The organism is Streptomyces sp. NPDC093591 (assembly GCF_044764885.1).
GTDB lineage: Bacteria > Actinomycetota > Actinomycetes > Streptomycetales > Streptomycetaceae > Streptomyces.
Genome location: NZ_JBIWIY010000006.1, coordinates 1 through 56,024, shown reverse-complemented (window position 1 = coordinate 56,024; position 56,024 = coordinate 1). Strand labels below are relative to the sequence as shown.

The 56,024-nt window shown below is 69.7% G+C and carries 50 protein-coding genes and 1 pseudogene; 18 read left to right on the top strand and 33 right to left on the bottom strand.

Going from position 1 to position 56,024, the window contains the following annotated elements:
* The first annotated feature begins 17 nt into the window (after positions 1-17).
* Positions 18-1,151: an Mrp/NBP35 family ATP-binding protein gene (locus tag ACIREI_RS14480; protein WP_403332148.1), complete on the top strand. Its 1,134-nt coding sequence runs from the start codon at positions 18-20 to the stop codon at positions 1,149-1,151.
* Positions 1,152-1,230: 79 nt separating this feature from the next.
* Here the strand turns inward: ACIREI_RS14480 and ACIREI_RS14475 are convergent, their stop codons facing one another.
* The 5 genes from ACIREI_RS14475 to sigE form a co-directional block, all read right to left on the bottom strand.
* Entirely contained in the window at positions 1,231-1,899 is a 669-nt protein-coding gene (locus ACIREI_RS14475) for a hypothetical protein (protein ID WP_403332145.1), read from the bottom strand.
* Between the two features lie 238 nt (positions 1,900-2,137).
* The gene (locus ACIREI_RS14470; protein WP_403332142.1) at positions 2,138-2,599 is read right to left on the bottom strand and encodes a sec-independent translocase; all 462 of its coding nucleotides are present in this window, start codon (positions 2,597-2,599) and stop codon (positions 2,138-2,140) included.
* A 216-nt stretch (positions 2,600-2,815) separates the two neighbouring features.
* A complete protein-coding gene (locus tag ACIREI_RS14465; protein ID WP_403332139.1) occupies positions 2,816-5,026 on the bottom strand; it encodes a trypsin-like peptidase domain-containing protein in 2,211 nt (736 codons plus the stop codon).
* A gap of 306 nt (positions 5,027-5,332) precedes the next feature.
* Positions 5,333-6,304 (bottom strand): anti-sigma factor family protein, encoded by a 972-nt coding sequence (locus tag ACIREI_RS14460; RefSeq protein ID WP_403332136.1) that lies wholly within the window; start codon positions 6,302-6,304, stop codon positions 5,333-5,335.
* Positions 6,301-6,999, bottom strand: a complete 699-nt coding sequence (sigE, locus tag ACIREI_RS14455) for an RNA polymerase sigma factor SigE (RefSeq protein ID WP_128434766.1) — start codon at positions 6,997-6,999, stop codon at positions 6,301-6,303. Before sigE ends, ACIREI_RS14460 begins: the two co-directional genes overlap by 4 nt.
* 235 nt (positions 7,000-7,234) lie before the next feature.
* On the opposite strand from sigE, the gene ACIREI_RS14450 reads away from it, so the two are divergent.
* On the top strand, positions 7,235-7,933 hold the full coding sequence (locus ACIREI_RS14450) for an O-methyltransferase (RefSeq protein ID WP_367669690.1): 699 nt from the start codon (positions 7,235-7,237) through the stop codon (positions 7,931-7,933).
* 99 nt (positions 7,934-8,032) lie between these two features.
* Here the strand turns inward: ACIREI_RS14450 and ACIREI_RS14445 are convergent, their stop codons facing one another.
* Both ACIREI_RS14445 and ACIREI_RS14440 read right to left on the bottom strand, forming a co-directional pair.
* Positions 8,033-8,200, bottom strand: coding sequence for a DUF3117 domain-containing protein (locus tag ACIREI_RS14445; protein WP_003966491.1), 168 nt, complete (start codon positions 8,198-8,200; stop codon positions 8,033-8,035).
* Positions 8,201-8,346: 146 nt separating this feature from the next.
* Positions 8,347-8,511, bottom strand: coding sequence for a hypothetical protein (locus ACIREI_RS14440; RefSeq protein ID WP_403332133.1), 165 nt, complete (start codon positions 8,509-8,511; stop codon positions 8,347-8,349).
* Positions 8,512-8,575: 64 nt separating this feature from the next.
* Here ACIREI_RS14440 and ACIREI_RS14435 point away from each other — a divergent pair, with 64 nt between their 5' ends.
* On the top strand, positions 8,576-9,379 hold the full coding sequence (locus ACIREI_RS14435) for an enoyl-CoA hydratase/isomerase family protein (protein WP_403332130.1): 804 nt from the start codon (positions 8,576-8,578) through the stop codon (positions 9,377-9,379).
* Between the two features lie 70 nt (positions 9,380-9,449).
* On the opposite strand, the gene ACIREI_RS14430 is transcribed toward ACIREI_RS14435, so the two are convergent.
* A complete protein-coding gene (locus ACIREI_RS14430; protein ID WP_403332127.1) occupies positions 9,450-10,037 on the bottom strand; it encodes a DNA-3-methyladenine glycosylase I in 588 nt (195 codons plus the stop codon).
* Positions 10,037-10,384: a DivIVA domain-containing protein gene (locus ACIREI_RS14425; RefSeq protein WP_403332124.1), complete on the bottom strand. Its 348-nt coding sequence runs from the start codon at positions 10,382-10,384 to the stop codon at positions 10,037-10,039. Before ACIREI_RS14425 ends, ACIREI_RS14430 begins: the two co-directional genes overlap by 1 nt.
* Positions 10,385-10,529: 145 nt before the next feature.
* Between ACIREI_RS14425 and folP the strand changes: the two genes are divergently transcribed.
* A complete protein-coding gene (gene folP, locus ACIREI_RS14420; RefSeq protein ID WP_403332121.1) occupies positions 10,530-11,390 on the top strand; it encodes a dihydropteroate synthase in 861 nt (286 codons plus the stop codon).
* A 215-nt stretch (positions 11,391-11,605) separates the two neighbouring features.
* Here folP and ACIREI_RS14415 read toward each other — a convergent pair whose 3' ends face one another.
* Both ACIREI_RS14415 and dapE read right to left on the bottom strand, forming a co-directional pair.
* Positions 11,606-12,364, bottom strand: a complete 759-nt coding sequence (locus ACIREI_RS14415) for a TIGR00730 family Rossman fold protein (protein WP_369172195.1) — start codon at positions 12,362-12,364, stop codon at positions 11,606-11,608.
* A 148-nt stretch (positions 12,365-12,512) separates the two neighbouring features.
* Positions 12,513-13,592 (bottom strand): succinyl-diaminopimelate desuccinylase, encoded by a 1,080-nt coding sequence (dapE, locus tag ACIREI_RS14410; protein ID WP_403332118.1) that lies wholly within the window; start codon positions 13,590-13,592, stop codon positions 12,513-12,515.
* An 85-nt stretch (positions 13,593-13,677) separates the two neighbouring features.
* Between dapE and ACIREI_RS14405 the strand changes: the two genes are divergently transcribed.
* Both ACIREI_RS14405 and ACIREI_RS14400 read left to right on the top strand, forming a co-directional pair.
* Positions 13,678-14,649 (top strand): heavy metal transporter, encoded by a 972-nt coding sequence (locus ACIREI_RS14405; protein ID WP_403332115.1) that lies wholly within the window; start codon positions 13,678-13,680, stop codon positions 14,647-14,649.
* 400 nt (positions 14,650-15,049) lie between these two features.
* Complete coding sequence (locus ACIREI_RS14400) at positions 15,050-15,526, top strand: ATP-binding protein (RefSeq protein ID WP_403332112.1); 477 nt, start codon at positions 15,050-15,052, stop codon at positions 15,524-15,526.
* A 274-nt stretch (positions 15,527-15,800) separates the two neighbouring features.
* Here the strand turns inward: ACIREI_RS14400 and ACIREI_RS14395 are convergent, their stop codons facing one another.
* Both ACIREI_RS14395 and fdxA read right to left on the bottom strand, forming a co-directional pair.
* A complete protein-coding gene (locus tag ACIREI_RS14395) occupies positions 15,801-16,895 on the bottom strand; it encodes a bifunctional succinyldiaminopimelate transaminase/glutamate-prephenate aminotransferase (RefSeq protein ID WP_403332109.1) in 1,095 nt (364 codons plus the stop codon).
* A gap of 140 nt (positions 16,896-17,035) precedes the next feature.
* Entirely contained in the window at positions 17,036-17,356 is a 321-nt protein-coding gene (gene fdxA / locus ACIREI_RS14390) for a ferredoxin (protein ID WP_030929316.1), read from the bottom strand.
* Between the two features lie 140 nt (positions 17,357-17,496).
* Here fdxA and ACIREI_RS14385 point away from each other — a divergent pair, with 140 nt between their 5' ends.
* Both ACIREI_RS14385 and ACIREI_RS14380 read left to right on the top strand, forming a co-directional pair.
* Entirely contained in the window at positions 17,497-18,534 is a 1,038-nt protein-coding gene (locus ACIREI_RS14385; protein ID WP_403332106.1) for a GNAT family N-acetyltransferase, read from the top strand.
* 38 nt (positions 18,535-18,572) lie between these two features.
* Positions 18,573-19,424 carry a tetratricopeptide repeat protein gene (locus ACIREI_RS14380; protein WP_403332103.1) on the top strand — a complete coding sequence of 284 codons (852 nt, stop codon included), beginning with the start codon at positions 18,573-18,575 and terminating at the stop codon, positions 19,422-19,424.
* A 133-nt stretch (positions 19,425-19,557) separates the two neighbouring features.
* Here ACIREI_RS14380 and ACIREI_RS14375 read toward each other — a convergent pair whose 3' ends face one another.
* The 8 genes from ACIREI_RS14375 to ACIREI_RS14340 form a co-directional block, all read right to left on the bottom strand.
* Positions 19,558-20,172, bottom strand: a complete 615-nt coding sequence (locus tag ACIREI_RS14375) for a response regulator transcription factor (protein ID WP_403332100.1) — start codon at positions 20,170-20,172, stop codon at positions 19,558-19,560.
* On the bottom strand, positions 20,169-21,350 hold the full coding sequence (locus ACIREI_RS14370) for a sensor histidine kinase (RefSeq protein ID WP_403332097.1): 1,182 nt from the start codon (positions 21,348-21,350) through the stop codon (positions 20,169-20,171). The genes ACIREI_RS14375 and ACIREI_RS14370 overlap by 4 nt, the downstream gene beginning before the upstream one ends.
* Positions 21,347-22,087: an ABC transporter permease gene (locus ACIREI_RS14365; RefSeq protein WP_403332094.1), complete on the bottom strand. Its 741-nt coding sequence runs from the start codon at positions 22,085-22,087 to the stop codon at positions 21,347-21,349. The genes ACIREI_RS14370 and ACIREI_RS14365 overlap by 4 nt, the downstream gene beginning before the upstream one ends.
* Positions 22,084-22,992, bottom strand: coding sequence for an ABC transporter ATP-binding protein (locus tag ACIREI_RS14360; RefSeq protein ID WP_403332092.1), 909 nt, complete (start codon positions 22,990-22,992; stop codon positions 22,084-22,086). The genes ACIREI_RS14365 and ACIREI_RS14360 overlap by 4 nt, the downstream gene beginning before the upstream one ends.
* A 131-nt stretch (positions 22,993-23,123) precedes the next feature.
* On the bottom strand, positions 23,124-25,514 hold the full coding sequence (locus ACIREI_RS14355; protein WP_403332089.1) for a hypothetical protein: 2,391 nt from the start codon (positions 25,512-25,514) through the stop codon (positions 23,124-23,126).
* A gap of 249 nt (positions 25,515-25,763) precedes the next feature.
* On the bottom strand, positions 25,764-26,165 hold the full coding sequence (locus ACIREI_RS14350; protein WP_403332086.1) for a DUF6113 family protein: 402 nt from the start codon (positions 26,163-26,165) through the stop codon (positions 25,764-25,766).
* Positions 26,162-27,064: an N-acetyl-1-D-myo-inositol-2-amino-2-deoxy-alpha-D-glucopyranoside deacetylase gene (gene mshB / locus ACIREI_RS14345; RefSeq protein ID WP_403332083.1), complete on the bottom strand. Its 903-nt coding sequence runs from the start codon at positions 27,062-27,064 to the stop codon at positions 26,162-26,164. The genes ACIREI_RS14350 and mshB overlap by 4 nt, the downstream gene beginning before the upstream one ends.
* A 59-nt stretch (positions 27,065-27,123) precedes the next feature.
* The gene (locus ACIREI_RS14340; RefSeq protein ID WP_019755516.1) at positions 27,124-27,318 is read right to left on the bottom strand and encodes a hypothetical protein; all 195 of its coding nucleotides are present in this window, start codon (positions 27,316-27,318) and stop codon (positions 27,124-27,126) included.
* A gap of 176 nt (positions 27,319-27,494) precedes the next feature.
* Here ACIREI_RS14340 and ACIREI_RS14335 point away from each other — a divergent pair, with 176 nt between their 5' ends.
* Positions 27,495-29,615, top strand: a complete 2,121-nt coding sequence (locus tag ACIREI_RS14335) for a prolyl oligopeptidase family serine peptidase (RefSeq protein ID WP_403332080.1) — start codon at positions 27,495-27,497, stop codon at positions 29,613-29,615.
* 13 nt (positions 29,616-29,628) lie between these two features.
* Here the strand turns inward: ACIREI_RS14335 and ACIREI_RS14330 are convergent, their stop codons facing one another.
* The 6 genes from ACIREI_RS14330 to ACIREI_RS14305 all read right to left on the bottom strand — a co-directional run bounded on the left by ACIREI_RS14330 (position 29,629) and on the right by ACIREI_RS14305 (position 36,694).
* A complete protein-coding gene (locus ACIREI_RS14330; RefSeq protein WP_403332078.1) occupies positions 29,629-29,928 on the bottom strand; it encodes a hypothetical protein in 300 nt (99 codons plus the stop codon).
* Between the two features lie 230 nt (positions 29,929-30,158).
* Positions 30,159-31,235 carry an ABC transporter ATP-binding protein gene (locus ACIREI_RS14325; protein WP_403332075.1) on the bottom strand — a complete coding sequence of 359 codons (1,077 nt, stop codon included), beginning with the start codon at positions 31,233-31,235 and terminating at the stop codon, positions 30,159-30,161.
* Positions 31,228-32,211, bottom strand: a complete 984-nt coding sequence (locus ACIREI_RS14320; protein ID WP_403332072.1) for an ABC transporter ATP-binding protein — start codon at positions 32,209-32,211, stop codon at positions 31,228-31,230. The genes ACIREI_RS14325 and ACIREI_RS14320 overlap by 8 nt, the downstream gene beginning before the upstream one ends.
* A 920-nt stretch (positions 32,212-33,131) precedes the next feature.
* Positions 33,132-34,145, bottom strand: coding sequence for an ABC transporter permease (locus ACIREI_RS14315; RefSeq protein WP_403332069.1), 1,014 nt, complete (start codon positions 34,143-34,145; stop codon positions 33,132-33,134).
* Positions 34,138-35,061: an ABC transporter permease gene (locus tag ACIREI_RS14310; protein WP_403332066.1), complete on the bottom strand. Its 924-nt coding sequence runs from the start codon at positions 35,059-35,061 to the stop codon at positions 34,138-34,140. The genes ACIREI_RS14315 and ACIREI_RS14310 overlap by 8 nt, the downstream gene beginning before the upstream one ends.
* A gap of 7 nt (positions 35,062-35,068) precedes the next feature.
* Complete coding sequence (locus tag ACIREI_RS14305; RefSeq protein ID WP_403332063.1) at positions 35,069-36,694, bottom strand: ABC transporter substrate-binding protein; 1,626 nt, start codon at positions 36,692-36,694, stop codon at positions 35,069-35,071.
* A gap of 505 nt (positions 36,695-37,199) precedes the next feature.
* Between ACIREI_RS14305 and ACIREI_RS14300 the strand changes: the two genes are divergently transcribed.
* From ACIREI_RS14300 to ACIREI_RS14260, 9 genes and pseudogenes are all read left to right on the top strand, one after another.
* The gene (locus ACIREI_RS14300) at positions 37,200-38,228 is read left to right on the top strand and encodes an ABC transporter permease (protein WP_403332061.1); all 1,029 of its coding nucleotides are present in this window, start codon (positions 37,200-37,202) and stop codon (positions 38,226-38,228) included.
* An 81-nt stretch (positions 38,229-38,309) separates the two neighbouring features.
* The gene (locus tag ACIREI_RS14295) at positions 38,310-40,070 is read left to right on the top strand and encodes an ABC transporter substrate-binding protein (RefSeq protein ID WP_403332058.1); all 1,761 of its coding nucleotides are present in this window, start codon (positions 38,310-38,312) and stop codon (positions 40,068-40,070) included.
* A gap of 105 nt (positions 40,071-40,175) precedes the next feature.
* Positions 40,176-41,156 carry an ABC transporter permease gene (locus ACIREI_RS14290; RefSeq protein ID WP_403332055.1) on the top strand — a complete coding sequence of 327 codons (981 nt, stop codon included), beginning with the start codon at positions 40,176-40,178 and terminating at the stop codon, positions 41,154-41,156.
* 74 nt (positions 41,157-41,230) lie between these two features.
* The gene (locus ACIREI_RS14285) at positions 41,231-42,265 is read left to right on the top strand and encodes an ABC transporter ATP-binding protein (RefSeq protein ID WP_403332053.1); all 1,035 of its coding nucleotides are present in this window, start codon (positions 41,231-41,233) and stop codon (positions 42,263-42,265) included.
* A 30-nt stretch (positions 42,266-42,295) separates the two neighbouring features.
* Positions 42,296-43,342 (top strand): ABC transporter ATP-binding protein, encoded by a 1,047-nt coding sequence (locus ACIREI_RS14280; RefSeq protein WP_403332050.1) that lies wholly within the window; start codon positions 42,296-42,298, stop codon positions 43,340-43,342.
* Between the two features lie 245 nt (positions 43,343-43,587).
* Positions 43,588-43,971 carry a hypothetical protein gene (locus ACIREI_RS14275; RefSeq protein ID WP_403332047.1) on the top strand — a complete coding sequence of 128 codons (384 nt, stop codon included), beginning with the start codon at positions 43,588-43,590 and terminating at the stop codon, positions 43,969-43,971.
* Between the two features lie 491 nt (positions 43,972-44,462).
* Positions 44,463-45,506: an amidohydrolase family protein gene (locus tag ACIREI_RS14270; protein WP_403332044.1), complete on the top strand. Its 1,044-nt coding sequence runs from the start codon at positions 44,463-44,465 to the stop codon at positions 45,504-45,506.
* A 51-nt stretch (positions 45,507-45,557) separates the two neighbouring features.
* Positions 45,558-46,295 carry a class I SAM-dependent DNA methyltransferase gene (locus tag ACIREI_RS14265; RefSeq protein ID WP_403332042.1) on the top strand — a complete coding sequence of 246 codons (738 nt, stop codon included), beginning with the start codon at positions 45,558-45,560 and terminating at the stop codon, positions 46,293-46,295.
* Between the two features lie 101 nt (positions 46,296-46,396).
* Positions 46,397-47,353, top strand: a pseudogene (locus tag ACIREI_RS14260) (IS481 family transposase).
* Here ACIREI_RS14260 and ACIREI_RS14255 read toward each other — a convergent pair.
* The 6 genes from ACIREI_RS14255 to typA all read right to left on the bottom strand — a co-directional run bounded on the left by ACIREI_RS14255 (position 47,350) and on the right by typA (position 55,711).
* Entirely contained in the window at positions 47,350-48,483 is a 1,134-nt protein-coding gene (locus ACIREI_RS14255) for an ABC transporter ATP-binding protein (RefSeq protein WP_403332039.1), read from the bottom strand. The pseudogene ACIREI_RS14260 and the gene ACIREI_RS14255 sit on opposite strands and share 4 nt — an antisense overlap.
* 38 nt (positions 48,484-48,521) lie before the next feature.
* The gene (locus tag ACIREI_RS14250; RefSeq protein WP_403332036.1) at positions 48,522-49,583 is read right to left on the bottom strand and encodes an ABC transporter ATP-binding protein; all 1,062 of its coding nucleotides are present in this window, start codon (positions 49,581-49,583) and stop codon (positions 48,522-48,524) included.
* A 48-nt stretch (positions 49,584-49,631) separates the two neighbouring features.
* Positions 49,632-50,612 carry an ABC transporter permease gene (locus ACIREI_RS14245; protein WP_403332932.1) on the bottom strand — a complete coding sequence of 327 codons (981 nt, stop codon included), beginning with the start codon at positions 50,610-50,612 and terminating at the stop codon, positions 49,632-49,634.
* A 78-nt stretch (positions 50,613-50,690) separates the two neighbouring features.
* Positions 50,691-52,499, bottom strand: coding sequence for an ABC transporter substrate-binding protein (locus ACIREI_RS14240; RefSeq protein ID WP_403332033.1), 1,809 nt, complete (start codon positions 52,497-52,499; stop codon positions 50,691-50,693).
* 83 nt (positions 52,500-52,582) lie between these two features.
* Positions 52,583-53,617, bottom strand: coding sequence for an ABC transporter permease (locus ACIREI_RS14235; RefSeq protein WP_403332030.1), 1,035 nt, complete (start codon positions 53,615-53,617; stop codon positions 52,583-52,585).
* 186 nt (positions 53,618-53,803) lie between these two features.
* Positions 53,804-55,711, bottom strand: a complete 1,908-nt coding sequence (gene typA / locus ACIREI_RS14230; protein WP_403332027.1) for a translational GTPase TypA — start codon at positions 55,709-55,711, stop codon at positions 53,804-53,806.
* Positions 55,712-56,024: the final 313 nt, after the last annotated feature.

The window sequence follows — 56,024 nt, the reverse complement described above, 5'->3', positions numbered from 1 at the left end:
GCCGTACCATCGTGTCTATGGCTACGGAAGACGCGGTGCGCGAAGCACTGGCGACGGTGAACGACCCGGAGATCAACCGACCCATCACGGAGCTCGGGATGGTCAAGTCGGTCGACATCGGCGCGGACGGAGCGGTCGCGGTCACGGTGTACCTGACGGTCTCCGGTTGCCCGATGCGCGAGACGATCACGCAGCGTGTGACGGACGCGGTCTCCCGGGTCGAGGGCGTCACCCGCGTCGACGTCACGCTCGACGTGATGAGCGACGAGCAGCGCAAGGAGCTGGCGAACGCCCTGCGCGGCGGCACCGCCGAGCGCGAGGTCCCCTTCGCCAAGCCCGGCTCGCTGACCCGCGTGTACGCGGTCGCGTCCGGCAAGGGCGGCGTCGGCAAGTCGTCGGTGACGGTCAACCTGGCGGCGGCGATGGCGGCCGACGGCCTGAAGGTGGGCGTCGTCGACGCCGACATCTACGGCCACAGCGTGCCGCGCATGCTGGGCACCGACGGGCGTCCGACCCAGGTCGAGAACATGATCATGCCACCGTCCGCGAACGGCGTGAAGGTCATCTCCATCGGCATGTTCACACCGGGCAACGCCCCGGTCGTGTGGCGCGGCCCGATGCTGCACAGGGCGCTGCAGCAGTTCCTGGCGGACGTGTACTGGGGCGACCTGGACGTCCTGCTCCTGGACCTCCCGCCCGGCACCGGCGACATCGCGATCTCCGTGGCCCAGCTGGTCCCGAACGCCGAGATCCTGGTCGTGACGACCCCGCAGCAGGCGGCGGCCGAGGTCGCCGAGCGCGCGGGCTCCATCGCCGTCCAGACCCACCAGAAGATCGTCGGCGTGGTCGAGAACATGTCCGGCCTGCCCTGCCCGCACTGCGACGAGATGGTCGACGTGTTCGGCACGGGCGGCGGCCAGGTGGTCGCCGAGGGCCTGACCCGCACGACCGGCACGAACGTCCCGGTCCTCGGCAACATCCCGATCGACGTCCGCCTCCGCGAGGGCGGCGACGAGGGCAAGCCGGTGGTCCTGACGGACCCGGACTCCCCGGCGGGCTCGGCCCTGCGGGCGATCGCGGGGAAGCTGGGCGGGCGGCAGCGGGGCCTGTCGGGCATGTCGCTGGGGATCACGCCGCGCAACAAGTTCTGATTTCGGTACGACGATGGGGGCGCCGTCTCAGCGGACGGCGCCCCCATCGTCGTAACTCTGTCCTGGTGCGGGGCGATGCCTAGGCGTATGCCGCGATGTCCTTGATCATCGCGAACCCGAGGCCATACGCGCTCAGACCTCTCCCGTACGCCCCCACGTGCACCCCCTCCTGAGTCGAGCCGGCCAGTACCCAGCCGAACTCGGACTCCCGGTAGTGGAAGGGCGTGGGCACGCCGTCCACCGGCAGGGAGAGCGTCGACCAGTCCGGACCGTCAAGGTCGTCGGCCAGCGCCCACGCGGTCTCCGTCTGCTGCTCCAGCCAGTCGTCGCGCAGCGAGTGGTCCATCTGCCCGGGCCAGGTGAACGACAGCAGCCCCACCCCCGCGAGCCACGCCGCCGAGGACACCGTCGTGGCCTCCAGCAGGCCCGTGCCGTCGGCGCTCCTGCGGGACGGATTCGCCGCGACGGTCACCACCACCGCGAACTTGTCCTTGTCCTCCGTCGCCTCGTTCCGTACGGAGGGCTCGTCGCCGTGTCCGATGGATCCGTGTTCCACGGCCCCGTCGGCCGACATACCGACCTGCATCAGCCAGCGCGGTCCCGTGAAGGCCTCGTCGAGGCCGTACCACGGGAAGGGCGCCAACAGGTAGCCGTCGACCGTGCGCCGGGCGGAGGGGACCTGTTGTCCGCTCTCCGCGGCCGGCGCCTGCGCGACTGCCCGACTCGTCGTCTGACTCGTCGTCTCCATTGCCCGGACGCCTCCTAGCTCTCGCCGGACCAGCCCGGCCCGCCCCCCTTCGGGCGTACTCGTCCGGTCCGCACAACAACTCGGCAGCATAACCACACCACTCCGAGCAGTATGGAAAGCGCCCGACGTGCGAGGCGCGCGGGGAGCGGGTTCAGGCCGTGCGCACCCCGTGCAGAGTATGAGAAGCGTCACGTATGAGTGGTGTTCCGCCCCTGTGTTCGTACGGCTTTCGTACGGCTCAGGTGGCGTCCGCGTCGTAGGGCGGACGCTCGTCGCGGGGGTTCTCGGGCTTCTTCGTCATGTCGATGCTGCCGCCGGAGGAACCCGAGGCGGAGGACGACGACGAAGCCGACGAGGAGGAAGCGGACGACTCCGGGTCACGGCTGTGCACCGCGTCGGTGACCTCGGCCATCTCCTTCTTCAGGTCGAAGCCGTTGCGGATCTCCTTCAGCCCCAGTTCGTCGTTGTCCAGCTGCTTGCGGATGAACGTCTTGGGGTTGAGGTCCTCGAACTCGAAGTCCTTGAACTCCGGGCCCAGCTCCTGACGGATGTCCTGCTTGGCGCTCTCCGAGAACTCGCGGATCTTACGGATCGTCCGCGTGACGTCCTGGATGAGCTTCGGGAGCTTGTCCGGACCGAAGACGAGCACGGCGAGGACGATGAGCGTCACCAGCTCGAGCGGTCCTATGTCATTGAACACCTGAAGCTCCTTGCGATGTCCTCGGTCCTCGGCCCTCGGCGGTCTTGGCGGGTCTTCCGTGGTCCGGGCCGGATCCACGGTACCCGGCGATCCGCTACGACCGGTACTGTCCCGAGGCCTCCGAATGCGATGAACGTGCGGTTTTCCGGGCTGTTTGCCTTGTCAGGGCCCGTCCGGGGTGGTCATACGGGCCGCGCTGTGAGATTCATGTGAGTCTCAGTCACCGCCCGACGAGCCGAGGGTCAGCGAGATCCTGATCTCCTTGCCGCCGCGCTCCAGGGTCAGTTCGAGCCGGTCGCCGGGGCGGTGGGCGCGGGTCTTGACGATGAGTTCCTCGCCGGAGTGGACGCGCTGGCCGTCGACCTCGGTGATGACGTCGCCCGACTTGATGCCGGCCTTGTCACCGGGGCCGCCCTCGGAGACCGCGGAGCCGCCGTCGCCGCCCTTCGTGCCGACGCGGGCGCCGTCGCCGCTGTAGTCCATGTCGAGGGTGACGCCGATGACCGGGTGGGTCGCCCTGCCGGTGTTGATCAGCTCCTCGGCGACGCGCTTGGCCTGGTTGACCGGTATGGCGAAGCCGAGGCCGATCGAGCCGGACTGGCCGCTGTCCAGGTCGGAGCCGGTGTCGGCGGAGCGGATGGCGGAGTTGATGCCGATGACGCGGGCGTGGGCGTCGAGGAGAGGGCCACCGGAGTTGCCGGGGTTGATGGGCGCGTCGGTCTGCAGGGCGTCGACGTAGGAGACATCGCTCCCGTCGCCGCTCTCGCCGCCGGCCGTGATGGGCCGCTCCTTGGCGCTGATGATGCCGGCGGTGACGGTACCGGCCAGGTCGAACGGGGCGCCGATGGCGATGACGGGGTCGCCGACCTGGACGTTGTCGGAGTTGCCGAGCGGCAGGGGCCTCAGACCGCTGACGCCGGTGACCTTGACGACGGCGAGGTCATAGCCGCTGTCGCGGCCGACGACGGTGGCCTTGGCGGTGTCACCGCTGTGGAAGGTCACCGATATCTCGCCGTCGTCGCCCGCGGGTTCGACGACATGGTTGTTGGTGAGGATGTGACCACGGTCGTCGAGCACGAACCCGGTCCCGGTGCCCTGCTCATCACCGCCGCTCACATGCAGCGTCACGACGCTGGGCAGGGCGCGCGCGGCGATCCCGGCGACACTGTCCGGCGCCCGCCCGGTCGGCTCGTCCCCGGCCTGCGGCAGCTCCACGTCCCCCACGCCACCGTTGCGCTCGAGATACGCCCCCACCGCACCGCCGACGCCACCGGATACGACCGCGATCAACAGGGCCCCGACGAGAAGTACCTTCTTCGCCCGCTTACGACGCTGCCCCTCGGTGGCGACTGCGGCGCCGGTCTGCTGGAGGGGGGCGGAGGGGTGGGTGGGGTGGGTGGACTGGGCAGGGTGCGTGGGGTGGGCCCAGGGGTCGTAGTTCCGCCAGGGGTTGGTGGGGGGTGGGGCGTCGGCGTAGGCGGGGTCGGGGGTTGCCTGGGCGGGGGGCGACGCCGGCTGGGTGGGGACCGACGGTGACGGGGCGGGGGTGGCGGCCGCCGGGGTCACTGGCGCGGGGGTGGCGGGCGCTGCCGACGCGGGGGCCGCCGGGGCGGGGGCGCCAGGGCCGAGGGATGAGGGTGTGGGCCCGCCGGATCCGAGGGGCGTCGGCTGGGCGGGCACGCCGGGGGACGCGGCCGGCGACGGCGCGGGCGTGCCGTGCGCTGAGGTCCGCTCGCCCTGCGCCGGGGTCGGCAGCCCGGGCATGGGCGCCGGAAGGCTGTGCGCCGGGGGTGCCTGCACCGGTACGGCCGTCCCCTGCGCGGGCGTGGCCGCGGGGTGCTGGACCGGCGGGGCGGGCGCCCAGGGACCGGGCTCGCCGTAAGGCGGGGTGCTGTAGGGATCGGGGTCGTGCAGGGGCTTCGGGCGCTCGTCGGCGGGCTCCGCGGCAGCGGCGGCAGCGTCATCGGCACCCCCCGCGATCGCGGCAGCGTCACCCGCGGACGGGACGGACGCGGCCACTGCACCCGGCCGCGCCAGCTCGAAGTCGCCGTCAGCGGAAGCCACGTCACCGCCGCTGCCGCTCACAGCAGGCTGGGGAAGCTCGAAGTCACCCTCCGCCGAAGCCGCACCCCCACCGCCGTTCAAGGCCGGGCGAGGAAGCTCGAAGTCGCCCTCGGTCAAAGCCGCGGCGTCGGAGGTGCGGGTCGCGGGCAGGGCCAGTTCGAAGTCGCCGTCGGCGTTCGCCTCGCCGCCCAGGCCGGGCTCACCGGTGGCGGCAGGTGCCGTGCGCTCGGTGACGTTCGATGCTCCCGGCAGCGTCCCGCTCGCCTCGTCCGGCGTCGGCTCCGTGTCCTGCGCCGGGGCCGAAGGGCCCTGCGGCCGGGGTCGGTTCCACCACTTCGCCTTCGCGGGCTTCCCCTCGTTCATGCTCTGCTTCCTGCTCGCTGCTGACCGTTGCCCGAGTAGGACGCATCGCTCTTCGCCGCGTGCCAAGGCATGCCAAGAGAAACGGTCGGCCGCCACCGGGAAGGTCCCGGCGCCCGAATGCCTACTCACCTCTGCGCTGTCGCGCTCAAGTCGCCTTCAAAACCGGCGACTTCGTGCTACCTCCCCCATCCGGCACGCGGCGTCAACGGCAGCCGCGGTTCATCGAATCCGCGCCCGGCCCACAGGCACGGCGCGCGGCCCACCCTGGATTCAACCAGGTTCGTGGGCCGCTGCGCAGAGGCCGGGTCAGCGGCCTGTGGCGGGGGAGGTGGAGGGGGAGGACGTCGCGTCGGGGACGGGTGCGGCAAGCAGGTCGGGGCTCGCCGTGATCTCGGGGGTCGTGGACCATGCGGTCAGGGCGAGCGGCGGGGTCTCGCTGAGCGGGCGTATCAGCGGTGACATGGCGGCCGCGCCCACCACCACGGGCGCCGTCAGGGCGTGCATGTCCTGGTCGGCGGGCTGGGCCGGCATCCCGGGCAGGAGCGGAGCCGATACCTCGGTCGGGGCGACCGGGGTGTCGAGCATCCGCTCGCCCTGGCCTTGGGCGAGCAGCGGGCCGACGCCACGGCGGCGCTGGTTCTCGGGTGTCGTCGCCGCGCCGGTGCCCTGCGTCCGGGCCGGTGTCACATTGCTGCCGCCCGAGCCGCCACGCGCCTCCGCGTCGGTCGGCACGCTCGACGTGACACCCCCCAGGGCGATCGCGGCCAGCGACACCGCGCCGGCCGCGACGAACGCGAACCGCATCCGGGGGGACCCGGAGCGATCGGCGTCAGGACGGCCCACGGGGTGAGTGCGGAAGCCGCGCTCCGAGGCGGGGAGCGCCGGGCCGTGCGGACGCGACGGGACGTATCCGAACTCGAAGCGGTCGCCCCGCTTCACTCCGAACACTCCGGTGGCGCCCGGCCGCCCGGACAGTCCCCCGAATCCTCCCCCGCCCAGCGGCGAGCCGCCGCCGTCCAGGTCACCTCCCCCGGGGAGGCCCTGAAGGCGGGCCAGGAAACTCTCGGAGGGAGGCGGCGGGGCCGCCTCCGCGAAGACGTTCTTCAGCCGGCGCTGGGCGTCGACCTCGGCCTTGCACCTGGCGCAGGTCGCCAGGTGGGCCAGGACGCGCTCGCGCGTTTCATGACCGAGCTCTCCGTCGACGAGGGCGGAGAGTCGGTCTCCCAGGTGCTGCTCGGCCAGGAGCCGTTCTGCGGGGTTGGGTCGAGAGCCACTCACGCGGTCGCGCCCCCTCCCCCCAGTGCGGCCACCCGCGGCACGAAGGAGCGGCGCTCGGCGCGCGCCTCCGGCGAACGGTGGGCAAGAGCCTTGCGCAGCTGGGAGCGACCACGGTGGATACGGGACCGGACGGTGCCGAGCTTGACGCCCAGGGTCGCGGCGATCTCCTCGTACGACAGCCCTTCGATGTCGCACAGGACGACGGCGGCGCGGAACTCGGGCGCGAGGGTGTCCAGGGCCTGCTGGACGTCCGCGTCGAAGTGCGCGTCGTTGAAGACCTGCTGCGGCGTGGGCTCCTTGCTGGCGAGCCGCTCGGCCGCGTCCTCGCCCAGCGCGTCGAAGCGGATGCGCTGCTTGCGGCGGACCATGTCCAGGAACAGGTTCGTGGTGATGCGGTGCAGCCAGCCCTCGAAGGTGCCCGGCGTGTACGTCGACAGGGAGCGGAAGACGCGGACGAAGACCTCCTGCGTGAGGTCCTCGGCGTCGTGCTGGTTTCCCGTCAGGCGGTAGGCCAGACGGTAGACGCGGCCGCTGTGTGTGCTGACGATCTCCTCCCACGTGGGCGGAGTCCACGCCTGCCCGTCCGCGTCGGTGGAGAAGGTCGCGGTCTGGGCGTAGTCGCCGGCGTGGCTGTGGTCAGCGGTGTCGTTCACGGATTTCGGCCTGCCTGCCGATCCGAGAAAGCGCCGCAGCACTCCTCCCCGATCCACAGGCGCAGCCGCACCTCCCCTGTCGGCTCTGGTGGTGTCCAGTGGAGCCCCTACCATAGCCACCTCGCCCGTTAGCTCCGGATAAGCGGTTTTACGAGAAATTGATCTGGGCTGACACGGCTGGTGTGCCTGCGTCAGCACTTGCTCGCGGCCCTGTTCGGCATCGTGATCCAACTGTGTCCCCCCGCTCGTCTTCCCACCCCTCTAAACGCCCGGTCCCATCTGCGGGTTCCCGTCGGCAACGGATACAGTCACGCCCAGGCAACCACGGGGACAGGAGAGGGTCATTACCGGCAACCGGCAGACGAGCTGGGCGTTCGCCGACGCCTACGTCGCCGAGGACGACGTCCTGCGCTGGGCCCGGGACCGGGCCCGTGAGGCGGGACTGCGCTCGGTGTCGCCCGGCACGGGTGCCGCGCTGCGGTTGCTGGCCGCTTCGGTGGACGCGAAGGCGGTGGCGGAGATCGGTACCGGCACCGGCGTCTCCGGCATCCACCTCCTGCACGGTATGCGCCCCGACGGCGTCCTGACGACGGTGGACCCCGAACCCGAACACCAGCAGTTCGCCCGCCAGGCCTTCCGCGCCTCCGGCTTCGCCAGCAACCGCGCCCGCTTCATCCCGGGCCGCGCCCTGGACGTCCTGCCCCGCCTCGCGGACGCCGGTTACGACCTCGTCTTCTGTGACGGCGACCGGCTGGAGTTCCTCGACTATCTCGCTGAATCGTTGCGCCTGCTGCGTCCGGGTGGCCTCGTCGTCTTCGAGGGCGTCTTCGCCAACGGCCGCACGGTGGACTCGGGCCCGCAGCCCACGGAAGTCATACGTATCCGGGAGCTGCTGCGCGCGGTGCGGGAGAGCCAGGAGCTGGTGCCGTCGCTGCTGCCGGTCGGGGACGGACTGCTGTGCGCGGTCAAGCGGTGACCGTACGGCCGACTGTACGCCACGCCCCTTCCGGAGAAGCAGCGACCCCGGCACCATGTGCGATGCCGGGGCCGCCGAAAAGGTAGGGTCGCTGCCGCGTCAGCCGACGACCTTCTTGAGGGCGTCGCCGAGCGCGTCGGCCTCGTCAGGGGTCAGCTCGACGACGAGCCGACCGCCGCCTTCGAGCGGAACGCGCATGACGATGCCCCGCCCCTCCTTGGTCACCTCGAGCGGGCCATCGCCCGTCCGCGGCTTCATGGCCGCCATGCTCGTTCCCCTTCCTGAAACCAGCTCATCGTCAAAGCCGACGGCCCCATGGAGGGCACGCGCGTCTGGCTTGAGACCCGCGACACCGGCATCGAACACATTGCTTCCAAGCCATTATCCCGCATCTCAGGACCCGATGACCAACATCAGTCGGCATCGCTTGGGCAACGCGCGCGAGCAAAACCACTCAATTCGGCGATGTGACTGCGATACTGCGCCGCCGCACGCACTTCGGCCGAACAGAACCGGACATGAATTCTTTGACGCAGGTCACACGTCCGGTCAGAGCCGTTGTCGGTGATCTCCGCCATGCTGTCCTTCAGACAGTGCGTACCGACGAGTACGCCGCAGCCGCGACACCGGAGGGGATACGCCATGGCCGACACCGTGCTCTACGAGGTGAGCGACGGACTCGCGACGATCACGCTGAACCGCCCCGAGGCGATGAACGCGCTGAACATCGAGGCCAAGGTCGCCCTGCGGGAGGCGGTCCGGGCCGCGGCGGGCGACGACGCCGTACGGGCCGTGCTGCTGACCGCGGCCGGCGAGCGGGCGTTCTGCGTGGGCCAGGACCTGAAGGAGCACATCGGGCTGCTGGTCTCCGACCGGGAGACCGGGTCGGGGCAGACGATGAGCACGGTGCGGGAGCACTACAACCCGATCGCCAGCGCGCTCACGTCCATGGCGAAGCCGGTGGTGGCTGGGGTGAACGGGGTCGCGGCCGGGGCGGGGTTCGGGTTCGCGCTGGCCGCGGATTATCGGGTGGTGGCGGATACGGCCGCCTTCAATACGTCGTTCGCGGGCGTCGCGCTGACCGCCGACTCCGGCATCTCGTGGACGCTGCCGCGGGTCGTCGGCCCGGGTCGCGCCGCCGACCTGCTGCTCTTCCCTCGGAACATCAAGGCGCAAGAGGCGTACGAGCTGGGTATCGCGAACCGGGTCGTGCCCTCGGCCGACCTGCGCGGGGAGGCCGAGAAGGTGGCGCGGGCGTTGGCCGAGGGGCCGACGGTGGCGTATGGGGCGATCAAGGAGGCGGTGGCGTTCGGGATGTCGCACTCGCTTGAGGAGACCTTGGAGAAGGAGGACGAGCTGCAGACCCGGGCGGGCTCTTCTGAGGACCATGCGATCGCTGTGCAGGCCTTTGTGAACAAGGAAAAGCCGAAGTATCTGGGCCGATAAGCCCGAGGGGCATCAGCAGCGTTGGGGACTGCGGGTCCGATGTGGCTGGTCGCGCAGTTCCCCCGCGCCCCTAGAGGGCGCTTCTCGCGACGCAGGTTTCCAAGTGGTCGTCCACCAGGCCGCAGGCCTGCATCAGGGCGTAGGCCGTCGTGGGGCCCACGAAGCGCAGGCCCCGCTTCTTCAAGGCCTTGGACAGGGCTGTCGACTCCGGGGTGACCGCGGGGACGTCCGCCAAGGTCTTCGGGACCGGGCGGGTGGCCGGGTCCGGGGCGTGGGACCAGATGAAGGCGTCCAGCTCACCGGGGGCCCACTCGGCCAGCACGCGTGCGTTGGCCAAGGTCGCGTCGATCTTGGCTCGGTTGCGGATGATGCCCTCGTCGGTGAGGAGGCGGTCCCTGTCGGCGTCCGTGAAGGTCGCGACCTTGGCGATCTCGAAGCCCGCGAAGGCGGCGCGGAAGCCCTCGCGGCGGCGCAGGATCGTGATCCAGGACAGGCCCGACTGGAAGGCCTCCAGGCTGAGGCGTTCGTAGAGCGCGTCGTCGCCGTGGACCGGGCGGCCCCACTCCTCGTCGTGGTACGTCACGTAGTCCGCGGTGGACAGCGCCCAGGGGCAGCGCAGAGCGCCGTCCGGACCGGCGAGGGCCGTACCGCCGCTCATCAGTGGTCCTCCGGGGCGTGCTTCTCCATCGACACATGGCCGGCCGACGCCTGCGCGCCCGCCAGCGCGGACTCCAGGTCTGCGATACGGGCGTCGCGCTCGGCGAGTTCGGCGCCGAGGCGGCTGAGGGCGTCGTCCACATCGGACATGCGGTAGCCGCGGGCGGCGAGCGGGAAGCGGAGGGCCTCGATGTCGACGCGGTTGATCGGGCGGTCCAGCGGCAGCAGGTCCTGCAGGCGCTCGGGCGCGGCCTCCGGCAAGGGGCCGCCGCCCTCGCCGCCGCCCACCACGGCGAGTGTCACCGCGGCGACCACGACGGCGAGCGCGACGACCAGGAACAAGAACATAACCATCGCTGTGGCCCCCACGGTCGGTGAATGCGAGCGGTCGAGTGTGTCAGTGTCCGATCGTGCCATGCGACTCTGACAGTTAGGGTCGCAGGCGGCCGAAGGCCGGCGACTTGCCAGGACGCACTAGGAGAGGTCACAGGGGATGCTCAGGCTGGGCAGGCGTGAGTTCGGCACGCACGAGCCGGTGATCATGGCGATCGTGAACCGGACCCCGGACTCCTTCTACGACCAAGGGGCCACGTTCCGCGACGAGCCCGCCCTCGCGCGCGTGGAGCAGGCCGTGGCCGAGGGGGCGGCGATCATCGACATCGGTGGGGTCAAGGCCGGGCCGGGGGAAGAGGTGACCGCCGAGGAGGAGGCGCGGCGGACGGTCGGGTTCGTGGCCGAGGTGCGGCGGCGCTTTCCGGATGTCGTGATCAGCGTGGACACCTGGCGGGCCTCGGTCGGGGCGGCGGTGTGCGAGGCGGGGGCGGATCTCCTGAACGACGCGTGGGGTGGGGTGGATCCGGGGCTGGCGGAGGTCGCCGCGCGGTACGGGGTGGGGCTGGTGTGTACGCATGCGGGAGGTGCGGAGCCGCGGACTCGGCCGCATCGGGTGACGTACGACGACGTCATGGCCGACATTCTCCGGGTGACCGTGGGGTTGGCGGAGCGGGCGTTGGCGCTGGGGGTGCCGCGGGAGTCGATCCTGATCGATCCCGGGCACGACTTCGGGAAGAACACGCGGCACAGTCTTGAGGCGACTCGGCGGTTGGGGGAGATGGTGGAGACGGGGTGGCCGGTGTTGGTGTCCCTGTCGAACAAGGACTTCGTCGGGGAGACGCTGGACCGGCCTGTGAAGGAGCGGGTGGTGGGGACGCTGGCCACGACTGCTGTGTCCGCGTGGTTGGGGGCGCAGGTGTATCGGGTGCATGAGGTGGCGGAGACGCGGCAGGTGGTGGACATGGTGGCGTCGATCGCGGGGCGACGGGCGCCGGCGGTGGCGCGGCGGGGGTTGGCCTGAGGGGTCTCGCCCCCGCCGCCCCTACCCGTCCCGTCCCCAGGGGCTGCCGCCCCTTCGACCCCGCCCTTCTGGGGGCCTGCGGCCCCCAGGCCCCCGCTTCGGCCCTGAACGGGCCTCGTCCTCAAACGCCGGACGGGCTGAAATGCCTGGGCCGGCGTTGAGGCTCCGGGGGACCAGGGAGCGGAGCCCCCTGGTACCTCGGACCAAGCCCAGCGCTAGCGCCCCGCCTCCTTCGACACCAGTGCCACCGCCTCCTCCACGTCGTCCGTGACGTGGAACAGGAGCAGGTCCTTCTCCGAGGCCTTGCCCTGGGCGATCAGGGTGTTCTTCAACCAGTCGACCAGGCCGCCCCAGTACTCGCTGCCGAAGAGGACGATCGGGAAGCGGGTGACCTTCTGGGTCTGGACCAGGGTGAGGGCCTCGAAGAGTTCGTCGAGGGTGCCGAGGCCGCCGGGGAGGACCACGAAGCCCTGGGCGTACTTGACGAACATCATCTTGCGGACGAAGAAGTACCGGAAGTTGAGGCCGATGTCGACGTAGGGGTTGAGCCCCTGCTCGAAGGGGAGCTCGATGCCGAGGCCGACCGAGATGCCGCCCGCCTCGCACGCGCCCTTGTTCGCCGCCTCCATGGCGCCGGGGCCGCCGCCGGTGATCACCGCGAAGCCGGCCTCGACCAGGCCTCGGCCGAGGCGGACTCCGGCGTCGTACTCGGGAGAGTCGACCGGTGTGCGGGCCGAGCCGAAGACGCTGATGGCCGCCGGGAGTTCGGCGAGGGTGCCGAAGCCCTCGATGAACTCCGACTGGATGCGCAGGACTCGCCAGGGGTCGGTGTGGACCCAGTCGGAGGGTCCGCCCGCGTCCAGCAGTCGCTGGTCGGTCGTACTCGCCGTCACCTGGCCCCGCCTCCGGATCACCGGTCCCAGGCGCTGCTCCGACGGTGGCTGCTTCTTCCCCTCGGGGTTGCCGGTAGCCATGTACGCTCCCTCCGCTGCGGGGCCTGCGGGTGTTGCAGGTCGTTCCACCTCAGCGTAGATCCACCCGGGTTACGGACGGGGGACGTGAGCATGTCCGCCATGAAGCGCCCTGCCCGCGAGCCCCGCGCCCACGCCCCTCACCGCCGCACTACGCCGTGAGCCACGCCCTCAGCCGCTCCTCCCCCGCCAGGATCTTCGCCGTCTCGACCCGTTCGTCCCGCTTGTGCGCCAAGTGCGGGTTGCCGGGGCCGTAGTTGACCGCCGGGATGCCCAGGGACGAGAAGCGGGAGACGTCCGTCCAGCCGTACTTGGGGCGTGCGGTGCCGCCGACCGCCGCCATGAACGCCGCGGCGGCCGGGTGGGACAGCCCGGGCAGCGCGCCGCCGCTGTGGTCGTCCACCACGAACTCCTCGACCCCGCAGTCGGCGAAGACGTCGCGGACGTGCGCGACGGCCTCCTCCTCGGTACGGTCCGGCGCGTAGCGGAAGTTGACGGTCACGACGCACTCGTCAGGGATGACGTTGCCGGCCACACCGCCCTTGATGCCGACCGCGTTCAGGCCCTCGCGGTACTCCAGTCCGTCGATCACCGGGTAACGCGGTTCGTACGAGGCCAGGCGCGCGAGGATCGGGGCCGCCGCGTGGATCGCGTTCGAGCCCATCCAGCCGCGCGCGGAGTGGGCGCGCTCGCCCTTGGTCTTGAGCAGGACCCTGAGCGTGCCCTGGCAGCCGCCCTCGACCTCGCCGTCCGACGGCTCGAGGAGGACCGCGAAGTCGCCCTCCAGCCACTGCGGGCGGTTCTCGGCGATGTGCTTGAGGCCGTTGAGGTCCGCGGTCACCTCTTCGTTGTCGTAGAAGACGAACGTCAGGTCGCGGTTCGGCGCGGGCACGGTGGCCGCGATGCGGAGCTGGACGGCCACGCCCGACTTCATGTCGCAGGTGCCGCAGCCCCACAGGACGCCGTCCTCGTCCAGCCTCGACGGGACGTTGTCCGCGATCGGCACCGTGTCGATGTGGCCGGCGAGGATCACGCGCTCGGGCCGACCGAGGTTCGTGCGCGCCACGACGTTGTTGCCGTACCGGTCCACCGTGAGGTGCGGCAGGGCGCGCAGGGCGGCCTCGATGGCGTCCGCCAGGGGCTGCTCCGTACCGCTGACTGAGGGGAAGTCGACGAGCTGCGCGGTGAGCCGCGCGGCGTCCAGCGTGAGGTCAAGGGAGGTGTCGGCCATGGTGCCGACCCTAACGCGCCGGGTCGTCGGCCCACTTTCCCCACTCGACCCATACCCCCCAGTAACCTCGGCTACCTTGTAGGGCGTGCCAGAGTCGTCCCCCTCTCCCAAACGTCGTGGCCGCCTCCTGCGTCGCGGGGCGGCCTTCGTGGTCCTGCTCGCCGTCGCGGGGTATCTAGCGGTGCAGTACGTCACCGGAGGCACGGGCGAGCCGGGCTGCGAGGTCGTCTCGGGCAAGGGCGACGGGACGAGATACCAGTTCACGCCCGAGCAGGCGGTGAACGCGGCGACCATCGCCGCCGTCGGCACCGGCCGCGGGCTGCCCGAGCGGGCCGTGACCATCGCGCTCGCCACCGCGCTGCAGGAGTCGGCGTTGCGCAACATCAGCCACGGCGACCGTGACTCGCTGGGCCTGTTCCAGCAGCGGCCCTCACAGGGCTGGGGCACCGAGAAGGAGATCCTGGACCCGATCTACTCGGCGGGCATCTTCTACGAGCACCTGGTCAAGGTCCGCGGCTATACGAAGTTGCCGCTCACCGTCGCCGCACAGCGCGTCCAGCGCAGCGGCTTCCCGGAGGCGTACGCCAAGCACGAGCCGGACGCGACGCTGCTCGCCGCCGCACTCACCGGGCGTTCGGCCGCCACGCTGACCTGCGAGGGGCGCCCCGGCGCCACACCGACCGCGGGCCCGGACGCCGTACGGGCCGCGCTCGTACGGGACTTCGGGCAGGACACGCTTCAGTCGGCCGCGGCCGAGGTGGGCGCCCGGAAGGCCACGCCCACTCCTGAAGTCATCGAGCGCGACGGGCGGACCGTCCTGCTGCCGGTGACCGAAGACTCCGCTTCCGCTGCCGGGCGCAGCGTCCGTGAGCGTGGGTGGCAGCTGGCCCACTGGGCCGTGGCCAACGCCTCGGACCTGCACATCAAGCGGGTGTCGTACGCCGGGCGGGAGTGGACCGCCGGGAACACCGACAGTCAGTGGCGTTCGATCGCCACAGAGGGAGCCTCGGGGGCCGAGAGCGGTCTGGGCTCGGTCCGGATCGTGACGGCTCCGTAGACGGCCCGGCGGTACTCGCGCGGTACCCGCCCGGCAGTTCGGGGCATCACCCGTGCGGGTTACCCGAGGTGTCGTTCGGCGGTGGCGTGGGCAGGTTTTCGCGCGGTCACCCTCATATCCGTCAAAAGCCTTGAGAACAAAGGGCTGTAAGGATTCGGCAGGGATTCGGGCGCGGCTCCGTTTGCCCGTTTTTATCCGCAGGCGATAATGCGACGCATTGCCAACTCTTTACATTGGGGCGCCGCAACCTTCGCGGGCTTCGAGCGGTAGTCACTGCGTCCGAGCCCGGAGATCAACAGCCAGTCGGTCCACCGGCAGTCAGCCGTAGTGAGTCGGTCAACTGCCGGGCGCGGTCGGACATTTCATCGTCCTGATCCGACATACCCGTCGAAGGAGCATCATGTCCCTCCCCCTGACCCGCCGGATCGCCCGTGCCGCGCTGCTCGTCGCTGCCGGAGCGGCTGCCGGGGTCGGTGCGGCCGGCTCCGCCAGCGCGGCCCCCGAACTGCCCGACGCCTCGAAGGTCGGCGGGCTGACCGCCCTGGACGGCGCCAGCGTCGTCGACGGCGCGGCCACGAACGCCACCGGGCTCGCGGGTGGCGCCGTCGACACCGCGGTCGACGGCGCGCTCCCGACCGCGACGAAGGCCGGCGACAAGGTGACCAAGACCGGCGGCAAGGCCGCGAAGAAGGCGGTGCCGACCGCGGCCAAGGCCGGCGGCAAGGTTGCGAAGAAGGCGACGCCCGCGGCGCAGGAGACCGCGGGTGGCGTGGCCGGGACGGTCGGAACCGTTGTCGGCGACACGGCCGGTGTGGCCACGACGAGCGGCGTGCCGTCGACCGGCTCGCTGCCGGTGCAGGCGCTTCCCCTCAGCTGACGGTTCACTGCCGCTCGGCTGCCGTTCGGCTGCGCCTGGCTTGAGCTGCCGACGGGGCCCAGGGAATTCCCTGGGCCCCGTCGGTTTTCGCGTGTCCAGGCCTCTGTCGGCAGGGGCCAGGGCGTGTTTGCGCGGTGCCCGGCGCTGCAGGCTGTGCCCACCCGTTCCGCCCTGCGGAACGACTGCCCACAGCGGTGAGCGGTCCATGCGGTGCCAGCGGTGCCTGCGGTGCCAGCGGTCGCTGCGGTGCAGCAGTTCAGCGGTGCACCTGCTCTTACGCCAGGCGGCGCACCGCTTCTCCCACCCGCTCGTCCGTCGCCGTGAAGGCCACGCGTACGTGCCGGGCGCCCGCCTCGCCGTAGAAGTCGCCCGGGGCCACCAGGATGCCGAGGTCGGCCAGGTGGGAGACCGTGGTCCAGCAGGACTCGTCCCGGGTGGCCCAGAGGTAGAGGCTGGCCTCGCTGTGCTCGATACGGAAGCCGTGTGCCTCCAAGGCGCCGCGGAGGGCCTCGCGGCGGGCCGTGTAGCGGTCGCGCTGGACGCGGACGTGTTCGTCGTCGCCCAGGGCCGCGATCACCGCCGCCTGGGTCGGCGCCGACGTCATCATGCCGCCGTGCTTGCGGATCTCCAGGAGGGGGGCCAGGACCGTGGGGTCGCCCGCCAGGAATGCCGCCCTGTACCCGGCCAGGTTCGAGCGCTTCGACAGGGAGTGGACCGCGACGATGCCCTCGTACGATCCGCCGTTCACGTCCGGGTGCAGGACCGAGACCGGGTCGGCCTCCCAGCCCAGCTCCAGGTAGCACTCGTCGGAGAAGATCAGGATGCCGTGCGAGCGGGCCCAGGCGACGATCCGGGTGAGTTCCGCCTTCGACAGGACCTTGCCGGTGGGGTTGGACGGGGAGTTCAGCCAGAGCAGCTTCAGGCCCTTGGGGTCCAGCTCCGTCGGGTCGTCGTACACCTCGTAGTCCGCGCGGGCCAGGCGGGCGCCCACCTCGTACGTCGGGTAGGCCAGCCGCGGGTAGGCCACCTTGTCGCCGGGGCCGAGGCCGAGCTGGGTGGGGAGCCAGGCGACCAGTTCCTTGGAGCCGACGATGGGCAGGACGTGGCGGTGGGTGACCTCGCGGGCGCCCAGGCGGCGCTCCACCCAGCCGGTGATCGCGTCGCGCAGTGCGGGGGTGCCCCAGACCGTCGGATAGCCCGGGGAGTCCGCCGCGTCGATCAGGGCCTTCTGGATCAGCTCGGGCACCGGGTCGACCGGCGTGCCGACGGAGAGGTCGACGATGCCGCCCGGGTGCGCGGCGGCCGTCTTCTTGTATGGCTCCAGCTTGTCCCAGGGGAAGGTCGGAAGGCGGTCGGAGACTGCGGACACGGGATCTGGCTCACTTTCTGGTACTGCCGGAGTACTGCCGGTTGTGCCGGATACGGCAACGCCTCGGTCCCGTACGGCGATCAAGGGCGATCAGGCCGTACGGGACCGAGGCGGCACGCTGTGCGGGTCGCCGGTGAGGATTACTCGGCCTGCGGCGGGAGCGCGGCGATGAAGGGGTGATCCCGCTCGATCAGGCCCAGCTTGCTGGCGCCGCCCGGGGAGCCGAGCTCGTCGAAGAACTCGACGTTCGCCTTGTAGTAGTCCTTCCACTCCTCCGGAGTGTCGTCCTCGTAGAAGATCGCCTCGACCGGGCATACCGGCTCACAGGCACCACAGTCGACGCATTCGTCCGGGTGGATGTACAAGGACCGCTGGCCCTCGTAGATGCAGTCGACCGGGCACTCCTCGATGCACGCCTTGTCCTTGACGTCGACACAAGGCTGCGCGATGACGTAGGTCACGCTGTCGTTCCTCCTCGATAGGGCGCTGGCGGGCCTCCTCAGGCTCCGCCGCCTGGCGCGCGGGAGCGCGGCGTCGTCGATGCCCGCCTCTAGTATCTCCGTTCTTGGGCATGATCCGAACAGGAGGGGTGAACTGACCTGTGGAAATCTCTGCGAGGGGGCGCCTTGAGGTCCGCATCACCGCTGCTGACGTGGGTAAACGAGTCTCTGTACGCCGCCTGAACGATCCTGCGCCTCCGGGTGAGAAGTTCACCGACACGGTGGGTGTTCTCGCATCATGGGACGACGGTGTGCTGCTGATCACACGGAGGAGTGGCGAGACCGTCCGCATCCCGGAAGCGTCGCTGGTCGCGGGCAAGGTGGTGCCCGCCGCTCCCGCCCGGCGCCGCGGGCCCGCCGCCTCCTACGAGGAGCTCGCGCAGGTCGCCACGCGCGCGTGGCGGCCGGTTCAGAGCGAGCGGCTCGGCGAGTGGGAGCTGCGGGCCGCGTCCGGATTCACCCGGCGGGCCAACTCGGTGCTGCCGCTCGGCGACCCCGGGATGCCTCTGGAGGACGCGCTCGATGCCGTACGGCGCTGGTACGGCGACCGTGGGCTCCCCGCGTACGTGCAGACGGCGACGGGGGCCGAGGGCACGCAGGAGCTGCTGTGCGCGCAGCTGGAGCGGCTGGGGTGGGTGCGTGAGGTGTCCGCCGAGATGTGGATCGGGGCGTTGGCGCCGGTCGCCGACCGGGGTGAGCCGGCCGAGGTGGCCGGGGTGGTGCTGTCCCGGGAGGCGGACGAGGCTTGGCTTGCGCGGTATCAGCGCAAGGGGGTGAGCGAGGTGGCACTGGAGGTGCTCGGGAGCGGGCCGTCGGTGTGGTTCGCGACGGTTCCCGGCGAAGGTGGCGGTGCGCCTGCCGCCATCGGACGGTGTGTCGTGGACGGGCGGTGGGCCGGGTTCGCCGCCGTGGAGGTCGATCCGGCGCTGCGGCGGCAGGGGCTGGCGACCCGGGTGATGGCCGCGCTGGCCCGGCGGGCGCTCGACGAGGGGGCGTCGGCGGCGTGGCTGCAGGTCGAGACGGAGAACGTGGGGGCGCGGGAGATGTACGCCCGGATGGGGTTCGCCGCGCATCACGCGTACCACCACTATCGCGAGCCGGGTGCCTCCGGCGGTGAGCCGCGAACCACCGGCTGCTGACGGTAGTACCGATCGCCGTGAAAGGGCACGAGCCAGCTATGCGTCCCCCCTACCCCCCACCGCCCGAACGTTCCGCCGAGCTGCGGCGGCGGTTCGCCGAAGAGGCGCGGTCCGAGCGGCCCGATCTGTCCACGCTGTGTCTGCTGGTGGGAGCCGAGGCGGACGGGGCGCTGGAGGAGGCCGGCATGGATGCGGTGCAGGTGGAGCTGGACGGGCTGGCGGGGCAGCTGCCGTACCGGCCCGGCGGGCCGCGGGCCTGGGCGGTCGCGCTGCGGGAGCTGCTCGGGGAGCGGTACGGGTTTCGCGGCTCCGCCGCGGACTATCAGCGGCTGGAGTCGTCGTTGCTGCATCAGGTGCTGGTGCGGCGCAGGGGGCTGCCGATTCTGCTGTCGGTGGTGTGGCTGGAGGTCGCTCGGCGGGCGGGAGCTCCGGTGTACGGGGTCGCTCTGCCCGGGCACTTCGTGGTGGGGTTCGGGCCGGCTGAGGAGCAGGTGCTTGCCGATCCGTTCGACGGGGGGCGGGTGTTGACCGGGAACGATGCGGAGATGCTGGTGGCGGGGGCGACGGGGGCGCCGCTGGATTCGTCGATGTTGTCGCCGGCCGATCCCCTGGATGTGGTGCTGCGGATTCTGAACAACGTCCGGGCGTGGGCGGCGACGCGTCCTGAGCGGACGGATGTGGCCTTGTGGGCGGTGGAGTTGTCGCTGTTGCTGCCGTCGCATCCGGCTCGGTTGCGGTTCGAGCGGGCGCAGTTGCTGGTGCAGCGGGGGGACTTCGTCGAGGGGGCGGCGGAGCTGGAGGCGTATGCCGACGTGGTGGCTGGTGTTGATCTTGCCGCCGCGGAGAGAGTGCGGGGGCAGGCCCGGGCTGCTCGGGCGATGTTGAACTGATGGATCGCCCCATCACCGTAGGAGGTTCGGTGGTTGCGCGGGTGCGGGTTCGTCGTGGCTTGTCGCGCCCACGCGGCGGAGCCGCATATCGACACAGCCCCGCGCCCCTGAGGACGCTGCCCTGGATGGCGATTCACAGCCAGCCCTTCTCCCGCGCGATCCTCACCGCCTCCGCCCTGTTCCGAGCCGCCAGCTTCTGGATCGCCGTCGAGAGGTAGTTCCGTACCGTTCCCTGTGACAAGTGCAGGGCCACCGCCAGGTCCGCGTTCGTGGAGCCGTCCTCCGCTGCTCGCAGGACCTCTCGCTCGCGGTCCGTCAAGGGGTTGGCGCCCTCCGCCAGGGCCGCTGCCGCCAGCGTGGGGTCGATGACGCGTTCGCCCGCGAGTACCTTCCGTACCGCCTCGGCCAGTTGGGCCGCGGGGGCGTCCTTGACCAGGAAGGCGTCGGCGCCCGACTCCATCGCGCTGCGGAGGTAGCCGGGGCGGCCGAAGGTGGTGAGGATGACCAGCTTCACGGCCGGCAGCTCCGCGTGCACGAGGGCCGCCGCCTCGATGCCGGTCGCGCCGGGCATCTCGATGTCGAGGAGGGCCACGTCCACGTCGTGCGCCCGGGCCGCCGCCAGGACCTCGTCGCCGCGGGCCACCTGGGCGACGACCTCGATGTCGTCCTCCAGGCCGAGCAGGGCGGCCAGGGCCTCGCGGACCATCGACTGGTCCTCGGCCAGGAGAACCTTGATCGTCTGGCTCATGCCGGGGATCCTATGTCCGCCGAGGCCACGTCGGCCGGGCCGGCCCCGGCGGCCGGGACACGGGCGGTCAGGCGGAAGCCGTGCCGCATCCCGCCCGCCTCCAGGGTGCCGCCCGCCTTCGCCAGGCGTTCCGTCAGGCCCGCCAGGCCGTTGCCGGGGCCGCTGCCCTGGTCGCCCGAGCCGTCGTCCTCGACGGAGAGTTCCAGCAGAGGGCCGTCGAGGGTCTGGCAGCGCAGGAGTTCCACCGTGCAGCGCCGGGCGCCGCTGTGGCGTACGACGTTGGTGACGGCCTCGCGCAGTGCCCAGGCCAGGGCTGTCTCGCTGGTCTCGGGGAGGTCGGTGGGGTCCGGTTCGTCGGGCAGTTCCGCGGCGATCCCGGCCGCTGTCAACGCGACCTTCGCGCCCGCCAGTTCGGCGGACAGACGGGGGCGGCGGTAGCCCGACACGGCTTCCCGTACGTCGTCCAGGGCCTGGCGGCTGACCTGCTCGATGTCGGCGACCTGCTGGGCCGCCTTCTCGGGGTGGGCCGGGAGCATACGGCCCGCGAGTTCGCTCTTCAGCGTGATCAGCGAGAGGGAGTGGCCGAGCAGGTCGTGCAGATCGCGGGCGAGGCGCAGGCGTTCCTCGTTGGCGGCGAGTTGGGCGACCGTGGCGCGGGCCTCGCGCAGCTCTATGGTCGTGCGGATGAGTTCGCGTACCCCGGTCATGGAGAACCCGCCGAGAAGGGCAGGGAAGAGCAGGCCCCACAGGAACGAGGCACCGCCGGGGACCGCGAGGCCGACCCCGGTCAGCAGGGCCGACACGGCGGGGATCGTCCAGCGGGCGAGCGGGAAGGGCAGGGCGGCGCCGGAGGAGATCGCCACGTACACGAACAGGACGAGCCACTCGCGGCCCAGGGTGAGAGCGAGGACGGTCGACTGGGTGGCCAGGACCGCCACCGAGCCCAGCACCACGGCGTTGGTCTCGCCGCGCCCGGTGCGGAAGATCAGGGCGAAGTACCAGGCGACGAAGGCGACCAGGCCGATCCAGCCGAGGACGACGACGCCGTGGCTGTGCCCGCCGTGCAGCAGGTCGCCCACCGGCGCGCTCAGGTAGGCGAGCCAGATCCCGACCCAGAGGAACTTGACGGCCTTCTGCCTGCGGTTCTGCGGGCGTTGCCCGATGCCGACGCTGCTCACGCCTTCAGCGTGTCCTTCCGGTACAGCCAGGCCGCGCCGCCGGTGAACAGGGCGAAGGAGACGGCGAGGACGGCGATGTCCTTGGCGTGCGGGGCCCGGCTCTGTTCGATCGCCTGCCCCAGGGCAGCGTACGCGTGCGTGGGCAGCCAGTCGGCGATGTCCTGCAGCCACCGCGGGAAGCCGGAGACCGGGAACCACAGGCCGCCGAGGATCGAAAGGCCGAAGTAGATGATCATCGTGATCGGGCGGACCGCGTCCCCGGAGGCGAGGTAGCCGATGGCGACGCCGAGCGCGGCGAAGACCAGGCTGCCGGCCCAGATCGCCCCGGTGAGGGCGACCCACTGCCAGGCGTCGAGGCGTACGTCCCTGACGGCGGCGGCGATCAGGAAGACGACCACGATGGACGGCAGGCTGACGACGGCCGCACTGGCGGTCTTGGCGAGGACGTAGCCGCGCCCGGGCAGCGGGGTCAGCCGCAACTGCCGTACCCAGCCGCTCTCCCGCTCCTTGGCGATCCGCTCGCTGTTGCCCATCAGCACGGCGGTCAGGGCGCCGAACGAGGCCATGGAGACCATGACGTACGCCGCGACGGTCAGACCGGTGCCGGCGACCTTGCCGTCGGTCCCGTTCTGGTTGGAGGCGAGCAGGAAGATGACCGAGGGGTAGATCACCGAGAAGAACATGAACTTGCGGTTGCGCAGGACGCGGGCGAGTTCCAGCTTGATCAGGCTGCTCATGAGGTACGGGCCTCCTCGGCCTCGGTGAGGGCGACGAAGGCCTGCTCCAGACCGAGCCCGGCGACCTCCAGGTTGCGGGGGTGGACGCCGAGCCCGTAGAGGGCGTGGACGGTCGCGTCGGCGTCGGCGGACTGGAAGCGCACGGTGTGGCCGGAGATGACTGCCGAGGTCAGGAAGGGCAGGGCCCGCAACGCCGCCTCGTCGATCTGATCGCCGTCCAGGTCGAAGGAGATCCGCCGTGCCCCCGCCTTCGCCTTGATCTCGGCCGCCGTGCCGTCGGCCAGTAGTCGGCCGCGGTGCAGGACCAGCACCCGGTCGGCGACGGCGTCCGCCTCCTCCAGGTAGTGGGTGGCGAAGAGGACCGTACGGCCCTGGTCGGCCTGTTCGCGCATGGTGGCCCAGAAGGACTGGCGGGTGGTGACGTCCATGCCGGTGGTCGGCTCGTCCAGGACGATCAGATCGCTGTCGCCGGCGGTCGCGAGGGCGAAGCGGACGCGCTGGGCCTGACCGCCGGAGAGCTTGTCGACCTTGCGGTCGGCCGTCTGCGCGACGCCCGCGCGGGCCAGTACGTCGGAGACCTTGTACGGCCTCGGGTGCAGGTCGCAGGCGAGCCGCACCAGCTCGGCGACGGTCACCTCGTCCATCAGCCCGCCGCTCTGCAGCATGGCGCCCACCCGCCCGTCGACGATCGCCTCACGCGGGCTGGTGTCGAAGACCCGGACGGCGCCTTTGTCGGGCTGCTTGAGCCCGAGCAGCAGATCGAGGGTGGTGGACTTGCCGGCCCCGTTGGGCCCCAGCAGGGCCACCGTCTCCCCCGGGTACAGCGCGAGTGTCAGCCCGTCGACGGCCCGGACCTTCCCGTAGCTCTTGCTCACCTGGTCGAATGCGACCACTGTCGTCGTCATGTGATCCACAGTGGCCCGCGGGCCCCTGCGCCCGGCAGTGCCGGCCGTCCTGACTGCCGGATGACAGATGTCATACGACGGCCAGGGGGCACCCGGCGTGTGCCGGGTGCCCCCTGGTGCGAGCGGTTGCGCTAGCTCGGGTTGGTGTCGATGGTGACGGTGCGCTCCGCCGCCGTCTTGCCGCGCAGGGCCTTGCGCAGTGCGGAGGCGACATCCTGCGGCAGGACGTCACGCTTGCCGCTCGCGCCGTTGATCTGCACGCCGTCGAAGGTGGCGCCGTACGCCTCCTTGAGTGCCTTGAGGTCGTACGTGTCCACGAGCTTGCCGTCGACGGCCTTGACGCCGAGGATCTTCGGCAGGGACAGGGAGCCGAACGGGATGCTGTGCGCGGCGTCCGTCTGGATCGTGACCTTGGTGGCCATCGCCGGCTCGGCGAACTCCTTCATGAACCGGTCGACCTCGGCCTTGGTGACCGTCGGCTGCTGGGTGGTCGTCGCGACCTGCACCGGGGAGGAGGTGCCCGTCTCCACCTGGGTGCGGTACGCCTCCTCGACCGCCGTGGTCGACTGGGCGACGTCGATGCCCTTGCCGGCCTTGCCGTACACGGCGACCGCCTTGCCGGACTTGAAGGAGACCGTGCCCTCGGTCACCGAGCCGGAGCCGCCGGAGACGTCCTCCAGGGCCGCGTGCAGCTTCTCCTCGTCGACCGGCATGACCGGGTCCACGGTCCGGTGGTTGCCGAACAGGGAGCCGATGACCGAGACCGGGTTGTAGTCGCTGGTCGCGGCCGTGCTGACCGTCTGCTGCATGTCGAACTGCAGCCCGGCCTTGTCCGGTTCGAGGGCGACGGTCTTGCCGCCGACCGACAGCTTCAGCGGTTTGTTGACCCGGTCGTCGAAGGCGTCGTTGAGCTTCTTGACCGCGTCGTCGCGGGTGCCGCCGCCGATGTCGACGCCGAGCACGGTGGTGCCCTTGGGCACGTCGGAGTGGTTCATCAGCAGGCCGGCGCCGTAGACGCCACCGGCGAGGACGATCACTCCGCCGACGAGCAGGGGCAGCTTGTTGCGGCCCTTCTTCTTGGGCGCGCGGGACGCCGACGCGTTCGTCGAGCCCGGCTCGGGCAGCTTCGGAGGCGTGTGCGGCGCCGGTCCGTCGGTGGCGCCCGGGCCGAAGGGGCCGCTCTGCGCGCCGGGGGGTACGACGGGGATGCCGCTGGTGACGGTGTGGCTGGAGACGTTGTCGGCGACGCCGCCGTAGTGCGGGTTGCCGGGTTCGGGGGCCGGCTTCTGCGGGGTGAGGATCGCGGTGTCGTCGCTCAGACCGCCGCCGGGGCCACGGCCCGGGGTGTGGGGGGCGCTGCCCGGGCCGCCGGGGCCCATCGGGCCGCTGCCGGGGACGCCGGGGCCGGCGGGTCCGCCGGGCCGACTCGGGCCGTTGGAGATGCCGGGCACACCGGAGCCACCCGGACCGTTGGAGATGCCGGGCACACCCGGTCCGGCCGGGCCACCCGGACCGCCGGGCCCACCGCGGCCGCCCTGCCCGCCGCCCGCGACCGGGGGCACGGCCGGGCCGTCGCCGGTGACCGGGCCGGTCGTCGGGCCTGTGGGGCCCTGCGGGCCGCCCTGGCCGCCACGGCCTTTCGGGCCGCCGAAGTCGCTCGGGCCATCGAAATCGTTCGAGCCGTTGAAATCGTTCCGGCCGCCGAAGTCGCTCGGGCCGTTGAAGTCGTCGATGCCGCCGAAGTCGGCGGAACCGTCGAAGCCGCTCGGGCCGCCCTGGGCGCCGTAACCATGAGGGCCGCTCGGGCCGCCCTGGGAGCCGTAGCCGTTCTGACCGTTCGGGCCGCCGTCGCCGTTCTCCGAGAAGTACGGCAGATCGTCGCGGCGCGCCTCGCCGCCGGGGCGGGAACCGTTGCCGTTGCCCAGCGGGCCCGCCGACAGTGCCTCGGTGACGTCGAAGGAACCGGTGCCTCCACCGTGCCCGGGAGCCACCGGGCCGCCGGTCGCACCGGGGAGACCGGAACCGTTCGTACCGCCGGGGCGGGCGCCACCGGGCACGTTCATCGCGCCCACGACACCACCGGGCCGGCCGGAACCGGCACTCGGGCGCGCACCGCCGGGCGCACCGGCACCCGCGCCACCGGGGCCGCTCGGACCAGGGACCGAAGCGCCGGGCAGACCTGCCCCGTTGGAGGGCGGGCCGCCCTGACCGCCCTTGGGCGCGCCGGACTTGCGCGGCGCGAACCAGTCGCTCGTCTTCTCCCCCGCCTGCGCGGCGGGGTCGGCCGGGGGCTCGACGGTGCCGGTGGACATGGACGTGGCCGCGGACGGCGCCGGCGTCTCGGTGTCCGCGCTGTCCGTCGCGCTCTCGGCTTCGGCGACGGGCTTGCGCACGACGACCGGCGGAATGGGCCGCGACCCCGGGATGTTGATCCGGATCCGGGTCGTCAGCGTGGTCTCGGTCTTGCGTTCCTCCGGCTGCGCGGCCGAACGGCCCGCGTCCGTACCGCTGTCGGAAGCCATGGGGGTCCCGTACGGCGGCGTGCCCGAGGGGTATGCGGCTCCGCCGCGCCCGTTGGGCCCGGAGGACGGAGTGTCAGTTTCACGACTCAAGGCAGGTTCTCCCGGTTGGCTCCACCGCCTGTTCGACCTCATTGCTTCGGGCGGATCGGCGGCGCGCACCACCATACTGGCCACTTCCGGCCCGCATCCCACGACCGCCTGGGAAACCCACACGGGACTCGCACGAGTGCGGCATGGAGAAGTGGTACGTCACTTGCCAAGTCGGACGGGGTCGTCGCCTGGTTGCCGCGCCGGGGCGAGGGTGGCGCAGATCACAGCCACGGCCATACCGCCGAGCAGGAAGAGGTAGGAGGCGGCGCTCGTGCCGAACACGAAGTCGCCCTCCGGGCGGCTGGCGGTGAGCAGAATGACGGCGACCATCCAGCCGCCGGCGGGTGCGACGGCCCCGGCGCGGCTGCCCGCCACCCGGCCGGCGCCCAGGCAGAGCCCGGCCTCACCGGCGAGCGCGAGCAGCAGGCCGCCCGGGAACCACGCGGGCTGCACCAGTGCTCCGGCCACGCCGACCACCGCGCCGAGCACGAACAGCCCGGCGTAGGCGAGGGCCCGCAGGCCGGAGGGCCGCTTCAGCGGCTGGGCGAGCATCGAGCTCATGACGCCTCCCCGACGGTGACACCGGCGAACAGATCGGACTCCGTCCGCGCCCCTCTCCCCCAGCCTTCGGCCGGGGGGACCCCCATCTCGCTTCGCTCGCCTTGCACCAACTCGTAGTACTCGGTGGTGAAGAGGGGTTGCGCGAGTTCGTTGGAGAGCGCGAAGTACAGCTCGGCCACGTCGATCTGCGTGGCGTGCGCGCGCATCGCGGCGGCCTTGGCTCCGGCGTACGCGGTGCCGTCGATCACGGTGGTGATCCGCTCGTCGTCGACGACGCCCGGGACGTCGTCCACGGTGGCGGCCTTGCTGAAGGGCAGCCCGGGCAGATCCGCCTGAAGCCGGGTAAAGGCCCCCTCGGCGACCGTGCGCGGGACGCGGTTCCAGTAGATCTTGGGGATCCGCCAGCCGGCGTCGGCCGCCAGCTCGGCCGCGCGCATGGCGATGCGGTGGGCCTGGATGTGGTCCGGGTGGCCGTACCCGCCGTCGGGGTCGTAGGTGACGAGGACCTGGGGGCGCACCTCCAGGATCACCTCGACGAGAGCGCGGGCCGCGTCGTCGACGTCCGCCTGCCACAGGGAGGCCGGGTCGTCGTTGTCGGCGAGGCCCATCATCCCCGAGTCCTCGAAGCGGCCCTTTCCGCCGAGGAGACGGAAGTCCTCGACGCCGAGCTCACGCATCGCGGCGGTGAGCTCGCCCAGGCGGTGTTCGCCCAGACCGGCACCCGTCAGGTGCTGGAGCTCGGGGGGAATGACCTCGCCGTGCTCGCCGAGGGTGCAGGTGACCAGGGTCACGTGGGCACCCTCGGCCGCGTACTTGGCCATGGTCGCGCCGTTGTTGATCGACTCGTCGTCCGGGTGCGCGTGCACCAGGAGCAGACGCCGGTCGGGCAGTTCCGTCATGGAGCCCACCCTACGAGGCGACACTGACAGCGCCACGCGGCGCCGTCAGAAGGGGCGGCTCAGAACTTGATGCTGCCGATCATGCCCGCGATGTTCGTCGTCAGCTCACTGATGGTGGGCGCGACGGTCGAGGACGCCAGGTAGAACCCGAGCAACATGCAGACGACCGCATGGCCCGCCTTCAACCCTGATTTCTTGATCAGCAGGAAGACGATGATCGCCAGCAGCACCACCGCCGAAATCGAGAGTGCCACGGCGGCTCACCTCCAAGAATCCCAGGGGCGGGGGGTCGGACTATGGGGGCAGATAAATCCATGCAGCAGCCAGCAGGTTCATACCCACTATGCGCTAGTGATCATAACTATCCGTACGTGCGCATCGATCGGCGCACAGCCGCACAAGGGGGCGCACTGGCCAATATGGTCGGGGCATGACGACCGAGCCTGTGTCCTTCCCCCGCCGGCACGCCCGCACCCAGCGGTTCACGTTCGGCGCGCCGCGCGCGTTCACGGTGGCGCCCGACGGTTCCCGTGTCGTGTTCCTGCGCTCCACCTCCGGTACGGATCCGGCGAGTTCGCTGTGGGTGCTCGACACGGTGGACGGCAAGGAGCGCGTGGCGGCCGACCCGCGCGCCCTGCTGGGCGGCGCCTCGGAAGACCTCTCGCCCGAGGAGCGGGCGCGGCGCGAGCGCTCCCGTGAGGCCGGCGCCGGCATCGTCGGCCATGCCACCGACAGCGCCGTGGAGTTGGCGTCTTTTGCCTTGTCAGGGCGGCTTTTCACGGCGGAACTACGAGCCGGCACGGCACGCGAACTCCGGGTCCCCGGGCCGGTGATCGACCCGCGCCCCTCCCCCGACGGACGGCACATCGCGTACGTCGCGCAGGGTGCCCTGCGGGTGGTGGGCGCCGAGGGCGAGGGCGATCGCGCGCTCGCCGGGCCGGAGTCGGAGGGGGTGACCTATGGGCTCGCCGAGTTCATCGCCGCCGAGGAGATGGCCCGCCACCGGGGCTTTTGGTGGGGTCCGGAGTCGGACCGGCTGCTCGTGGCGCGCGTGGACGACACGCCGGTGCGGCGGTGGTGGATCTCAGATCCGGCGCGCCCGGAGCGCGAGCCGCAGCAGGTGGCGTATCCGGCGGCGGGGACCGAGAACGCGGACGTACGGCTGTTCGTGATCGGTCTGGACGGGGCACGCACGGAGGTGGCGTGGGACCGGGCGCGGTACCCCTATCTGGCACGAGTGCACTGGTCAGCGGCGGGTGCGCCGCTGCTGCTCGTACAGGCGCGCGACCAGCGCAGCCAGCTGTTCCTGGCCGTGGACCCGGCGACGGGGGCGACGCGGATGGTGCACGCCGACGAAGATCCACAATGGCTGGATCTTTTCCCTGGCGTGCCCTGCTGGAGCCCTTCCGGACATCTGGTGCGCATCGCCGACGAGGGCGGCGCGCGGGTGCTCACGGTGGGCGAACGCCCGCTGACCGGTCCGCAGTTGCACGTCCGCGCGGTGCTGGACGTCTCCGACGACGACGTCCTGGTCTCGGCGTCGGCGGGTGAGGCCGCGACCGACGCCGAGGTCGGTGAAGTGCACGTGTACCGGGTGAACGAGCTCGGCGTGGAGCGCATGTCGCAGGAGCCCGGCGTGCACTCGGCGGTGCGCTCCGGGGGCGTGACCGTCCTGGTGTCGCACACCCTCGACCGGCCCGGGTCCCGGGTCCAGGTGCTGCAGGAGGGGAAGCAGACGGCGACGGTCCCGTCGCATGCCGAAGATCCCGGTTTGACCCCGCGCATCACCCTCACCGAGGGGGGCGCACGTCGCATTCCGTGCGCCGTGCTTATGCCTCGGGACTACGCCGGTGACACCCCGCTTCCGGTTTTGCTGGATCCCTACGGGGGACCGCACGCCTCCAGGGTGGTCGCCGCGCACAACGCATATCTGACCTCGCAGTGGTTCGCCGACCAGGGGTTCGCGGTGGTCGTCGCCGACGGGCGCGGTACGCCGGGGCGCTCCCCCGGGTGGGAGAAGGCGATCAAGGACGACATCGCGGCGGTCGTGGTGCAGGACCAGGTCGACGCGCTCCAGGCGCTCGCCGGGCGCTTCCCGCTCGACCTGACCCGGGTGGCCATCCGCGGCTGGTCCTTCGGCGGCTATCTGGCGGGGCTCGCGGTGCTGCGCCGCCCGGACGTCTTCCACGCGGCGGTGGTCGGCGCCCCGGTCACCGATCTGCGGCTGTACGACACCCACTACCAGGAGCGTTACGTCGGACACCCCGAGGAGCAGCCGGAGGTCTACCGACGCAACTCGCTGATCGACGACGCCGGGCTGGTGGACCCGGCCGAGCCGGCCCGCCCGATGATGATCGTCCACGGGCTGGCGGACGACAACGTGGTGGTCGCCCACTCCCTGCGCCTGTCCTCGGCCCTGCTCGCCGCGGGCCGACCGCACGAGGTGCTGCCCCTGTCCGGCGTGACCCACATGACTCCGCAGGAAGAGGTGGCGGAGAACCTGCTGCTGCTCCAGCTCGACTTCCTGAAGAGGTCACTGGGTCTGAACTGACCCCGCGGCCGGGTCAGTCGCTCTGCTCGCCGAGGAAGACCAGGAGGGGAAGACCGACGATCAGGAGGTGGACGACACCGGTCTTCCAGTAGCGCAGCACCGCGGCGAGGGCGAAGCCGCCGCAGGCCAGCCATGCGGTGAGGACCAGGATGCGGTCCTGGTCTTCGTCCGCCCGCTGGTCGGCGTACTCGTCGAAGCCGGCGCCGATGCCGGCGACGACCATGCCGTAGCCGAGGACGATCACGAGCAGGACGTCGAAGACTCCTACGAGGACGGCGAGCAGACCGTCGTGCGCGCGTGGCCGGCGTTCCATGGGCCAAGCGTTGCGTACGGCCGGGCCGGGGTCCTGAGTACCCGTACTCATTCGTGTCCGCCGGTGTCCGCACAGCAACGAGCCGGGGTGACATGGCGCACCCCGGCTCGTTTACGGCACCCGCACGGCCGTACGCTGTTCAGCCTGACGCGTCCGTATATCGGGATCGGGTCGGCTGAGTTGCCTGCGTGTTAACGCGGTTCGCGTGTGTATGTACGGCTATGACACCGCTATGGCACCGCCTCCGGCGGAACGACTTGCGCCGGTGCGGGGCGTCTGATCGATACGGCCTCCGCGAAGTGACAGGCCGAGGCGTGCGCTTCGGGTCCGCTCGCCTCCACGAAACGCGACGGCACCGCGAGCGGCGGTGCCTCCGAGGCGCACCGTTCCCGCGCCTTCCAGCAGCGGGTGCGGAAGCGGCAGCCGGAGGGGACGTTCGTCGGGGACGGGACGTCGCCCGCGAGGATGATGCGCTCGCGGTGTTCACGGGCCGCGGGGTCGGGGACGGGGACCGCGGAGAGCAGCGCCTGGGTGTAGGGGTGCGTGGGGTGGTCGTAGATCTCGGCGTCCCTGCCGATCTCCACGATCCGGCCGAGGTACATCACCCCCACCCGGTCGGAGATGTGACGGACGATCGACAGGTCGTGGGCGATGAAGACGTAGGAGAGGTCGAACTCGTTCTGCAGCCGGTCCATCAGGTTGATGACCTGGGCCTGGACGGAGACGTCGAGGGCGGAGACGGGTTCGTCGGCGACGATGACCTCGGGGCGCAGCGCCAATCCCCGTGCGATGCCGATGCGTTGGCGCTGGCCGCCGGAGAACTGGTGCGGATAGCGGTTGATGTACTCGGGGTTGAGGCCGACCACGTCCAGCAGCTCGCGCACCTTGCGGCGGCGGTCGCCCTTCGGGGCCACCTCGGGGTGGATGTCGTACGGCTCGCCGATGATGTCGCCCACCGTCATACGGGGGTTGAGGGAGGTGTACGGGTCCTGGAACACCATCTGGATGTTGCGGCGTACGGCCTTCAGGGCGCGGCCGGACAGCCGGGTGATGTCCTCGCCCTTGTACTTGATCGAACCGGCCGTCGGGCGCTCCAGGTTGACCAGCATCTTGGCGACCGTGGACTTGCCGCAGCCGGACTCGCCGACGATGCCGAGGGTTTCCCCGGCGTGGAGCGTGAAGTCGACGCCGTCGACGGCCTTGACCGCGCCGACCTGCTTCTTGAACAGGACGCCCCGGGTGAGCGGGTAGTGCTTGACGAGGCCGCTGACCTGCAGGATCGGCTCGGCCGACGAGGAACTAGCCATGCAGGCACTCCCTCCAGAAGTGGCAGGCACTGCCCCGGGCCGTGTCCGAGTCGGTGACCTCGTACAGCGGGGGTACCTCCGTGCGGCACAGGTCCTGGGCCAGGGGGCAGCGGGGGTGGAAGGCGCAGCCCGGGGGGATGTCCATGAGGTTGGGGGGCAGGCCCTTGATGGCGTAGAGCTCCTGGCCCTTCTGGTCCAGCCGCGGGATGGAGTCCAGCAGGCCTCGGGTGTACGGGTGGGCGGGTGCCTTGTAGAGGGCGTGGACCGGCGCGGACTCGACGATCCGGCCCGCGTACATCACGGCGATCTTGTCGGCGACGTCGGCGACCACGCCGAGGTCGTGGGTGATGAGGATCAGCCCCATGCGGTACTCGCGCTGCAACTCGGCGAGCAGCTCCATGACCTGGGCCTGGACGGTGACGTCGAGGGCGGTGGTGGGCTCGTCGGCGATGATCAGCGCGGGTTCGAGGGCGAGGGCCATCGCGATCATGATGCGCTGGCGCATACCGCCGGAGAACTGGTGCGGGTACTGCCGTACGCGCTCCCTCGCGGCCGGGATCCGCACCCGGTCCATCAGCTCGACGGCCTTCGCCCGGGCGTCCTTCCTCGACATCCCCCGGTGCACGACGAACATCTCGCCGAGCTGGTCGCCGACGGTCAGTACGGGGTTCAGCGACGACAGGGCGTCCTGGAAGATCATCGCCATCTCGGCCCCGCGGACCTTGCGCCGCTCCTCTTCTTTCAGCTTGAGCAGGTCGCGCCCCTGAAAGAGGATCTCGCCCCCGGTGATCCTTCCGGGCGGCATGTCCAGGATCCCCATCACGGCCTGCGCGGTCACCGACTTCCCGGACCCGGACTCCCCTAGCACGGCGAGCGTCTCCCCCGCGTCCACGCCGTAGTTGACGCCGTTGACGGCTTGGGCGACCCCGTCCCGGGTCCTGAACTCCACTCGCAGATCACGCACTTCGAGCAGCATGACGCCGGCTCACCTCACTTCGCATCGAGGGCGTCGCACGGAGGCGTCCCGCCGAGTGGCACGGACACCAGGACCGGGCCGCCCCCCGGCCTGCGGCCGCCGGACACGACCGACCGCCCGGAGACCGGCCGCCGCACGACCACTCCACCCGCCGGCCTGCACGACCGGGCCGGTCGGCGGACGGGTGACGGGCGGGTGTGGGACTGAGGGCGGGGGGTGGTCGGCGGACGGGTGCTGGTCGGCGACCAGACGGAGGACCAGCGGCTGGACACCGGCCGACGGCCCGGCGCCGGACGCAAGACGGGCGCCCCGTGCAGGACTGACACCCGAATGCCGGACCGACGGCCTGATGCTGGGCCGCGACCCGCACACCGGTCGGCGGCCGAGCGCCGCACCGGCGACCACCCGCAAGACCAGCAGCCGGACAAGGGACCGACGGACGGACACCGCCCCCGGCAGCCCAACGCAGGACCAGCAGTTGGACATCCGTCGGCGGGCCAGCGCCAGGCCCACAGCCGGACGCAAGGCAGGCACCCCGTACGGGACCGACAACCGAATGCCAGATCGACGGCCTGACGCCGGGCCCCGAGCCGGACACCGGTCGACGGCGAGCGCCACACCGGCAACCACCCGCAAGACCAGCAGCCGGACAAGGGACCGACGGACGGACACCGCCCCCGGCAGCCCAACGCAGGACCAGCAGTTGGACACCCGTCGACGGCCCAGCGCCAGGTACAGAACTGGCGGTCGACAGCCGTCGGGCGATGTGCAGCCGCATCGGTTGGTCGGGGGGCCGGGCGACCGGACGTGGGGCGGGGGTGGCGACGGCCGGGGCCGTGGGCGGTGGTCGCAGCCGGGATGCGGGGCGGGGTGCCGTCGCCTCCCCCGCACGACCCGTGTCGCCGCGCAGCGCATGCCCGTCACCTCAGCTTCGGGTCAAGGGCGTCGCGCACCGCGTCGCCCAGCATGATGAAGGCCAGCACCGTGATCGCCAGGGCGCCGGAGGGCCACAGGAGGGCGTGGGGGGCGTTGCGGATGTAGGGGGAGGCCGCGGAGATGTCGATGCCCCAGGAGACGCTCGGGGGTTTCAGGCCCACGCCGAGGTAGGACAGGGTCGCCTCCAGGGCGATGTACGTGCCGAGTGCGATGGTGGCGACCACGATCACGGGGGCGATGGCGTTGGGCGCGATGTGGCGCAGCAGGAGGCGGGAGTTGGAGGCGCCCAGGGCGCGGGCGGCCTGCACGTAGTCGTTCTGTTTGGCGGTGATGACCGCGCCGCGCGCGATGCGGGAGATCTGCGGCCAGCCGAGCAGCACGATGAAGCCGATGACCGGCCAGACGGAGTTGCTGGTGACCACCGACAGCAGGACCAGCCCGCCGAGGATGACCGGGATGGCGAAGAAGACGTCGGTGACGCGGGAGAGCACCGAGTCCCACAGGCCGCCGAAGAACCCGGCGAGCGCGCCCAGCACCGAGCCGAGGACCGCGACCCCGAGCGTGGCGCATACACCGACCGTGACGGACGTACGGGCGCCGTGCACGGTGCGCGTGTAGACGTCGCAGCCCTGGCCGTCGTAGCCGAAGGGATGGCCGGGCGCGGAACCCTGCTGGGCCTTGGCGAGGTCGCACTTGAGAGGGCTTCCGGGGGCGATCGACGAGGGCCAGAAGGAGATGAAGAGCAGGAAGAGGATGATCAGGGCGGAGACGAGGAAGACGGGGTTGCGGCGCAGGTCGCGCCAGGCGTCGGACCACAGGCTGCGGGGTCGTCCGGTGGAGGTGGCCGAAGGGTCGGGTACGAGTTCCTTCCGGCCCTGGTCCCCGGGGCCGCCCGGAGCACCCGCCGCCGTCCCCGCCCCGCCCGCTGTCGGATCCGGCGCGCCGCCCGTGCCGCTGCCGGCGATCGCGCCCTCGAACTCCAACGGCCGGTCAGGCATAGCGGATCCTCGGGTCGAGTACGGCGTACAGGAGGTCGACGACCAGGTTGCACAGGAGGAAGACGAGGACGAGGACCGTCACGAAGCCGACGACCGTCTGCGTGTTCTGGCGCAGGATGCCCTGGTAGAGCTGGTAGCCGACGCCGTGGATGTTGAAGATGCGCTCGGTGACGATCGCGCCGCCCATGAGGAACCCGATGTCGGCGCCGATGAAGGTGACGACGGGGATGAGGGAGTTGCGGAGAAGGTGGCGAGTGACGACTCGGTGCCTGGGCAGGCCCTTGGCGATGGCCGTACGGACGTAGTCGGAGCGCCGGTTCTCCGCGATGGAGGTGCGGGTCAGGCGGGTGATGTACGCGAGGGAGACCGAGGCGAGGACGAGGCCGGGGACGATCAGCTCGTCGAAGGGGGCTGCCGTCGAGACGGAGGGTCGGATCCAGTCGCGTTCCACGCCCAGCAGCAGCTGGAGCAGCAGGCCGGTGACGAAGGTGGGGACGGAGATGACGACGAGGGTGAGGAGCAGGACGCCGGTGTCGACGGGGTGGCCGCGGCGCAGCCCGGTGATGACGCCCAGGGTGATGCCGATGAGGACCTCGAAGCAGATCGCCACGATCGTGAGCCGGATGGTGACCGGGAAGGCCGTCGACATCAGCTCGGTGACTTCCTGGCCGTTGAAGGCCGTACCGAAGTCTCCGGTGAAGACGTTCCCCATATAGGTCAGGTACTGCTGCCACACGGGCTGGTCGAGGCCGAACTCCTTCTTCAGCTGGGCGGCCGTCGCCGCGTCGCACTGCCGGTCGCCGCACAGGCCCGCGACGGGGTCGCCCATCACGTTCACCATGAGGAAGATCAGCAGGGTCGACCCGATGAACACCGGGACCATCTGCACCAGGCGCCGGACGACGTACCGCCCCATGACCGGCTCAGCCGACCTTGATCTGGTCGTAGACGGGGACGCTGAACGGGTTGAGGGTCACGTTCGACAGCCGCTCGGACCAGCCGGCGCTGCCGTTCTGGTACCAGAGCGGGATGGCGGCCATGTTGTCCCGGACGACCTCCTCGGCCTTCTGGAACATCTCCACGGCCTTGGCGGGGTCGGTCTCGGCGTTCGCCCGGTCGACGAGCCGGTCGAACTCCTCGCTCGACCACTTGCCGTCGTTGGAGGAGGCGTTGGTGTAGTAGAGCGGCTGGAGGAAGTTCTGGGTGAGGGGGTAGTCCATCTGCCAGCCCGCCCGGAACGGTCCGGAGAGCTTCTGCGTCGTGGACTTGCTGCGGAAGTCGGCGAAGGTGCCGATCGGGTTGCCGACGCAGGCCCGGTCGTTGTCCAGGGCGTTGTTGATGGAGTTGCAGACGGCGTCCACCCACAGCTTGTGGGAGCCGGTGTCCGCGTTGTACGTGATCTTCACCTGGCCGCCGGGAAGACCGCCGCCCTCCTCGATCAGCTTCTTGGCCGCGGCGGCGTCGTACTCGCACCACTCACCACACAGCCCCTCCTTGTAACCGCCTTCCGCGCCGAGGACGGGTGAGGTCCAGTCGGTGGCGGGGGTGCGGGTCTTCTGGAAGATGGTGTCGGTGATCTGCTCGCGGTCGATCGCCCGGGACAGCCCCTTGCGGACCTTGACCGAGCCGGCCTTGTTCCAGTTCTTGTCGTAGAAGGGGAAGGCGAGCGTCTGGATGATGCCGGCGGGGGTGTTGAGGTAGCGGTCGCCGAGGTCGCTCCGGACGTTCTTCAGCTGCTGGGCCGGTACGTCGTCGACGAGGTCGAGGTTGCCGGCCATCAGGTCGGTGTAGGCCGTGTTGTTGTCCGTGTAGACCTTGAGGGTGACGCCGCCGTTGCGCGCCGCGTCCTCGCCCGGGTAGGCGTCCCACTTCGTCAGGCGCATCTCGGAGCCCTTGGTGTACGACTGCACGGCGTACGGGCCGTTGCCGACCGGCTTGGCCAGCCAGCCGTCGTGGTCCTCGTAGAACGCCCGGGGCAGCGGGACGAAGGCGTTGTAGCCGAGGGTGTCGGGGAAGCTGGAGAACTTCTGGCTGAGCCTGACCGTGAAGGTCCGCTCCCCCGTGACCTTCAGCCCGGACATCGTCTCGGCGCTCTGTGCGCCCTTGGCGGGGTGGACCTTGTCGTAGCCCTCGATGTAGCTGAAGAAGTAGGCGTTCTTCTGGTTGTTCCTCAGGCTCGCCCCGTAGTTCCAGGCGTCCACGAAGGACTTGGCGGTGACCTTCTCGCCGTTGCTGAAGGTCCAGCCGTCCTTGACGGTGACGGTGTAGTTCCGCGAGTCGGAGGTCTCGATCTTCTCGGCGAGCATGTCCTCGGCCTCGCCGGTCTTCGGGTCGTACTGCTTGAGCCCGCGGAAGATCATGGAGAGCACCTTGCCGCCCTGCACCTCGTTGGTGTTGGCCGGCTCCAGCGGGTTCTGCGGATCGGTCCATGAGGAGCTGAGCACCGCGCCGCCGTCACCGCCGCTGTCACCTCCGCCTCCGCAGGCCGTCGCCGCGAGCGCGACCGCCACGGCGCATGCGGCCCATCCGGCGTTCGTGGCTCCACGCATGGGTGCCTCCTCTGGTCCTGATCCGTTACGGGCCAATATCGAGCCAAAAGGCACATACCGCACACGGGTTCCGGCCAATGGAGCAACGCGCCATCCGGATGCACGCATCGACGCGGCATCCGCACGAGCGACGAAACGGACTTCTTCCACCGAGACACCCGCCGGGGTCAGTGGATCTTCCGTGTACCGCGCAATGGATCTTCACGTTCCGATGCAGAACCGTTGGATTTCGACCCCCCGATGTACGCATTTCGGCACCTGACCGTCCGCATAACGAACTCATTGCCCGATTAGTCCAATTGGCCCGAGTCAAGGCACGACTCGATTACGTTGCGCTACCCGCGTAGCTACGGAATGGTAAAGGCAGGGTAAAAAACGTAAAGAGACAACCAAGTCGCCCGAGAATTTATTGACCTTGAATGAATTGCGTTGAAAAAGTCCGGCGTAGCCCGTAGGGGAGCGTGCCCTGCGGAGTCATCAGACCCTCCCTTGGGCCAGGAGCACCATGACCCCCCCAACTCCATCAGCGGCTGCCCCGCTTGAGACGACTGACGAGAGCATCGAGAAGTCGCCTTCGCCCTCCACCCATAAGGGCAACGAGAGCCGCTCGCCTGGACGACTGGCGTGGACCCGCTTCAAGCGGGACCGCACGGGCGTCATATCGGCGTACATCGTGATCTTCTTCTTCGTGATCGCGCTCGCCGCTCCGCTCATCGCGAAGCTGTACGGCAAGGATCCGTACACCACCTACGCGAGCCAGCGGCCGGAGCTGCTGAACGCCTTCTCCTACCCGGCGGGTCCGAACGGCGGCATCAGCTCGGAGTTCTGGTTCGGCATCGAGCCCCAACTCGGCCGTGACGTCTTCACCTTCCTGCTCTACGCCATCCGCACCTCGCTGGGCATCGCCCTCGCGGCCACGCTGCTCACCGTGTTCCTCGGTGTGGTCATCGGCGTCACCGCGGGCTATCTCGGCGGCAAGACGGACTACCTCGTGGGCCGGTTCATCGACATCCTTCTGTCGTTCCCGTCCACCCTCTTCTTCATCGCTTTCATGCCGGTCGTGTACGGGCTCTTCGTCGCCCCCGACGAGGACATCCCGACCTGGCTGCGGGCCACCGGCCTGATCATCGTCCTCTCCTCCTTCGGCTGGGCGTCCATCGCCCGACTGCTGCGCGGCCAGGTACTCGGCCTGCGCGAGCGGGAGTTCGTCGAGGCGGCCAAGGTCACGGGCGCATCACCGCGGCGTATCGTCTTCAAGGAACTGCTGCCCAACCTGTGGACGCCGATCATCATCCAGTCCACGCTGATGCTCCCGGCGTACGTCACCGCGGAGGCGGGTCTCGCCTTCCTCGGGGTCGGCATGATCGACCCGACCCCGGACTGGGGCGTCATGATCCAGCGGGGCGCAATGTTCTACACCGAGGACATCACCTTCATGCTCTTCCCGGGTATGTCCATGGTGATCTTCGTTCTCGCGTTCAACCTGCTCGGCGACTCGGTACGCGACGCACTCGACCCCAAGTCCAAGCGCTGACTCCGGCTCTTCAGGACCACGGCAAAGGAGCCGGGGTGCCGGAACTCTCTCATCAACTCCCTCTTTCCAAGGCAGGAAGCCATGTCCTTCTCCCGTAGAAACTTCCTCATCGCCACCGGCGTCGCCGCGGCGTCGACCTCGGTGCTCAGCGCCTGCAGCAGCGGCAACGAGGGCGGCTCCGGGCAGAACGACGCGCCCAAGGTCAGCGGCTCCAAGACGATCGACATCCCGGTCGGCACCAAGGCCGACTCGACCGGTCCGGCCCCCGAGGTCAAGGGCGCGGTCAAGGGCGGGACGATCTACTCGCTCCAGCAGTTCGACATGGACCACATGGACCCGGCGCAGATCTACAACTCGACCGAGGGCGCCATCACCGTCCCGATCATGCGCGGTCTGACCGGCTACAAGCTGGACGACAAGGGCGGCGCCGTCCTGGTCGGCGACGCCGCCACGGACGCCGGCACGATGAAGGACGGCGGCAAGACCTGGTCCTTCACCATGAAGGACGGCCTGAAGTGGGAGGACGGCTCCGACGTCTCCATGGACGACGTCCGCCACACCTTCGAGCGCCTCTTCGCCACCTTCATCACCGAGGGTCCCCGTTACGTCCAGAACTGGCTCGAGGGCGGCGAGAAGTACAAGGGCCCGTTCGACGGCAAGAGCCTCGACTCCATCGAGATCGACGGCAAGACCGTCACCTTCCGTCTCAACGAGGCCCGCGCCGACTTCAACTACACGCTCGCCATGCGTGGTTACTCCCTGGTGCCGAAGAAGCACGACACCAAGGAGAAGTACGACAAGCGCCCGTTCTCCTGCGGTCCGTACAAGATCGACAGCCGCAGCATCGGCAAGACGCTGACCTACGCGCGCAACGAGCACTGGGACCCGAAGACGGACTCGATCCGCAACGCCTACCCGGACAAGTACGTCTTCCAGATGGGCTTCGAGCTGGTGGCGTCGACCGACCGCTGGATCGCGGACCAGGGCAACGACCAGTACGCGGTGCCGATCTTCAACGAGGTTGCGCCCGAGCGTGTCGCCCAGGTCCTGACCAACCCCGAGATGAAGAAGCGCGTCCTCACTTCGGTCGACACGGCCACCTACTACTGGCCGATCAACATGACCCGCATCAAGGACCTCAAGGTCCGCCAGGCCATCAACTACGCCTGGCCGCACCAGCAGATCCAGACCATCAACGGCGGTAAGGCCACCACCGAGATCGCCACCACGATCCTCGCGCCGGTGACCCCCGGCTACACCAAGTTCGATCTGTACGGCGTCGACAAGAAGCCGGGCGGCAACCCCGAGAAGGCCAAGGCCCTGCTGAAGGAGGCCGGCAAGCTCGGCCAGAAGCTGGTTATCGCCTACCAGCAGTCGGACACCCAGGTGAAGGTCGCCGTCGCCATCAAGAACGCCCTGGAGGCGGCCGGCTTCACTGTCGTCAACAAGCAGGTCGACAAGTCGACCTTCTACACGCAGATCGGCAAGATCGACAACGACTTCGACCTGTTCGCGGCCGGCTGGAGCCCGGACTGGCCGAACGGCTACTCGGTCTTCTACCCCTGCTGGAGCGGCAAGAACATCGGCGACGGCCGCAACAACTACGCGCAGCTGAACGACCCGGGCGTCAACAAGGCGATCGACGCGGCCTCCAAGATCGCGGACGTGGACGAGGCCAACAAGGCCTGGGGCAACATCGACAAGATGGTCGGCGAGCTGGCCGCGGTCGTTCCGGACTACCACAAGATCCGCAACTACCTGTACGGCTCCAAGGTCGGCAACGTCATCTGGGACGGCGCCAACACCTGCGTCGCGCTCTGCAAGCTCTACGCCAAGAAGTAAGCAAGCACGACTCGTCGGGGCGGCCATCCCGCATGGCCGCCCCTGCGGCCCACCCCCCTCTACTTCCCTCCCGGCGACGGCGCCCCGTCCGGAAAGTCACGCCTCATGTTCCGCTTCCTTGTCCGCCGAGTCATCGGCGCGCTGGTCATTCTGTTGATCATCAGCGCCATCACCTTCTGGCTCTTCTACGCCGTGCCGCGTGACCCCGCCATGATGTCCTGCGGCAAGAACTGCACGCCTGAGGCCCTCGAGCAGATCCGGAAGAACTTGGGCATCGACAAGCCCATCCCGGTCCAGTACTGGCTGTGGCTCGTCGGCATCTTCGCCGGGCGGAACTACCCCGGCTACGACTATTGCAACGCACCCTGCCTCGGCTACTCCTTCGCCAACCGAGAGCCTGTCTTCGACACGATCATGGACCGGCTGCCGACGACCCTGTCGCTCGCCTTCGGCGCGGCCGTGGTCTTCCTGATCCTCGGTATCGGCGCGGGCATGCTCGCGGCTCTCAAGCAGGGCCGGTTCCTGGACAAGTTCGCCAGCTCGGTTTCGCTGCTCGGCTCCTCGCTCCAGATCTACTTCGTCGGCTACATCGCGATGTTCTTCTTCGTCGCGCAGCTGGGGTGGCTCGACCAGCCGCAGTACACGCCCCTCACCGAGAACCCGGCCGCCTGGTTCTCCGGACTCCTGCTGCCCTGGCTGGTCCTCGCGATCATCTTCACCGCCAACTACACCCGTATGACACGCTCCCAGTTGGTCGAGCAGCTGAGTGAGGACTACGTCCGCACGGCCCGGGCCAAGGGCCTGTCCCGGTCGAACGTGTTCTTCCGGTTCGCCTGGCGCGGCGCGATGGGCCCCATTGTCACGGTGTTCGGTATCGACCTGGGCGTGCTCATCGGTGGCGCGATCATCACCGAGTCGACCTTCAGTCTCCAGGGCATCGGCCGGCTCGCGGTGAAGTCCGTGGACCAGAGTGACCTTCCGATGCTGCTGGGTGTGACCCTCCTCGCGGCCGGCGCGATCGTCTTCTTCAACATCGTCGTCGACGCCGTCTACGCCCTCATCGACCCGCGGATCCGGCTCGCCTGACCTCCGCCCCCACCGTGTCCCTCCCACCCGCCCCACCCGGCGGTCCCCTCGCATCACCCCCCAGGAGCGTCCCCGTGACGAGCACCGATCAACAGCCCTTCCTCTCCGTCAGGGACCTTCAGGTCCACTTCTCCACCGAGGACGGCATCGTCAAGGCCGTCGACGGGCTCTCCTTCGATCTCGCCAAGGGCCAGACACTCGGCATCGTGGGTGAGTCGGGATCCGGCAAGTCCGTCACCAACCTGACGATCCTGGGCCTGCACGACCCCCACCGCACCTCGATCGACGGTGAGATCCTGCTGGACGGCAAGGAGCTGCTCGCCGCCTCCGAGAAGGAACTCGAGCGGCTGCGCGGCAACAAGATGTCCATGATCTTCCAGGACGCGCTTGCCTCGCTGTCGCCGTACCACACCATCGGCACCCAGATCGGCGAGACGTACCGCAAGCACACCGGTGCCTCCAAGAAGGAGGCCCGGGCGCGGGCGATCGAGATGCTGCGGCGGGTCGGGATCCCCCAGCCGGACGTCCGGGTGGACGACTATCCGCACCAGTTCTCCGGCGGTATGCGCCAGCGCGCGATGATCGCGATGGCGCTGGTCTGCGACCCCGAGCTGCTCATCGCAGACGAGCCGACCACGGCCCTGGACGTCACGGTCCAGGCCCAGATCCTGGACCTGCTCAAGGAGCTCCAGCAGGAGTTCGGCACGGCGATCATCTTCATCACGCACGACCTCGGGGTCATCGCCGACATCGCGGACGACGTGCTGGTGATGTACGGCGGCCGGTGCGTGGAGCGGGGCACCAAGCAGGAGGTGCTGCGCACCCCGCAACACCCCTACACGCTGGGCCTGATGAGCTCCATGCCGAGCCTCGACGGCCCGGTCGACGTGCCGCTGGCGCCGATCCCGGGTTCGCCGCCCTCCCTGCTCAATCCGCCCTCCGGCTGCCGCTTCCACCCGAGGTGCACCTTCACCGAGAAGGTCGCGGGCGGGCTGTGCTCCACGGAGCGGCCGGTGCTGGACGTGGTGGAGGGCCGGGGTTCCGCCTGCCACCTCCCGATGGAGCAGCGCGCCGACCTCTTCGCCGACTTCGCCGGATCCCGGCACTGACTGACGTACACGAGACGGGACTTCACCATCATGAGCAACGCGCAACCGCTCCTGGACGTCAGCGGTCTGACCAAGCACTTCCCGATCAAGGGCGGCTTTCCGATCAAACGCACGGTCGGCGCCGTCAAGGCCGTGGACGGTCTCGACTTCCAGGTGGCCGAGGGCGAGGCCCTCGGTCTGGTGGGCGAGTCGGGCTGCGGCAAGTCGACCACCGGCCGGCTGATCACCCGGCTCCTGGAGCCGACCGGCGGCAAGATCTCGTACCGCGGCCAGGACATCACGCATGCGGGGCGCAAGCAGCTGGCGCCGGTCCGCTCCGAGATCCAGATGATCTTCCAGGACCCTTACGCGTCCCTGAACCCGCGCCAGACGGTCGGCAAGATCATCGTGGGCCCGATGGAGATCAACGGCATCAACCCGGCCGGCGGCCGCGAGAAGCGCGTCCGTGAGCTGCTGGAGATCGTCGGCCTCAACCCCGAGCACTACAACCGCTTCCCGCACGAGTTCTCCGGCGGCCAGCGCCAGCGCATCGGCGTCGCCCGTGCCCTGGCTCTGGAGCCGAAGCTGATCGTCGCGGACGAGCCGGTGTCGGCCCTCGACGTCTCCATCCAGGCTCAGGTCGTGAACCTGCTGCAGAAGGTCCAGCAGGAGCTGGGCATCGCCTTCGTCTTCATCGCCCACGACCTCGCCGTCGTACGGCACTTCTCGCAGCGCGTGGCGGTCATGTACCTCGGCAAGATCGTCGAGATCGCCGACCGCGACGACCTGTACGGCAACCCGCGCCACCCCTACACCCGGGCGCTGCTGTCCGCCGTACCCGAGGCGACCGCGGACGACACCCCCGCCCGCGAGCGCATCCGCCTCCAGGGCGACGTCCCCTCGCCCATCAACCCGCCCTCCGGCTGCCGCTTCCGCACCCGCTGCTGGAAGGCGACGGAGAAGTGCGCGACCGAGGCCCCGCCGCTGGTCCAGACCGAGGGCAACAAGCCCGGCCATCTGACTGCCTGCCACTATCCGGAGACGGACGCGGCAGTCGGCGCGGCCGGTCTCTCCAAGGACCCCCAGGCAGCGGCCTGAGACACCCCTTTTTTCGGCAGCCACCGCTCGGGTGAACGGACCGTCACCGGCCCGTTCACTCGAGTCCATGAACATCCGGTTCCAGGTGAACGAGGGCCCGTGCCTCCCAGCGCGGGCCTTTACTTTGTGGTGCACCTCCTTCAAATCCCGCTGAGAAGCTCAAATGTCCCTCAACCTTCTTGCGCCTTGATCAAGTCGACGAAAAGATCGTTTTGCACACGGGTCCCACAACTTCAGCGAACGCCGTGGGTGCATTCCAGCTCAAGAGCGTGACAACCGGGAAGTGTCTCCAGTGGAATGGCCTGAACAAGGCCATTACTCTTGCCACGTGCAAGGAGAAGTACTCCCAGTATTGGGCGACCTACGGGACACAGATCGCCAGCCTTGAAAACAATCTCGGCGGCTACTGCTTTGGCACAGCAAAAAGCATGGAGAAGGCCCCGGTTGGCCGCGCTTGCTACCAGGCTCCTGGCCTGAGGGGAAACGACCTGCGCTACAACCACAAGACCTACCTGGCGTCAGCGGGGCTGGGATGGCCCACCTGCTACATAAAGGTCGTCAGCGGCAAGGCGAAGTGCGGCAAGAGGACCAGCGACCTGAAGTACATGAAGTGGGTCGTCATGGCCTGACCTTCCTCGAGGCAGCCGCACAGCCGAATGTACGCCAATAGGAGATCCGGGCAGGAGAAACTCGGATCTCCTATTGGCCACACGACCAATATGCCCCCTTCTCACTGTTGCCTTGATAACGCGCAGTGGAAGTTCATCGCTTGATTTTCTCCATGCAGGAGCAAAACACAATGGACTGAAGCCCGCTTTATCCGCAGGCCGGTACACCAGAATCCGCGAGCAGGCCCGCATCGCTGTTTATGCCCATGCCGGTGACTTCTTGCTGTTTCTGGCCGGCCCGAGCTACGGCACGCTGCTGGACGTGGCGGCCGCCACCGCCCGTATCGTCGCGGACTCGACGTTCGAGCAGGCTGCGGAGTGGGCGAGTGTGCCTCCGTGCCCGGGCCACCGAGGAGGACGCCTACGCGATCTTCGCGCCACTGGACGGCCGCGACGGCTGACAGCCGGCCGAGGTCAGGGCAACTCCCCCGCGGTCCAAGTACGTTGGGCCGATGCCCCTTCATCTGCGCGGCACCGTCCTCCCCGACGGTGCCACCCGCGACCTCTGGCTCCTCGGCGACCGCATCACCTTCGACCGCCCGTCGGCCGTCGAGGCGGAGACGGTGGCCGACGGCGGCTACCTGCTTCCGGGACTGGTCGACGTGCACACGCATCCCGGGTCCCCGTCCGAGAGCGAACCGGCCTTCTCCCCCGAGGCCTTCGCAGAGCAGATCGCCGCGCACCGGGACGCCGGGACGACGGCGTTGCGGTTCCCGGGGCTGCTGGGCGAGATTCCGGACGCGATGTGCGAGGCGCCCGACTCGCCGCGCATGATCACGGCCGGGCGCTGGCTGGCCTGGGCGGGCCTGTCGCGGAGTGCCGACTTCCACACCGTCACCGATGACCTCGTCGCCGCAGCCGTCGCCGAGGCCAAGGCCCACGACGGCTGGTGCAAGCTCATGGGCGACTGGGACTTCGAGGCGGACCCGGTGCCGTACGACCTCCTGCGCACCGTGACCGACGCGGTGCACGCGGCCGGGGGGCGGGTCGCCGCGCACTGCCAGTCGGCGCGGGGAGCGCTCAACGCCGCTCGTGCCGGGATCGACTCGATCGAACACGGGATGGGGATGCCGGAGGAGTGCGTGGCGCTGATGGCCTCCCACGGGGCCGTCTACGTCCCCACCCTCACCGCCTTCGCCCGCAGCGCACCCAGCATCAAGGACAACCCCCGCGGCCGCCTCTGGCACGAGGGCCACCGCATCATGATCCGCCGGGTCCGCGAGGCCCACGACGCCGGTGTCCACGTCCTCGCCGGCACCGACTCCGCCCCCTTCGGCAACGTCGCCACCGAGGTCGAGCACCTCATCGCCGCCGGCCTGCCCACCGACGTGGCGGTGGGCGCGGCGAGTTGGGCGGCGCGGGACTTCCTAGGGCTGCCGGGGCTGGTCGAGGGCGGGTTCGCCGACGTCACCGTGTACGACGCGGATCCGCGCCGGGAGCCGGGGGTGCTGCGGCATCCGCGGCGCATTGTGCTGCGGGGGCGGGTCGTGCGCTGAGCCGGGGACGAAACCGCCATGGGATACGGGGAGTTGTGGCACACTGCCGCGATGGTCGATCGGTCGTTCGCGGATCTCTCGCTCGCCGAGCTGTACGACACCCTCAACCCCTGGGGACCGGGTGATGACTTCTACCTCGGACTCGTCATGTCCGCCGACGCCGTCCTCGACGTGGGGTGCGGTACGGGGCAGTTGCTCCGACGGGCTCGTGCCGAAGGTCATCGCGAGCGCCTCGTCGGGCTCGACCCGGCTGCCGCCATGCTGGTGCAGGCGCGGCAGCACGGCGCCGACGTCGAATGGGTGCTCGGGGATCTGCGGACACGGCAGTGGTACGCGGAGTTCGATCTGGTCGTGATGACCGGCCACGCCTTTCAGGTGCTCGTCCGTGACGAGGAGTTGCGCCGCTCGCTGCGTGCCGTGCGCGCGGCGCTCGCCGACGGCGGGCGGTTCGTGTTCGAGACGCGGAACCCGGGGGCGCGGGCCTGGGAGGCGTGGACGCCCGAGCGGGTGCGGGAGGTCACCGACGCGGACGGGCGCGCCGTCCGTGTGTGGCACGAGGTCGCGCGGCCCGTCCTCGGGGATCGGGTGACGTTCACGGAGACCTTCGACAGTGCCGCCTGGCAGCAGCCGCTCGTCAGCCGCACCACCCTGCGCTTCCTCGGCCCCTACGCCCTGGACGGGTTCCTCCACGAGGCCGGACTCACCGTCGTCGAGCGGTACGGCGACTGGGGTCGAGGGCCGCTGACCCCCGCCAGCCCCGAGATCGTCACCGTGGCCCGGGCCGACTAGCTGTATTGATCACGAGCGTTGTTGACGCTTGCCGGACTTGATCATGGCGAAGACCTCCGGTGTGGTGGAGCTGTCCAGGACTGCACTGCACGGAGGTCTTCGTGTCCCACCGTAATGCCCGGCTGACCGTCCATGGCAGGCGGCTGCTGGTCGAACGTGTCCGCTCAGGGCGTCCGGTCGCCCATGTCGCCGCTGAGATGGGTATCTCCCGCGCCACGGCCCACAAGTGGATCCGGCACTGACGATCCGAGGGCGAGCCGGGCCTTGCCGACCGCTCCAGCAGGCCGCGCACGACGCAACACCGCACTGCGCCAAGCGTGGAGGCGCACGTCTGCCAACTGCGGCAGGCTCGCAAACTCGGCCCGGCCCGCCTCGGGCCGGTCCTGGGCCTGCCCGCCTCCACCACCCATCGCATCCTGGTCCGCCACGGCCTGAACCGGCTGGCCCACCTGGACCGGCCCACCGGGCAGGTCATCCGCTGCTACGAACGCGCCCGGCCCGGCGAACTCATCCACGTGGACGTCAAGAAACTCGGCCGGATCCCCGACGGCGGCGGCCACAAAGTCCTGGGCCGCCAGGCCGGCCGCGCCCGCCGCAGCAGCGTGGGCTTCGACTACGTCCACTCCGCCGCCGACGACCACAGCCGCCTGGCCTACAGCGAGATCCACCCAGACGAGAAGGCCACCACCTGCGCAGCCTTCCTGCGCAGGGCCGCCGCCTTCTTCGCCGCGTCGGACATCGACCGCATTGAACGAGTCCTGACCGACAACGCCTGGCCCTACCGCAAGAGCTTCGCCTGGCACCAAGCCCTGGCCGACCTCGGCGCGACAGGCAAACTCACCCGCAGCTACCGGTCCCAGACCAACGGCAAGGTCGAACGCTTCAACCGCACCCTGCTCGACGAATGGGCCTACCTACGGCCCTACACCAGCAACGCCGAACGCACCGAAGCCCTGGCAGACTTCCGCCACACCTATAACCACCACCGCTGCCACACCGCACTCGGCGGCCACCCACCCATCACCCGCGTCAACAACACTCCGGGTCAATACACCTAGCGCCTGTCCGCGTCCTCCTCCAGCGCCGCCAACGCCGGATCCAGCACGATGTCCTCCTCCCGCGCCTCGATCGTCGGCTCCTCCGGGAAGTGGCAGGCCGTCAAGTGGCCCGCGTGGTTGCCGGAGATCTGGATCAGCGGCGGTTCCTCGGCCGCGCACTTGTCCTGTGCCTTCCAGCAGCGGGTGCGGAAACGGCAGCCGGAGGGCGGGGAGATGGGCGACGGCACGTCACCGGCCAGGCGGATCCGCTCCCGCTGAGGCACCTCCTCGCCGTCTTCGCCGGCCACGTTCACCTCGGGCACCGCGGACAGCAGGGCGTGGGTGTAGGGGTGTCGGGGGCGGGTGTAGATGGAGTCGCGGTCGCCGACCTCGATCACCTTGCCGAGGTACATCACCGCCACGCGCTGGGAGAAGTGACGGACCACCGCCAGGTCGTGGGCGATGAACAGGAAGGCGATGCCCAGCTCCTGCTGGACCTTCTGGAGCAGGTTCACGACCTGCGCCTGGATGGAGACGTCGAGGGCCGACACCGGCTCGTCCGCCACGATCAGCTTCGGTTCCAGGGCCAACGCCCGTGCCACGCCGATACGTTGGCGCTGGCCGCCGGAGAACTCGTGCGGGAAGCGGTTGTAGTGCTCCGGGTTGAGGCCGACGATCTCCAGCAGCTCTCTGACCCGTTTCTCCCTTCCCCCCTCGGGCTCGATCCCGTTGATCTCCATCGGACCCGAGATGATCTTGCCGACCGTCTGACGCGGGTTCAGCGAGGAGTAGGGGTCCTGGAAGATCATCTGGATCTCGGAGCGGACCGGCGCCATCTGCCTGCGCGTGGCATGCGTGATGTCCTTGCCCCGGTAGGAGATGCGGCCGCCCGTCGGGTCCAGGAGTTTGGTGATCAGCCGGCCGGTCGTCGACTTGCCGCAGCCCGACTCCCCCACCAGGCCGAAGCTCTCGCCGACGTGCACGGTCAGGTCGATGCCGTCCACCGCCTGCACCTGGCCGACGGTCCGCCGGATCGGGAAGCCGCCCTTGACCGGGAAGTGCTTGACGAGCTTCTCCACCACCAGCAGCGGTTCACCGGGTTCGTCGGTGGCGGCATCGCGGGGTGCGGGGAGGACGAGGTCCTCTGTCATAGCCGTAGTCCTCCTCAGACGGGGCCGATCGGGGGGCACTAGCGCAGTCGGGGTTTGATCTCTTCGATGAAAATGGTCCGCTTGTCGTCCGCCGTCAGATGGCAGGCCGAGGAGCGGTCCGGGCCGAGCAACGGCACCTCGGTGACACAGCGGGCGCCGCCGACCCGGCCCCGGAAGGTGCAGCGGGGGTGGAAACGGCAGCCGGAGGGCGGGTGGAGCAGCGACGGCGGGGAGCCGGGGATGGGGGCCAGCGGGGCGTGCGGGTCCGAGTCCAGGCGGGGCATCGAGTTCAACAGGCCCCAGGTGTACGGGTGTTGCGGCGCCCTCAGCACCTCGCGCACCGAGCCGCGCTCCACCGCGCCGCCCGCGTACATCACCATGATGTCGTCGGCCATGTCGGCGATGACCCCGAGGTCGTGCGTGATGAAGATGATCGCCGAGCCGAACTCCTGCTGCAGGTCCTTCAGCAGGTCCAGGATCTGGGCCTGGACCGTGACGTCCAGGGCCGTGGTCGGCTCGTCGGCGATCAGCAGGTCGGGGTCGCAGACCAGCGCCATGGCGATCATCGCGCGCTGGCGCATACCGCCGGAGAACTGGTGGGGGTAGTCCTTCGCCCGCTGCCTGGGGTTGGGGATGCCGACCTTCCCCAGCATCTCCACCGCCCGCTCCCAGGCCACCTTCTTCGAGGCGCGCATGTGCTTCATGTACGGCTCGGCGATCTGCCGGCCCACCGTGTAGTACGGCGACAGCGCGGTGAGCGGGTCCTGGAAGATCATGGCGACCTTGTTGCCGCGCAGCTTCTCCAGCTCGGACTCGCGGGCGGTGGTCAACTCCTGGCCCTCCAGGAGGATCTCCCCCTCGACGGTGGTGAACATCGGGTTGTGCAGCCCGAGGATCGTCAGGTTCGTCACCGACTTCCCCGAGCCCGACTCGCCCACGATGCCCAGCGTCCTGCCGCGCTCCAGGTCGAAGGAGAGCCCCTCCACGGCCCGTACGACGCCGTCCTCGGTCTGGAAGCTGACGTGCAGGTCCCGCACCGACAGGAACGCGTCCGCGCCCGCCGGGACAGGGGCCCCGGCCTCCTTGGTCACAGTGGTCACGTCAGTGCTCCTCAGACAGGTCCTCTGGAACAGGTTCCCCGGCGCGGGCTAGGCCAGCCGCACGCGCGGGTCGATGAAGGCGTACGCGGCGTCGACGACGATGTTGCAGAGCAGGATCATGGTGGCGGAGAACAGCATCACGCCCAGCAGCAGCGGCAGATCGCTGAAGAACACCGACTCCACCGCCAGCCGGCCGAGCCCCGGAAGTCCGAAGGTGTACTCCGTGATGATGGCACCGCCGAGCAGCGATCCGAGGTCGATGCCGAAAATGGTGACGATGGGGATCAGCGAGCCGCGCCAGGCGTAGCGGAAGAAGACGTACCGCCGGGACATGCCCTTCGCCCGGGCGGTGCGGACGTGCTCCTCCTGGAGCTGCTCGATCATCGACGAGCGCGCCATACGGGTGTACTGCGAGGCGAAGATCGTGGAGAGCACCACCCAGGGCAGGAGCAGGCCGGTGAACCAGGCCACCGGGTCGGCGGTGAAGTCGTTGTAGGCGGGCTTGTCGAGGACCTGGGTCTGGTAGACGAGGACCGCCAGGGCCAGCGGGCCGAGGAAGTAGATCTGCATCGAGCTGATCACCATGGCGCCGGCCGTGAAGGTCTTGTCGACGATCGTGCCCCGCTTCCAGGCGGCGATCAGGCCGGTGCCCAGGCCGATGACCAGGAAGCAGACGGCCCCGCCGAGGGTGAGCGAGACGGTGGTGGGCAGGCGGTCCATCAGGGTGCCCCAGACCTGTTCGTTGGAGTGGTACGAGTACCCGAAACAGGGGGCGGGGCACGGCCCTTGGGCGAAGTCGTCGCTGCCCATGACGAGGTTGTGCAGGAAGATCCAGTACTGCTCGGGGATCGGCTTGTCGAGGCCGAGCACATGACGCAGGTTCTCGAGGTTGGCCGGGGTGCACGTCTTGCCGCACATCAGCAGGGCCGGGTCGCGCGGCATTCCGAAGAACAGCAGGAACGCGACGATGCTCAGCAGGAAGAGGATGACGACGGCGCCGAGGGACCGGCGGACGAGGAAGCGCAGCATGGCAGAGGCAGCTCTCAACGGGCCGGAGGGCATCCGGCGCACACAGTCGCGGGCGCGCCGGATGCCGGGCGGGCGGGGTTACTTGACGTACAGGCGGCGCGGGTCGACGCCGCCGATGACGTCGTCGTAGACGAGGCCGCCGATCTTGGATCCGGCGATCTGGACCTGCTTGTAGTAGGCCGTCGGGACGATGTTGACGACGTCCTTCACGATGTACTCGCCGAGCTTCTCCCACTCGCTCGCGGCCTTGGCCGGGTCGGCGATCCGGCTGATGCGGTCGATCTCACTGTTGATCCTGGGGTCGTTGATCTGCGAGTAGTTCTGCGCGCCCTCGGCGATCGCCCGGCCGTCGTACAGCGGCGGGATCACGGTCGAGGCGGACGGCCAGTCGGCGCCCCAGGAGGTGTGGAAGATGTCGTAGTTGTTGTCGAGCTTGCTGACCTGGTCGAAGTACGTCTCGGCCGGGATCTCCTGGCGCTGTACGTCGAAGCCGGCCTTCTCCAGGCCCGCCGCCATGGCGGTGGAGTACGCCTGGCCCTCCTGGGAGTTGATGTAGCCGAAGGTCAGCTTCGTGCCGACCTTGCCCGCCTCCTGGAGGATCTTCTTGGCCTTGGCGGGGTCACCCGCGGGGTTCTTCTTCTTGCCCCACGGGTCGAAGGACGGGTCGTAGCCGCTGACGGTCGGGCTGATGATGCCGCCCGCGACCTCCATCGCGGCACTGCCGCCGAAGGCCCGCACGAACGGTGAGACCGGCAGGGCGTAGGCGATGGCCTCGCGGACCTTCTTGTCCTGCATCGCCTTGTGACTGGTGTTGATGTTGATCTGACCGACGTACGGCTGGTAGCCGATGACCGTGCGGGACTTCATCTTCGGATCGTTCAGGACCTTCGACAGGTTGCCCGCGTCGACCGAGTTCTGCCAGCTGACGGCGGTCCGGTCGGTTCCCCCGTCGGCGATGAGGGCCTTGGTGGAGTCCTCGTACTGCTGGTTGAAGGTGATGTTGAACCGGTCGACGTACTGGTGGCGGATCGGGTCGGTCGCCGGGTCCCAGTTGGTGTTCTTCACCAGCACCATCGACTTGCCGGACTTGAAGGACTGGATCTTGTACGGCCCGGACACCACGGGGTCCTTGTCGTACTTCTCCTTGGTGTCGCCCTTCTGGGAGACGACCGCGTAGCCCGCCATCGCCAGCGCGTACGGCAGGTCGGGGTGCGGCTTCTTGAACTTGAAGACGACGGTCTTCGCGTCCGGTGTCTCCAGAACGCTGTCCGGCAGGTGCTTGCCCTTGAAGGGGCCGTCCGGCAGCAGCTTGCGGTAGTCGGAGCCCGGGGTGTCGGCCAGCCACTGCTGGACGTACGGCGGGCCCTGGTTGATGAAGGGGGCGAACTGCCGCTCGAAGGTGTGCCGGATGTCCGCGGAGGTGATCGCGGAGCCGTCCTCGAACTTGATGCCGTCCTTGAGCGTGTACTTCCAGGTCTTGCCGCCGTCCGTGGTGGTGCCGGAGTCGGTGGCGAGGTCGCCGACGACCTCGTGCTTGCTGCCGTCGTCGCTGGTCGCCTTGTAGCCGGTCAGCCCTCGGTGCAGCAGCAGGGCGACCTGCATCTCGTTGAACACATAGATCTGGGCCGGGTCGAGGTGGGCGTAACTGTCGCGGGCGGGCACCGAGATGGTGCCGCCGGGCTTGGCGCCCGGGACCTCGGGGGCAGGGCCCTTGGAGGCCGCGGCGTCGCCGAACTTGATCAGCGCCTTCTGCCGTTCGGCGTTCTCCTGCTGCTCCTTGTCGTTGGTGCCGCTCTTGCTGCCGCCCGAGCTGCACCCGGTCAGCACGAGTGCCGCGGCCGCGAGCACCGAGACCACGGCGTGTACGTGGCGTCCGCTCCTGCTCATCACTCGGTTTCCACCCATCTGTCGTCACCAGTGCGAAGGAACCCAGACCTTGGAGAACCTTGCAGGTCAGCTGGTCAGCGTGGTCAGCGCGCCGTCTTGGGGTCGAAGGCGTCCCTGACGGAGTCCCCGAGCAGGTTGAACGCCACGATGAAGACGATCATCGAGATGCCGGGGAAGAACATGTAGGTGATGTCGTTCTGCATCACGAGCTCGGTGGACGCCTTGGCGAACATCTGCCCCCAGTCCGGCGTCGGTTCGACGATGCCCACGCCGAGGAAGGACAGACCGGCCTCGGCGGTCACGAAGTTGGGGAGCATGTAGGTGCCCTGCACGAGGATCGGCGTGACCACGTTCGGCAGGATCTCCTTGCGGATGATCCGCCCCGGCGGGGCCCCGCTGACCTTGGCCGCCTCGATGAACTCCCGCTCCCGCAGGGCGAGTGTGGTGCCTCTGAGGACCCGTCCGAGACTCATCCAGCCGAGGAACCACTGCACGAGGATGAGGGCGACGACCCGGACGTAGACCGGGGTCTCGTCGCGCGGACTGACGAACAGTGAGACGACCACGGGCATGCTGGCGATGAAGAACAGCTGGGCCGGGAAGGCGAGGAGGAAGTCGATGACCCGGCTGATCCAGTAGTCGGCCTTGCCGCCGAGGTAGCCCGCCGTGACGCCGAGGAGGATCCCGGTGAGGACCGTCGCCAGCGTGACGGCGACGGAGATCATCAGCGAGGTGCGGATGCCGTAGAGGAGCTTGGTGAAGACGTCGTAGCCGTTGCCCGGTTCGAGGCCGAACCAGAACTCGCCGCTGATGCCGCCGTTGGGCTGCACGGGTACGCCCGCGCTGTCGAAGAGCTCGGGGCGCTCGTCGGCGTAGACCGTGTACGGGTCCTTGCCGTACAGCTTGGAGATCACCGGGGCGAGCAGCCCGATCAGGAAGAAGAACAGGACGACACAGGCCGAGATCACGCCGGTGCGGTCGCGCTTGAAGCGGATCCACATCAGTTGGCCGGGCGACCGGCCGACTAATCGCTCCACCTCGGTCTTCGCCGGTGGCTGTGGTTCGCCGTCCGCGACGACCGGGGTCCCTTCGCCCTCAACGCCGATAGGACTTGTCACAGTTCGTCCGTTTCACAGGTGTGGGTGTACAGACGTCTGGCCCGAGCTTGCCGCTAACTATCTGCCATGAGCCAACTACCGACTACCGTCTTTTCAATTTCGATTCAGTCACAGCTGACGCATGGCAAAGCATGAAAAAGCCCGGGTTCCCCCGTGTTGGGGAACCCGGGCTCAACTACCCGATGATCAGCCGTGCTTGGCGCGGCTCGCGGCACGGGCGCGCTCGCGGGCGTCCAGGTTCACCTTGCGGATACGGACCGCCTCCGGGGTGACCTCGACGCACTCGTCGTCGCGGCAGAACTCCAGGGACTGCTCCAGCGACAGCTTGCGCGGCGGGACGATCGACTCGGCCACATCGGCCGTGGAGGACCGCATGTTGGTGAGCTTCTTCTCCTTGGTGATGTTGACGTCCATGTCGTCGGCGCGCGAGTTCTCGCCGACGATCATGCCCTCGTACACCTCGGTGCCGGGCTCGACGAACAGCACACCGCGCTCCTGGAGGTTCGTCATCGCGAACGCGGTGACGGCACCGGAGCGGTCGGCGACCAGCGAGCCGTTGTTGCGGGTCTGCAGGGTGCCGAACCAGGGCTCGTGGCCCTCGTGGATGGAGTGCCCGATGCCCGTACCGCGGGTCTGGGTCAGGAACTCGGTCCGGAAGCCGATGAGACCGCGCGACGGCACGACGAACTCCATGCGCACCCACCCGGAGCCGTGGTTGGACATGTTGTCCATACGGCCCTTGCGGACACCCATCAGCTGCGTGACGGCGCCCATGTGCTCCTCGGGCACGTCGATGGTCATGCGCTCGACGGGCTCGTAGACCTTGCCGTCCACGTCCTTCGTGACGACCTGCGGCTTGCCGATGGTCAGCTCGAAGCCCTCGCGGCGCATCTGCTCGACCAGGATGGCCAGCGCCAGCTCACCACGGCCCTGCACCTCCCAGGCGTCGGGGCGCTCGGTGTCCAGGACGCGGAGGCTGACGTTACCGATCAGCTCGCGGTCGAGGCGGTCCTTGACCTGGCGGGCGGTGACCTTGCGGTCCTTCACCGCCGCCTTCGCGTCGGCACCCTTGCCGGTGCCGCCACGGCCGACCAGCGGGGAGGTGTTGGTGCCGATGACCATGGAGATCGCGGGCTCGTCGACGGTGATGAGCGGCAGCGGGACCGGGTTCTCCGGGTCGGCCAGGGTCTCGCCGATCATGATGTCCGGGATACCGGCGACGGCGCAGATGTCACCGGGACCGGCCTTCTCCGCCGGCTTGCGCGTCAGCGCCTCGGTCATCATCAGCTCGGAGATACGCACGTTGGTGACGGACCCGTCGCGCTTCATCCAGGCGACGGTCTGCCCCTTCTTCAGCTCGCCCTGGTGCACGCGCAGCAGCGCGATACGGCCGAGGAAGTTGTCGGCGTCGAGGTTGGTGACGTGCGCCTGGAGCGGGGCGGCGTCGTCGTACGTCGGGGCCGGGATGTGCTCCAGGATCGTCGAGAAGAACGGCTCGAGGCTGGTCGAGTCGCTCGGTACGGTCCCGTCCGCCGGCTTGGTCAGCGACGCGATGCCGTCACGGCCGCACGCGTAGACGATCGGGAACTCGATCTGCTCCTCGTCGGCGTCCAGGTCGAGGAAGAGGTCGTAGGTCTCGTTGACGACCTCGTCGATACGGGCGTCGGGCCGGTCCGTCTTGTTGATGCAGAGGATGATCGGCAGCCGGGCCTGGAGGGCCTTGCGCAGCACGAACCGGGTCTGCGGGAGCGGGCCCTCGGACGCGTCGACGAGCAGCACGACGCCGTCCACCATCGACAGACCACGCTCGACCTCGCCACCGAAGTCGGCGTGGCCGGGGGTGTCGATGATGTTGATGGTGATGACGTCCCCCCCGTCCTTCGGGTGGTACTTCACCGCCGTGTTCTTGGCCAGGATCGTGATGCCCTTCTCACGCTCCAGGTCGTTCGAGTCCATCATGCGGTCGTCGACGCCTTCGAGCTGGTGGGCGGCGAAGGCACCGGCCTGCTTCAGCATGCCGTCGACGATGGTGGTCTTGCCGTGGTCGACGTGGGCGACGATAGCGACGTTGCGGATGTCGTGGCGCGTGGCCATATTGCGGCGTTCTCCCGGAGTGTGAGGATGGCCTGCGCGTCTGTCTGTGTGACGCGGGCCCTGCCGGGCTTGACACGCCACGGCCTCACCCCATGGTACGTGTCCGCTCCCACTGGGGCTCGCCGGGCTATGTCGGCGCAGGTGGGGGCGGCTTTGGGGCGCCCCCGCCGCCCCTACCCGTCCCGTCCTCAAGGGGCGCTGCCCCTTCGACCCCGCTCCCAGGGGGCTCCGCCCCCTGGACCCCCGCTCCTCAAACGCCGGAGGGGCTGAGTTTTTCAGCCCGTCCGGCGTTTGAGGACGAGGCCCGAAGGGC

What these genes read in the sequence shown, in the direction of transcription:
- ACIREI_RS14480 (WP_403332148.1), top strand. Translation starts at nt 18, where the DNA reads ATGGCTACGGAAGACGCGGTGCGCGAAGCACTGGCGACGGTGAACGAC.
- ACIREI_RS14475 (WP_403332145.1), bottom strand. Translation starts at nt 1,899, where the DNA reads ATGGAGACGACGAGTCAGACGACGAGTCGGGCAGTCGCGCAGGCGCCG.
- ACIREI_RS14465 (WP_403332139.1), bottom strand. Translation starts at nt 5,026, where the DNA reads ATGAACGAGGGGAAGCCCGCGAAGGCGAAGTGGTGGAACCGACCCCGG.
- ACIREI_RS14445 (WP_003966491.1), bottom strand. Translation starts at nt 8,200, where the DNA reads ATGGCGGCCATGAAGCCGCGGACGGGCGATGGCCCGCTCGAGGTGACC.
- ACIREI_RS14440 (WP_403332133.1), bottom strand. Translation starts at nt 8,511, where the DNA reads ATGGCGGAGATCACCGACAACGGCTCTGACCGGACGTGTGACCTGCGT.
- ACIREI_RS14435 (WP_403332130.1), top strand. Translation starts at nt 8,576, where the DNA reads ATGGCCGACACCGTGCTCTACGAGGTGAGCGACGGACTCGCGACGATC.
- ACIREI_RS14430 (WP_403332127.1), bottom strand. Translation starts at nt 10,037, where the DNA reads ATGAGCGGCGGTACGGCCCTCGCCGGTCCGGACGGCGCTCTGCGCTGC.
- ACIREI_RS14425 (WP_403332124.1), bottom strand. Translation starts at nt 10,384, where the DNA reads ATGTTCTTGTTCCTGGTCGTCGCGCTCGCCGTCGTGGTCGCCGCGGTG.
- folP (WP_403332121.1), top strand. Translation starts at nt 10,530, where the DNA reads ATGCTCAGGCTGGGCAGGCGTGAGTTCGGCACGCACGAGCCGGTGATC.
- ACIREI_RS14415 (WP_369172195.1), bottom strand. Translation starts at nt 12,364, where the DNA reads ATGGCTACCGGCAACCCCGAGGGGAAGAAGCAGCCACCGTCGGAGCAG.
- dapE (WP_403332118.1), bottom strand. Translation starts at nt 13,592, where the DNA reads ATGGCCGACACCTCCCTTGACCTCACGCTGGACGCCGCGCGGCTCACC.
- ACIREI_RS14400 (WP_403332112.1), top strand. Translation starts at nt 15,050, where the DNA reads ATGTCCCTCCCCCTGACCCGCCGGATCGCCCGTGCCGCGCTGCTCGTC.
- ACIREI_RS14380 (WP_403332103.1), top strand. Translation starts at nt 18,573, where the DNA reads ATGCGTCCCCCCTACCCCCCACCGCCCGAACGTTCCGCCGAGCTGCGG.
- ACIREI_RS14375 (WP_403332100.1), bottom strand. Translation starts at nt 20,172, where the DNA reads ATGAGCCAGACGATCAAGGTTCTCCTGGCCGAGGACCAGTCGATGGTC.
- ACIREI_RS14365 (WP_403332094.1), bottom strand. Translation starts at nt 22,087, where the DNA reads ATGAGCAGCCTGATCAAGCTGGAACTCGCCCGCGTCCTGCGCAACCGC.
- ACIREI_RS14360 (WP_403332092.1), bottom strand. Translation starts at nt 22,992, where the DNA reads ATGACGACGACAGTGGTCGCATTCGACCAGGTGAGCAAGAGCTACGGG.
- ACIREI_RS14355 (WP_403332089.1), bottom strand. Translation starts at nt 25,514, where the DNA reads ATGGCTTCCGACAGCGGTACGGACGCGGGCCGTTCGGCCGCGCAGCCG.
- ACIREI_RS14350 (WP_403332086.1), bottom strand. Translation starts at nt 26,165, where the DNA reads ATGAGCTCGATGCTCGCCCAGCCGCTGAAGCGGCCCTCCGGCCTGCGG.
- mshB (WP_403332083.1), bottom strand. Translation starts at nt 27,064, where the DNA reads ATGACGGAACTGCCCGACCGGCGTCTGCTCCTGGTGCACGCGCACCCG.
- ACIREI_RS14335 (WP_403332080.1), top strand. Translation starts at nt 27,495, where the DNA reads ATGACGACCGAGCCTGTGTCCTTCCCCCGCCGGCACGCCCGCACCCAG.
- ACIREI_RS14330 (WP_403332078.1), bottom strand. Translation starts at nt 29,928, where the DNA reads ATGGAACGCCGGCCACGCGCGCACGACGGTCTGCTCGCCGTCCTCGTA.
- ACIREI_RS14325 (WP_403332075.1), bottom strand. Translation starts at nt 31,235, where the DNA reads ATGGCTAGTTCCTCGTCGGCCGAGCCGATCCTGCAGGTCAGCGGCCTC.
- ACIREI_RS14320 (WP_403332072.1), bottom strand. Translation starts at nt 32,211, where the DNA reads ATGCTGCTCGAAGTGCGTGATCTGCGAGTGGAGTTCAGGACCCGGGAC.
- ACIREI_RS14315 (WP_403332069.1), bottom strand. Translation starts at nt 34,145, where the DNA reads ATGCCTGACCGGCCGTTGGAGTTCGAGGGCGCGATCGCCGGCAGCGGC.
- ACIREI_RS14310 (WP_403332066.1), bottom strand. Translation starts at nt 35,061, where the DNA reads ATGGGGCGGTACGTCGTCCGGCGCCTGGTGCAGATGGTCCCGGTGTTC.
- ACIREI_RS14305 (WP_403332063.1), bottom strand. Translation starts at nt 36,694, where the DNA reads ATGCGTGGAGCCACGAACGCCGGATGGGCCGCATGCGCCGTGGCGGTC.
- ACIREI_RS14300 (WP_403332061.1), top strand. Translation starts at nt 37,200, where the DNA reads ATGACCCCCCCAACTCCATCAGCGGCTGCCCCGCTTGAGACGACTGAC.
- ACIREI_RS14295 (WP_403332058.1), top strand. Translation starts at nt 38,310, where the DNA reads ATGTCCTTCTCCCGTAGAAACTTCCTCATCGCCACCGGCGTCGCCGCG.
- ACIREI_RS14290 (WP_403332055.1), top strand. Translation starts at nt 40,176, where the DNA reads ATGTTCCGCTTCCTTGTCCGCCGAGTCATCGGCGCGCTGGTCATTCTG.
- ACIREI_RS14280 (WP_403332050.1), top strand. Translation starts at nt 42,296, where the DNA reads ATGAGCAACGCGCAACCGCTCCTGGACGTCAGCGGTCTGACCAAGCAC.
- ACIREI_RS14270 (WP_403332044.1), top strand. Translation starts at nt 44,463, where the DNA reads ATGCCCCTTCATCTGCGCGGCACCGTCCTCCCCGACGGTGCCACCCGC.
- ACIREI_RS14265 (WP_403332042.1), top strand. Translation starts at nt 45,558, where the DNA reads ATGGTCGATCGGTCGTTCGCGGATCTCTCGCTCGCCGAGCTGTACGAC.
- ACIREI_RS14255 (WP_403332039.1), bottom strand. Translation starts at nt 48,483, where the DNA reads ATGACAGAGGACCTCGTCCTCCCCGCACCCCGCGATGCCGCCACCGAC.
- ACIREI_RS14245 (WP_403332932.1), bottom strand. Translation starts at nt 50,612, where the DNA reads ATGCTGCGCTTCCTCGTCCGCCGGTCCCTCGGCGCCGTCGTCATCCTC.
- ACIREI_RS14240 (WP_403332033.1), bottom strand. Translation starts at nt 52,499, where the DNA reads ATGAGCAGGAGCGGACGCCACGTACACGCCGTGGTCTCGGTGCTCGCG.
- typA (WP_403332027.1), bottom strand. Translation starts at nt 55,711, where the DNA reads ATGGCCACGCGCCACGACATCCGCAACGTCGCTATCGTCGCCCACGTC.